Genomic DNA, 57,671 nt, shown 5'->3' with positions numbered 1-57,671 from the left:
AGCAACACGCCGTAATTTCGGCCCAGAATTTCCAGCTCCGGAATGCGCAGCAGGCAGAGCGCCGACCACGGGTTTTTCGCCAGATCGCGCGACAGCGCCCGCAGATTAGGCATATGGACGACCGGGTCGAGCAGCGCCAGCCTGCGGGAGCGTTTGTTCGCTGCGCGCTGCCGGGTCGCCAGCATCGACATATAAATCACCACGAACGAGAAGACCAGGTAACTGGAAGAGGTGATCGCCAGCTGAATGTCATACCCCGGGTTCACCGGGATATAGCGGTAAAAATAGTGAATAGACACCAGCAGTATCGGCGTCCAGATAAGCGAAATCAGCTTATAGCCAAAACGCATCGCGCCCCAGAGCATCACCGGCATCAGCAGGGAAAGAGTATAGTTGGTGGTGAAAATGGAGCTGTTCTCATTCATCGGAAGCAGCAGCAGCGAAAGCAGCCCGCCAAGCGCGATAGCCCACACCAACAACTCAACGACCGTCACCTTTTTGTCTATCTCGGAACGGATCTGCGAGAGAAGGCTTTTGATATAGCGCGGATGACGAAGCAGGCGGATCAGCAGATAGCTCAGCGGCACGCCCGTCAGGCCGCTGACCAGCAGCGTCTGATAGTTGATGAGCGTGCGAATATTGAGGGGATTTAATCCCGCAAGGCTCTGACGGCTCTCATACACGCCTAAATACACCGCAAACTGAAACAGCACCAGAAACAGCGTCGCGGGGCAGAACGCCTGCCAGAAGATGCGCTGCGCCATCAGCCGCACGTCGCCGTACGCGGTCATATTCCGTCTGGGCGCAAACACCCGGTAGCCACCCCAGCTGAGCACTAAAGGGACGACAAAATGGAGGATCCCCGCGACGGTTTCAAACATCCCGACCGACGGGTAATAGCGGATAAACAGCGACAATACGATCCCGGGCAGCGCTTCCAGGCCAAAGAACATCATCAGCGAAAGCAAAAATGAGAGGGGTAAATAATAGAGTGCCGCAATGCCGTCGCCCAGCTGCGTGAACGTATTCGCAATGCTCAGCACGGGAAGTAAAACCACAGGCAAAATAAGCGGCAATGCCCACCAGCGGTTTTCATTTTTTTTCAGGAAAGCCAGAATGTTCATAGATGCCCGGTTAAACCCCTTTCGCTCCAGAGGGAAAATAAAGACAGGCATCCAACCTGACGTACGCGCCGCCCGGCAAGGTGAGGGGCGAACTGTATGGAGGAAGGATTTTAAATATCAGGGCCGGGAAGCCGTTGACTTAAATCAAACTACTTTACGCAAATAACTTTTTGCGGCGTTTTTTTTGAAATTATTTTCTTCATATTATCAATATGGTAAATGCATTAATTAATTTCAATAACATTAATCAATGTAAACATTGACGGTTATTTACACACAGCAGAATTGACCCCGCCTTCCCGCTGTGCCTTAATATCCTCGTCGCCCAAAAGGGCTTATCCAGGAAAAACAGAGTGAGTCAGGTCACGCGTATGCGCAAACGACATCAATTTAATACCCGAATGACCCGCATCATACTGCTCATCAGCTTCCTGTTTTTCTTTGGCCGCTTCGTTTACTCTTCAATTGGCGCCTGGTACCACCATCAGGACAAAACCCAGTCGCAGCAATCCAGCCTGACCGTCGACACCGCTGACCGCTAAACAGCCGAAGGATCTTGCACGAGCCGAATAATGGCCGCGATCCCTTTGCTGAGGATTTTATCCTGCCGCATTACCACCGCCAGCTGCCGCTGCAGCATAGGCGTAAGCGACATCACGCATAGCCCTTCGCGATCGGCATCCTGTTCGACCGCCATTCTCGGCACAATACTGTAGCCCAGCCCCGCGCGAACCATGCGTTTGATCGCCTCGATGCTGCCAAGCTGCATCACCGGTGCGATCGCTAATCCATTAGCCGCAAACCAGCCATCGATCAGCGCCCGGGTACCGCTGCCTGATTCAAAGGCAATCAGCGGCTGAGCGTGCAGCGCCTCCGGGGTAAAACCCCTGAAAGCATCCTGCTGCTCCCGCGACGCGATAAAAACAAACTCTTCGTCCATTACCGGCATGACGTCCAGCGCTCTGCCGCTCACCGGCAGCGTCACCAGCCCCATATCGAGCCGGTTCTCTTCGATGGCCCTGACGATGTCGAGGGTGTTGCCCGTCGTCACCCCCACGCTCAGAAGCGGATAGTCCTTGCGCAGCTTCTCCAGCAGCGGCGGCAGAAGATGGATGCAGGCCGTTGCCCCCGTGCCAAGCGTAATGGTGCCGCTCACATCGTGGCTGAATGCGCTCACGGACCGGATAGCGTCATCCACCGCCTGCTGAATACGCTCCCCGTGCGCCAGCAACGCCTGCCCGGCAGCCGTAGCCTTAATCCCTCGTCCGGTACGCTCCACCAGCCGCGTTTGCAGAAACTGCTCCAGCTGACGTATTTGCAGGCTGACGGCAGGCTGGGAAATACCCAGCGCATCCGCTGCCGCTGAAAAGCTGCCGCGCTGTATCACCAGACGGAAGGTGGCGAGATAGCCCAGATTAAGCGTTGTCATTCAAAGTTTCTCTTATACCGCGCATAAGGTTGCTGCCCTGCCAGCACAATAGCGCGCGAGTTATGCTCAGGACAACTGCATAACGGAATGAAAAACAATGGAAACACCCGCCCTGCCTCGCCGCCTCGCCCTCATGGCGGGATGTAATCAGCTCATCAACTGGGGGATCTCGTTTTATATGCCCGGCACCTTTGCGCTAGCGATTTCAGCCGACCGGGGATGGTCATCACCGCAGATTTACCTCGGCCTGACGCTGGCGATGCTGGTCATGGCGGCGGTTTCTCCGTTTGTCGCCCGCCTGCTAGCACGCTTTGGCGGTCAGAAAGTGGTGATGAGCGGCACGTTGCTGATCGCCGCAAGCTGCGCAGGGATGGCCTATACCCAGACGCTTTTTGGCTGGTACTGCGCCTGGCTGATCGGCGGCGTAGGGATGCGCCTGTCGCTGTACGACGCGCTGTTCGCCGCGCTGGTAAACCTCTACGGGCAGCAGGCGCGAAGAACAATCTCACGCGTCACGCTGGCGGGCGGGCTGGCCTCCGCCGTTTTCTGGCCGCTGGGCGATGCTCTGCTTCAGGTCATGAGCTGGCAGGAAGCGCTGCGCGTCTACGCGCTCTTCGGCCTGCTGAGCGCGATGCTGATTCGAACGCTTCCCCGGCAGCGGCTGACGGTGACGACAAAGGTCACCGCGCCGCCGCTGAACAACGAGCGGCGTAACGCCTGGCTTTATGCTGCCTTCATTGCCCTCATCACCTTTGTCTCTAACGGCACGTCCACCCATCTGCCGGAGTTTATTGCCCACTTCGGCCTGCCGGTCGCCATCGGCATGCTGTGGGGAGTCGGCCAGACGGGCGCCCGCTCGCTGGAAGTGCTGGCGGGTGCCCGCTTAACCCCCTTCAAACTGACGCTTTTTACCGCGCTCGCCATGCCGCTCTGCTTTCTTCTGGGGATGAGCAGCGCCCTGTTTGCGTGGTGTGCGGCCGGGTTCGTGCTGGGCTACGGCGCCATCAACGGGCTGGTCACCATTGTGAAAGCCACCCTGCCGCTGGAGCTGTTTAGCGCCGAAAGCTATGCCCGCCGCACGGGCATGCTGCTTATCCCCGGCCAGCTGATGGCGGCAGCCTCACCGTTTGCCTATGCGTGGCTGAATAAAACGCTGGGGATCGCGGGTGCAATGTGGGTATCAACGGGCCTGACGCTGGTGATTGCCGGGCTGGCGATAGCGATTGTGCGTCGTCCAGGCAGGCAAACTGTATCGCACTGTATCCAGAGCGCCACGCTAACAAACGGGTACAAAACGCCGCCTCCGGCAAATATCTCCGATACATAAAAATGGTTTTCTTTCCCTGTCGTCATTCACAACCGATAAGGAGAGAACCCATGATTCGTCGCTATGCACTTTTCCCCCTGCTATTCCTGGCCTCTGTAGCCCATGCCCGGACCACGCCGCTGGATAACCTGAGCGCCGCGGACGTTAACGGCCCCGCCGCCGTTGCGCCGCTGGCGCAGCCGCAGCCGCCCGCAAAGCTGATAGTCGATCCGCCGCTTGCCGGGCCGCTGAGCAAAGGCGCGGTGTTTATCCAGTATCGGGCCGAAAACCTGCGCATCGAGCCGGTATTCGGCCCGGTGGCGCTCAAGGTCACCCCGCGCATCGGTCACATTCACGTGGTGGTGGATGACGCGCCGTGGCACTGGGCTGACGCCAGCGGAGAGCCGGTGATCCTCGTGGGGCTACCCGCCGGTAAACACAAGGTGACGATTATTCTGGCCGACCCGACGCACAAGCCGCTCGACCACAAAACCGTTGAATTCACCGTCCCGCCCCACGCGACGGTCCACCACTTTTAAGGAGTCTGAAGATGAAAGCACTGTCTGTAGTGACGGCAAGCCTGCTGGCGGTTTCCGCCAGCGCCTTTGCGCAGAGTAAAACCAGCGTCGTGCTGGTGCACGGCGCGTTTGCCGACGGCAGCAGCTGGAATAAGGTGATTACCCTGTTGCAGAAGCAGCACGCCGAGGTCATTGCCGTCCAGCTCCCGCTCACGTCGCTTAAGGATGACGTTGCGGCCACGCGGCGGGCCATCGCCCGCGCCGAGGGTGAGGTGGTGCTGGTGGGCCACTCCTGGGGCGGCACCGTGATTAGCGAGGCGGGCAACGATGCGCGGGTAAAATCGCTGGTGTACGTGGCGGCGTTCGCGCCGGATTCCGGCCAGTCGACTGCGGATCTGGCAGGAAGCTATCCTGCCCCGCCGGGCAGCGCGGGCATTGCTAAAACGGCGGACGGCTATTTATACCTGCCGACAGGAGCTGTCAGAAAGGACTTCGCGCCTGACGTGAAGCCAGACACTCAAAACACGACTGCAGCCACGCAGGGGCCAATTAAGGCCGAGGCGTTTGGTGAAAAGGTCACCCACGCGGCGTGGCATGATAAACCGAGCTGGTATGTGGTCAGCAAGAATGACCGAATGATCAACCCCGATCTTGAACGGGCGATGGCGAAGACGATCCATGCGAAAACCGCCGAGGTGGCGGCAAGCCACGTGTCGATGGTGAGCCAGCCGCAGATCGTCGCCCGGACGATTGAGCAGGCGATAAGCAGTAATTAACCGGAGTGACTCATTCGATCTTCTGCACTTCCGTATCCACCGGCAGCAGCGCAGTGCCGTCATGCGCTGCTGGCGCCATAAAGGGAACCGGCCTGCCCGTCCGCCTGTCGACCAGCAGCGAGTGACGCTCGCCCTGCGCAAACAGATTTTGCTCTCCCCACTGACGCAGCGCCACGATCACGGGGAAAAGACGTTCGCCTTTGTCGGTCAGAACATATTCCTGATAAGCCGTGCCGTCCGATGCTCCCTGTAACGTCAGGATTTCTGCCTCAACCAGCTTGCGAAGCCGGTCAGAAAGGATGTTGCGCGCCACCCCAAGGCTGCGCTGAAAATCCCCGAAGCGCGTCATGCCGTCAAACGCATTACGCACAATAAGAAGCGACCAGCGATCCCCGAGCAGGTCAACGCTGCGGGCAACGGGACAATATTCCTCTTTTACCGTATTTCGGGACATCACCTGTTTTCCTCGCAAAGGCCACCCTATAACTAGTTGCATTTTAAAACCACCTAGCCTAGCATTCAACCAGTTTCATTTTAAAACCAGATTATCACAAGCGAGGATTTTGAACATGTCACTGACGTCAGCCCTTCCTTCAGCCGACATGCCGCGCAGCATGGTCTGGCTGTTCGCCACCGCCAGCGGCCTAAGCGTGGCAAACGTCTATTACGCCCAGCCTTTGCTTGACGCGCTGGCGAACGATTTCGGCATCAGCCATGCGGCCGTGGGGGGCGTGGTGACCGCGACACAAATTGGCTGCGCGCTGGCTCTTTTGCTCCTCGTTCCTCTGGGTGACAAAGTGGATCGTCGACGACTCATGGCAGTACAGCTGATTGCTCTGGTGGTGGCGCTGGTTTCCGTCAGCATGGCACAGTCCTCTTCAGCGCTGCTTATCGGTATGCTTGCGACAGGTATGTTGGGCACGGCCATGACGCAGGGGCTGATCGCCTACGCCGCCAGCGCCGCGTCGCCCCATGAACAGGGACGCGTTGTCGGCGCGGCACAGGGCGGCGTGTTCACAGGTTTGCTGCTCGCTCGCGTCTTTGCCGGTGGCATCAGCGATATCGCGGGCTGGCGCGGGGTCTATCTTTGTGCTGCCGCGCTGATGCTCATGATTGCGTTACCTCTGTGGTGGCGACTCCCCGCCCTGCCAGCCGTCACTGCCACGATGAGCTATCCGCGGTTGATTGGCTCAATGCTCACGCTGCTGCGGCAGGAAAAAGTGCTGCAGATACGCGGCGTGCTGGCGCTGCTGATGTTTGCATCGTTCAACATTTTCTGGAGCGCGCTGGTGCTGCCGCTGAGCGCACCGCCGTTTAACTTTTCGCATACAGTGATTGGCGCGTTTGGACTGGCTGGCGCGGTGGGCGCGCTGGCGGCTGGCCGGGCAGGACGCTGGGCCGATCGGGGATATGCCCAACGCACCAGCGCGGCGGCGCTGAGTATCTTACTGTTAGCCTGGTGGCCCTTGTCGCTGATGGACCGTTCACTCGGAATCTTGCTTATCGGCATCATACTGCTCGACTTGGGGGGTCAGGCGCTGCACGTCACTAATCAGAGCATGATTTTCCGCACCCGTCCCGAGGCGCACAGCCGGCTGGTCGGGCTTTATATGCTGTTTTATGCCGTCGGCAGCGGGCTCGGCGCGCTCGGCACAACGATGACGTATGCCTGTGCCGGCTGGCCGGGCGTCTGCCTGCTTGGCGCCTCGGTCAGCCTGCTGGCGCTGGTGTTCTGGTGGCTAACCCGCGCTAGCCACCGCTGACCGCGGGATAATCCCGATTAATCCACGCGTGGTCCTCTTCCCAGGTGAACATCCATTTGCGCACCGGGCCGGCCATCACGTTGAGGTAGTAGCTGTCATACCCGGCCATCGTCGCGACCGGGTGGTAGCCCTTCGGCACCATCACCACGTCACGGTTATAGACCGCCATACACTCATCCAGCGTTCTGTCATCGGTGTAGACGCGCTGCATGCAGAACCCCTGCTCCGGGTTGAGGCGATGGTAGTAGGTCTCCTCCAGATAGGTCTCCTGCGGCGGGTTATCCGTGTCGTGCTTGTGGCTCGGGTACGAGCTGGTGCAGCCCTCACTGGTCCACACCTCCACCACCAGCAGGCTGTCGGCGGGCCTGTCTTCCGGCAAAATGTTATGCACGTAGCGCTGGTTGTGACCTTTGCCGCGCGCTTCACCGTCGATATCCTGCGGGGCAATCAGCCGCGTCGGATACGTGCCTTTGCCCGGCGCGGCGCAGACCGCCAGCTCCAGCGTCGTCAGCGCCTTCACCTGCACCGATTCCTGCGGGGCGACGTACACCGCCCACGGCTTAATGCGCTCGAAGGGGCTCATCCGCTCGCCGATATCGTTAAACTGCGCGGAAGGCGTGCTGATGGAGGCCCGCCCGGCGACCAGCACCAGGCAGCGCTCTTCGCTGACGGCGGGCAGCGTCAGCGTCTGCCCCTCCTGCAGCTCATACGCCTCAAAGCCGACGTAGCCCCACCCTGCGCCTTCCGGTGTAACACACTGGGAGCGCCCCTCCGCGTTCGGCTGTTGCCAGCGTGATAACAGACGTGACATGTTCCCTCCTCAAATCAGTCCGGCGTCGCGCGCCAGGCGGCTCAGGTTGTTATACCCCAGACGGGCGTAGGTCAGCGGATGGGCAATCGCCGGATCCTGCTCGGCCTCGACCACCAGCCAGCCGTGATAATCCTGCGCCTTCAGCAGCCGCATAATCGGCGGGTAATCGACGCAGCCGTCGCCCGGCACGGTAAACACGCCGCTCAGCACCGCATCGAGGAAGCTGGTTTTGCGGTTTTTCACGTCCGCCAGCACGTCGGCGCGCACGTCTTTGCAGTGAACGTGATTGATGCGCGACGCCCAGCGCTGCGCCACCGCCAGCGGATCGGCCCCGGCAAAGGTCAGATGGCCGGTATCCAGCAGCAGTCCGACCGCCTCCCCGGTGTGAGTCATCAGATTGTCCACGTCCTCGGCAGACTCAATCACCGTGCCCATATGGTGATGGTAGGCAATCTGCACGCCCTGCTGCTGCGTATAGCGGGCAAATTCGGTGAGCTTCTCGCCGTACTCCTTCCAGCGTTCCTGCGGGAAGCGCGGGCGCAGATGCACCGGGGTCTGCTGCTCGCCGTGAATGCAGCCGCTCACTTCCGCAAACACCAGCACCTTCGCTCCCAGCTCGCGCAGCAGCGTCAGGTGCGGCTGCACGGCGGCGATCTCCTCCTCCACGCTGCGCTCCAGCAGGCGGCCGGAGTACCAGCCTGAGACCAGCTGCAGGTCGTGACGCTGCAGGATGGGGCCAAGCAGGCGCGCTTCGCGCGGGAATTTATTGCCCAGCTCGAAGCCGGCAAAACCGGCCTCTTTACCTTCGCTCAGACAGGTTTCCAGCGAGGTTTCCGCGCCGAGAGAAGGCAGATCGTCGTTCGTCCACGTCAGCGGGTTAATGCCTAATTGCACACTCATTGTCGTCTCCATTATGCGTGTCCGCGCTCGCGCCACCAGGCGATAAGCTGCAGGTAGTTGTCCCGGATGCGCGCCACCAGCTGCGCATCGTCAATATCGTGCTTCAGCCACGCGCGGGAGGCATCGCCAAACAGCGTGCGCCCCACGGCGAAGCCTTTCACTACCGTCTGCCCCGCTGCGGCTTTGAAGTCGGCGCGCAGCTGTTCCGCCGGGGCGTCCAGGCCGAGGATCACCACCCCGCGGCAGTGCGGGTCCCGGCGTTCGATAATCTCGCTCAGTGCCGTCCAGCCGTCGGCGGAGAGCGGCGGCAGCTTCCACCAGTCCGGGTAAATGCCGAGGTTGTAGAAGCGGGAGATGGCGCGCAGGTAGAGCTCGTCGCTGCGCGGCATGGTCGCAGGCAGGATCACCTCAAGCAGCAGCTCGTGCCCGGACCGGCAGCAGGCGTGGTACACCTCGGCGATTTTCTGCTCCTGCTCCAGGCGCAGGCCGTGGGCATCTTCCGGGTGGAAGAAGACCAGGCACTTCACCACGTGCTCCTGCGGCCAGCTGATAAGCTGGGTGCCGATGTTGCCGTGCTCCATCTCCAGCGGCCTGGATCCCGGCAGCTCAATGGGGCGACCAATCCACCACCCTTCCCCGGTGATGGCGTTCAGCGCGTCCTGACCAAAGGTGCCGTCGCACAGCAGACCGGCTTTGCCCTCCAGCCCGGCGCGGCTCGCCGCCTCGCGGCTGGCCTGCAGGATCAGCTGCTTCAGCGCCGGAATGCGCTTAAGCGACGCGCCGCACTGCATCGCCATATCCTCAAGCTGGCTGCGGTGGTCGAAGGCCATCACGCACAGCTCCGGCCATTCGCGGCGGCGGGTGGTCACCCGGTGGAGATGGTTAAGACGCGGGTCGAGATCCGGGCGCGGCACATTAGCAGCGCGCGAGAGATAGTCATCCAGCTCGATTTTGCTCGGCATCGCCGGGGCGCAGCCGTGGCGCGAAACCACCAGCGCGCCGCAGGCGTTGGCGTAGCGGCACGCCTGCTCCCAGCCTTCGTCGTTCAGGTAGCCGCGCAGCAGGCCGGACATAAACGCGTCCCCCGCCCCGAGGACGTTCAGCACCTCCACGCGCACGCCGGTCACCGTCAGGCCGTCGTCCAGCCGGGACGGAATAGCGTCGGTATAGACCGAGCAGCCGAGCGCCCCGCGTTTGCAGACCAGCGCTGCGTCACTGACGGCACGCACCTGTCCTAGCGCCTGCAGGGTATCCGTGCTGCCGCCCGCAATGTGAAACTCCTCTTCGGTGCCGACAATGACGTCGAAGAGGTGCAGCACCTCCTGCAGCTCGCGGGTGACCTTCTCGGCGGCGATAAAACGCGTTTCGCCGTCGCCTAAGGAGGTTAGCCCCCACAGCACCGGACGATAGTCGATGTCCAGCACCGTGCGCACGCCGTGACGGCGGGCATAGCCCAGCGCCGTCAGCACCGCCTCGCGGGTCTGCGGATGAGAAAGGTGAGTCCCGGTGATGGCAAGACAACGTGCGGAGGCAATGTAGCTTTCGTCCACATCGCTGGCGGTAATCGCCATATCCGCGCAGTTATCGCGATAAAAAATCAGTGGAAAGGTGTCCCGGTCTTTAATGCCGAGGAGCACCAGCGCCGTAAGGCGTTGTTTATCGGTAATCAGATGGCTGGTATCGCAGCCCACCTGGTTGAGCTCTTCCCGCAGGAAGCGGCCCATATGTTCATCGCCGACGCGCGCCAGCATCGACGAACGTAAACCCTGACGCGCGGTGCCGTACGCCACGTTACCCGACGACCCGCCGAGATATTTGGCGAAGCTCGATACATCCTCCAGACGCGCACCAATCTGCTGACTGTAGAGGTCTACCGCCACGCGGCCCATGCATATCACATCAAACTGCTTTTCCACGTTGATACCTCATCAGACAATGTCGTTCACGTTCAGCCAGCGGCCTTCCCGGTGCGAGAGCGCAATCGCGTCCAGCACGCGCGACACCTTCCAGCCCTCTTCGAAGTCCGGCCACATCGGCGCGTCGGCGGCAATCCCGTCCACCAGGTCACGCACCTCCACCGTTTTTTGATCGTTAAAGCCAATCCCGTGGCCCGCGCCCATGCAGAACGCGGCGTAGTCCGGGTGCGCCGGGCCGACGAGCAGCGTGCGGAACCCCTGGCGGTTCACAGGATCGTCATGCAGATAGAGCTTCAGCTCGGCCATGCGCTCCTGGGTGAAGCTGATGGCGCCTTTCGTTCCGGTGATGACGTACGACAGCCCCATCTTGCGGCCGCAGGCAACGCGGGAGGTTTCAATCACGCCCTGCGCCCCGCCCGCAAAACGCACCATCGCGTGAGCCTGATCCTCGTTTTCAACGGCAATCATCTCAGACGATCCGGCCTTCGCCGGTCGCGCCGGGACCACGATCTTCAGGTCGCCGCAGACCTGCTCGATATCCCCCACCAGGTACTGAGCCATGTTGACGATATGCGCCGCGAGGTCGCCCAGCGCCCCCAGCCCGGCGGTCTCTTTGAAGCAGTGCCAGTGAATGGGCGAAAGCGGGTCGGCCATATAGTCTTCGTTGTGGGTGCCGTAGAAGTGGATCACCTCGCCAATCTCGCCTCGCGCGATAATCTCCTTCGCCAGCTGCGCCGTCGGGTTTTTCATGTAGTTGAACCCCACCAGCGTTTTCACCCCGGCCCGCTTCGCGGCGTCGACCATTTCACGCGCGTCGTGGGCGTTAAGCGCCAGCGGCTTCTCCGAGTAGACGTGCTTGCCGTGGCGGATCGCCTCCAGCGCCATCTCTTTATGCAGATGGTTGGGTGAACAAATATCCACCACGTCAATGGCCGGGTCGGCCACCAGCGCCCGCCAGTCGCCGGTGGAGCGGTTGAAGCCAAACGCCTGCGCGCGCGCTGCCGCCAGCTCCGGCGTGACTTCCGCCACCATCTCGCGCACCAGCCTGCCGCGCAGGTTGAACACCGTCGGGGCCTGGGCATAGGCGATAGCGTGCGCCTTGCCGATATACCCGGTGCCAATTAATCCAATACGAACCTCTTTCATCGTGATCCTCACAGTGCGCCGCGACGGCTTTTGGCATAGGTATCGAATGCCACCGCCAGAACGATAATTAATCCGGTGATAATCTGCTGGTAGTAGGCCGAGACGTTCATCAGCACCAGGCCGTTAATCAGAATGCCCATGATGATGGAGCCGATAATGGTGCCGCCGATGCGCCCGTAGCCGCCCATCAGCGAGGTGCCGCCGATCACCACCGAGGCGATGACGCGCAGCTCAAAGGAGATCCCGGCCACCGCCTCGGCGCTCCCCAGACGCGCGCTCAGGATGAAGCCCGCCAGCCCCGCGAGACAGCCGATCAGCACGTAGACGCTGACCAGCACTCGCTTGACGTTCACCCCCGCCAGTCGCGCCGCCTCCGGGTTGCCGCCGATGGCGTAGACAAAGCGGCCCCAGCGGGTTTTATGCAGCGCCAGATAGCCGCCGACGGCGACGATGGCGAAGATCCAGATAGGAATGGAGATGCCGAGCAGCTCCCCGCGTCCCCACCAGCGGTAGCCAGGGTCGAAACCGGCAATCGGCGCACCGTCGTTAATCACCAGCGTCAGGCCGCGCCAGATGGTCATCCCGCCGAGGGTGACGATGAACGGCGGCAGGCGCAGGCGGGTGACGCCCAGGCCGTGCAGGAAGCCAATCGCCGTGCCCATCGCCAGACAAATCCCCAGCCCAATCAGCCAGCTCATGCCGCCCCAGGCGTTCGGGTCGACGGTGGTGAAGTTGTCGCCCTTAATGACGTACGCCGCGGTCATGGCGCACACCGCCAGAATGGAGCCCACGGAGAGGTCGATCCCGGCGGTCAGAATGACGAAGGTCATCCCCACGGCCATGATCCCGTAGATAGACACTTCGGTCAGGATGTTGAAAATATTGCGTTCAGAGAAAAAGTTGCTGTTCTGCGACTGGAAGAAGATCAGCAGCAGGATCATGAAAATCAGCACCCCGAAGCGCTCGAAGAAGGCGATGGGATCGATGCGTCCGGCGCGTTTGACCGGGGCCTGCGTTTTAGAAATCATCTGCGTCATGAGAAACTCCGTTATGCCGCGTTCAGGGCGTTGTGGTTGATGGCCATCATCGTCATCAGCCGTTCTTCGTTGGCATCGTCGCCGTGGATCTCGCCGGTCACCCGGCCTTCGCTGAGGGTGATGATCCGGTCGGACACCGCCATCACTTCAGGCAGATCGGAGGAGATCACGATCACCGCCACGCCCTTTTTCGCCATGTCAAACAGCACCTGGTGCACTTCCGATTTGGTCCCCACGTCGATGCCGCGCGTCGGCTCATCGACGATCAGCACCCGCGGGTTGAGCGCCATGCAGCGCGCGAGGATCACCTTTTGCTGGTTGCCGCCGGAGAGCTTGCGCACCTCCTGCGCGCTGTTGACCATTTTGATCTGCAGCGCCTTGCGGTAGGACTCAATCAGATCGTCCTCTTTGCGGGTGTTCACGAACCAGCGCCACTGCAGCAGCGAGGAGAGACAGGAGAGCGACAGGTTGTCGCGGATCGACAGCCCCAGCACCGCCCCCTCTTTTTTGCGGTCTTCCGGCACCAGCGCCACGCCCTGATCGAGGGCATACAGCGGGTCGCGCGGCTGGTACGGCACGCCGTCCAGCTCAAAGCTCCCGGAGGTAAACGCATCTGCGCCAAACAGGCAGCGGGCCACTTCGGTACGTCCCGCGCCCACCAGCCCGGCAATGCCCAGAACTTCCCCGGCGTGGACGTGGAAGCTGATGTCGTGCAGGGCGATGCCGTGCGGATCCAGCGGCGGCTTTTCGCGGCTCAGCCCCTTCACCGCCAGGCGGACGGGTTTGTCTTCATGATGCGTTTCGCTGGCCGGACGGCGGTTAAAGGCCACGTCGCGCCCGACCATCAGACGGATCAGCTGTTCGACGTTGGTCTCCGCCACCGCGCCGGTGCCGGTAAAGCGGCCGTCCTGGAAAACGGTGAAGCGATCGCAGAGCTGGAAAACTTCGTGCAGACGGTGGGTAACGTAAATAATGCTCACGCCGCGGTTTTTAAGCTCCCGCACCACGCGGTGCAGGCTTTCCACCTCGCTGTCGCTCAGCGCGGCGGAAGGTTCGTCCATAATGATTAATCGGGCGTTGAGGGTCAGCGCCCGGGCGATCTCCACCATCTGCTGCTGGGCGACGCTCAGGCGGGCGACAGGCGTGGTCGGCGCAACGTTCAGCTGGAGGTAATCGAGAATGACCTGCGCCTCCTGGTTGACCGCCCTTTCGTCGACGATCAGGTTACGCCTGCGCGGCTCGCGACCGAGAAACATGTTTTCCGCGACGGTCATGTTGGGCAGCAGGTTGAATTCCTGATAGATGGTGATAATGCCCTTGTTCTGGCGCGCCACCGGGGAGTCGTCCACCGGCAGCGTTTCGCCGTTGAACCAGATATCCCCGCGCGTTTGCGGCTGCGCGCCCGCGAGCGCCTTCAGCAGCGTGGATTTTCCCGCCCCGTTTTCCCCCAGCAGGGCGTGAATTTCGCCGCTGCCAACGGTCAGCTGAGCGCTGCTCAGCGCCCAGACGCCGGAAAAGCTTTTTGCCAGGTCGGTCACTTTCAGTAAGGGTTGCGACATCAGTCTGCTCCTCCTCATGATGAGCCGCCAGAGGCGGCTCGGGACATATTAGTTACCGGCCTCACCGATACGCTCAGCCTGCTGCAGGTTCTCTTTGGTGATCAGCGTCGGCGGGTAGTCGGCGCCGGTGATGGCTTTCTTCTCGCGCACGTTGGCCACCAGCTGGCTCATCGCCGTCTGTACCGCAAAGCCCGGGCGCTGATCCGCCGTTACCGCCAGCCAGCCGTCGCGCACGCGGGCCAGCGCTTCCGGCACCGCATCAAACCCGGTCACGAGGATTTCGCCCGGCTTCACGCCCTGGCTCTGCAGCGCTTCAATCGCGCCCAGCGCCATATCGTCGTTGGCGGAGAGGATCACCTGCGGACGTTTCGGCAGCGAAGGCAGAACGCTTTCAACGATGCGCATTCCTTCAGAACGCATCCAGTTGCCGGTCTGATCGGCGACGATCTTGTACTTATCCCCGCCCGCCTTCAGGCTGTCGCGGATCCCTTTGGTGCGTTCAATGTTGGAAGAGGAGCCCGGCTGGCCGGTGAGGAGAATGATGTCCGCGCCGTCGGGGAATTTGGTTTTAACGAAGTCGCCAACCGCCTGGCCGCCCTTGTAGTTGTTGGCGCCGAAGTGCGGCACTTTCTTCTGGCTGTCGACGGAGCGGTCAAGGGTGACGATCGGCAGCTTCGCATCCTGAATCTCATCCACCGCGCTGGAGACCGCGTTCACGTCGTTCGGGGAGACGATAAATCCCTGCGCCCCGCGGGTGATGGCGTTTTCCAGGTCAGCTACCTGCTTCGGCGAGCTGCCCTGCCCGTCCAGCACCTGAAGCTTCACGCCCATCTCTTTTGCGGCTTTCACCGCCGTGCGCTGCATGTGAACTTCAAACGGCATGGCCAGGTTTGGCGTACTGAAAACAATTTGCTCGTTTTCGGCGAGGGCGGCCCCGGACGTCATGGCGATGAGGGCGGCTACGATCAGTTTTTTCATTATTATGTCTCTCTGTGTAGGGTTGTTGTGTTTAGAGGACGATCTCGCGCTGGCTGCGCAGTGATTCCAGCGCTTTATCCGCAAGGTACAGCGCACGTTCACCATCATCGCCGCTGCAGTCAGGCACCGCTTCGCCGCGCAGGACCGCAACAAAGTGTTCCCATTCCGCGGCGTAAGCGGATTTGTAGCGCTGCAGGAAGAAGTGTTCCGGCAGCGCGCTGGTGCAGCCCTGTTTGCCGTAGTGCTGCACCTGGTTTTCCAGAATGTTGCCCGCGCACAGCAGCCCTTCGGAGCCGTGCAGCTCCAGGCGCTGGTCGTAGCCGTAAGATGAACGGCGGCTGTTGACGATGGTCGCCATCGCGCCGGAGGCATATTTCAGAACGATAAACGCGGTATCGATATCCCCCGCCTCGCCAATCGCCGGATCCACCAGGTTGCTGCCCTGGGCATACACCGACACCGGCTCTTCGCCCATGATGAAGCGCGCCATGTCAAAGTCGTGAATGGTCATATCGCGGAACATGCCGCCGGAGACGCGCACGTACTCCGCAGGCGGCGGAGACGGATCGCGGGAGATGATGAGCAGCGATTCCGGTTTGCCTATGCGCCCGGCCTGCGCGTCGGTTTTCACGCGGCGAAACTGTGGGTCAAAGCGGCGGTTAAAGCCAATGAACAGCGGCACGTCGTACTCTTTGACCACCTTCAGGCAGTCGCGCACGCGGGCGAGGTCAAGGTGTACCGGCTTTTCGCAGAAGATGGCCTTGCCGTGGCGGGCGGCCATTTCAATCAGATCCGCGTGGGTATCGGTGGCGGAGGCGATCAGCACGGCGTGAACGTTAGGGTCGGTCATCGCCTCGTTCAGGCTCTGCTGGCGGGCCTGATACTGCGCGGCGAGACGGGTGGCAAATTCCTGATTCGGGTCAACCACGGACCAGAGCGTGGTCGCGCCGTGGCTGGCGATGTTAGCTGCATGTACCTGGCCGATTCGGCCAGCGCCCAGTAAAGCAATGTTAAACATAACGGCTCCCGGTGTTGGTGAATGCTGTGAACTAACGACTCTATAAATAAAACATTTATTTCATTTTTATAAATAGTGAAAATTATGTTTTTGAGTGCGGGTTAACACTTTTGAGATGAATGAGATAAATTTTGTTATCAATCTCACAACATGAGTGAGCGTGCGGCAACTCCCCTCACCCCGGCCCTCTCCCCAATGGGGCGAGGGAGAAAAGCGCGCACCAAACTATCCCCTCTCCCCTTTGGGGAGAGGGTTAGGGTGAGGGGAAAATGAAATGAAAATTTCGTTACGGCAGGAAAACTTAATACTGACGGGCTTTTTTCACCTGCGCCTGCGTTTGCTCAGCGGCCTCACGCACGGCAGAAGATTCAGCCACCTGCGCGTCACCGGTTCGCCACCAGGAGGCGTAATCGTGGGTCATGGTCTTCGGCAGCACCTTGATGTCCAGCAGCGTCGGGCCGGGATGCGCCCGCGACGCCTCCAGCGCCGCCAGCAGGCTTTGCTCATCGTTCACCCGCCACGCGCGGCAGCCGTAGCTTTCCGCGTTTTGCGCAAAGTCGACCTTCACCAGCGGCCCGTCAAGCCGCCCGGTTTCCGGGTTGCGGTGGCGGTTTTCGGTGCCAAAGCTGCCCATGCCGTGCCCCATCTGCAGGTTATTAATGCAGCCGAAGCTGGCGTTATCAAACAGCAGAACGGTGACCTTAATGCCCTCCTGAACGGCGGTTTGCAGCTCGGAGTGCAGCATCATGTAGGAGCCATCCCCCACCATGGCGTACACCGGCTGCTCGGGTCTGGCGAGCTTCGCGCCGATGGCCGCCGCAATCTCGTAGCCCATGCAGGAGTAGCCGTACTCCAGGTGATAGCTGTCCGGCGTTTTGACCTGCCAGAGGCGCTGTAAATCCCCCGGCAGCGAACCGGCCGCGCCCACCACGATGGCGTTATCTTCAACATGCTGGTTGATCAGCCCCAGCACCCGCGTCTGGGTCAGGCGGGTGTTAAGCGCCTCGCCGTATTCCGCCAGCTGCGCATCCAGGTGCCCCGCCACTTCGGGCGCGTCGTCAGGACACCACTGGCGATCCCACAGGCGGCGGCACTCGTCGCGCCAGGCGGACTTCGCCTGAGCGATCGCCTCTCCCCAGCCGCTGCGGTAATCCCCGAGCGCGTGGGTCAAGGCCTGGAGCCCGGTTTGGGCATCGGCAATCAGCGCGGTCGCGTCCAGCTTCAGGGCGTCAAACTCGGCCACGTTCAGCAGCAGAAACTCAACGTCCGGGTGGGAAAAGAGCGCCTTGGAGCCGGTGGTAAAATCGGTAAGGCGCGTGCCGACGCCAATCACTAAATCGGCCTGCGGCGCGAGCTGGTTGGCGGCCATTCCGCCCGTCACCCCTATGCCGCCCAGGTTAAGTGGGTGGTCACTTACCAGCGCTCCCTTTCCGGCCTGGGTTTCGGCAAACGGCAGCCGCAGCGTTTCGACAAATTCGCGAAACGCCTCATGCGCGCCGGAATAGCGCACGCCGCCGCCGCACACCACCAGCGGACGACGCTTGCGGGCGATCAGCGCCCGCGCCTGCGCCAGACGCTGCGGATCGGGCGGACGGCGTTCGATGTGATGCACGCGACGCGCGAAGAAGCTCAGCGGGTAGTCCCAGGCCTCTCCCTGCACGTCCTGCGGCAGGCAGATGGTCACCGCGCCGGTATTGGCGGGGTCAGTAAGCGTTCGCATCGCGCTTAGCATCGCGCTCATCAGCTGCTCGGGGCGGTTGATGCGGTCCCAGTAGCGGGAGACCGGACGGAAGCAGTCGTTGGTGCTGATGCTGAGATCGTGATACTGCTCGATCTGCTGCAGCACCGGGTCCGGCTGGCGGCTGGCATAGATATCGCCCGGCAGCAGCAGGAGCGGGATGCGGTTCGCCGTGGCGGTGGCCGCCGCCGTGACCATATTGGCGGCGCCCGGCCCGACGGAGGAGGTGACGGCAAAAATGCACTGACGGCGGTGCTGTTTGGCGAATCCCGTCGCCATATGGGCGATACCCTGCTCGTTGCAGCCCTGCATCACCTGCAGATGGCCCGGGTCCTGCTCCAGCGCCTGGCCGATACCGAGCACGTTGCCGTGACCAAATATGGTGGCGACGCCCTCCACGAAGGGCGTTTCGTCACCGTCCACGCTGACGTACTGTTGATTAAGGAACCGGACCAGCGCCTGGGCCATGGTCATACGTTCGGTTTGCATAAAACCTCCTGTCAGCCCAGCGTTGGCATAGAGAACGCAGCGCCTGTCTCCTGCTGCATTTCCGGCCAGCGCGCGGTGATGGTTTTCATTCGGGTGTAGAAGCGCACGCCGTCGCTGCCGTGAACGTTGAGCGCGCCAAAGATGGAACGCTTCCAGCCGCCGAAGCTGTGGAATGCCATCGGCACCGGGATCTGCACGTTGACGCCCACCATGCCCGCCTGCACCTCTTCGCAGAAGCGGCGCGCGCAGCCGCCGTCGCGGGTGAAGATCGCTGAACCATTACCATATTCATGGCGGTTAATCAGATCCACCGCGCTGGCGTAATCTGCTACGCGCACCACAGAAAGCACCGGGCCAAAAATCTCTTCTTTATAGATGGTCATCTCCGGGGTGACGTTATCGAACAGCGTCGGCCCGACGAAGTAGCCCTGCTCGTGCCCCTTCACGCTGAAGCCGCGACCGTCCACGCGAAGTTTCGCTCCCTGCGACTCGCCGCTGTCGATGTAGCCCAGCACCTTGCTGCGGTGTACGGAGGAGATGAGCGGCCCCATTTCGTTTTCCGGCGACTGGTCCAGGCCCGGCCCGACGCGCAGCGCGGCAATCTGTTTCTCCAGCCGGGCGCAGAGGTCATCGGCGGTTTTATCCCCCACCGCCAGCACCACCGAGAGCGCCATGCAGCGTTCGCCCGCCGCGCCGTAGGCCGCGCCCATGATGGCGTTAGTCGCCATCTCCATGTCGGCATCCGGCATGAGAATGCAGTGGTTTTTCGCGCCGCCCAGCGCCTGGCAGCGCTTTCCGTGGGCGGACGCGGTCTGGTAAATGTATTCCGCAATTGGCGTGGAGCCGACAAAGCTCACCGCCTGCACGCGTGGGTCGGTCAGGAGCACGTCAACGGACTCCTTATCGCCCTGCACCACGTTGAACACGCCCTCCGGCAGGCCGGCCTCTTTCAGCAGCTGCGCCAGCGCGAGCGCCAGAGAAGGATCTTTTTCCGACGGCTTCAGCACGAAGGTGTTGCCAGTCGCCAGCGCAATCGGGAACATCCACATCGGCACCATCGCCGGGAAGTTAAACGGGGTGATCCCGGCGCAGACGCCGAGCGGCTGCATCAGCGAGTGGCTGTCGACGCCGGTACCGACGTTCGCAGAGTGTTCACCCTTTTGCAGATGTGGGATGCCGCAGGCAAATTCTACTACTTCCAGGCCGCGGGTCAGTTCGCCCACCGCGTCGGAGAAGACCTTGCCGTGCTCTTCGCTGATGATGCGGGCCAGTCGCTCCATATTCTCTTCCAGCAGCGCCTTGAAGCGGAACATCACGCGCGCGCGCTTAAGCGGAGCATGGCGCGCCCACGCCGGAAACGCCTGCTGCGCGGCGGCAATCGCCTGCTCCGTTTCCTGCGCCGTACTCATCACCACCTGGCGGATCTGCTCGCCGGTGGCCGGGTTGAAGATCGCCTGAACGCGCTGGCCTGAACCGGTGACACATTCGCCGTGAATAAAATTCGCTACCGTCTCCATCCTTAACCTCTCGCTGTTGATACGTGACTGTTACCTGAACACTGTGTACTGAACACTATATATGAAACAAATATTCCATTTTAAGTTGAAATAAAATAAATGATGATTATTGTGATCAAGGATGGATTTTTATGTTAACAGCTAACAACACTGACGCAGCGTGCGCTATTAAGGGATTTCGGGCGAGGAAATGACTGAAGTTTCTGTTTCATTTTTGCTGCCAGATGGATGGCCGACATTTAAAAGACGCGGTTTTGCGTTTAGAATCATAAGACTGTATTTGGGGGATAAGATGACGACAGCAACCAGCCTGAACGAACTGCAGCAGCAAATCCGCGATCGCTACGATAGCCTGAGCAAGAGGCTGCAGCAGGTCTCCCGCTACGTGCTGGATAACACCAACAGCGTGGCCTTTGATACGGTTGCCGTCATTGCCGAGCGCGCCGACGTGCCGCCCTCGACGCTGATCCGCTTTGCCAACGCCTTTGACTTCACCGGCTTCAACGAAATGAAACAACTGTTTCGCATGAACCTGGTGGAGGAGACCGCCAGCTACAGCGACCGCGCCCGGCTGTTTCGCGAAATGGAGAGCGAGGCCGTGCCGGAAACGCCGCTCGATATCCTGCAGGAGTTTGCCCGCTCGAACGCGCAGGCGCTCCAGCAGCTGGCCGCCCGCGCCGAGCCGGAAATGCTGGAGCGCGCGGTACAGCTGCTGGCCGACGCCGACACCATCTACATCGCCGGACTGCGCCGCTCCTTTAGCGTCGCGGCCTACCTCACCTACGCCCTGAGCCATCTGGAGTGCCGCCCTATCCTGCTCGACGGCATGGGCGGCATGCTGCGCGAGCAGATCAGCCGCATTAAGGCGCGCGACATCGTGGTGTCGATCAGCTTCTCGCCGTACGCGGAAGAGACGGTGATGGTCAGCGAAACCGCCGCCAGCGTCGGCGCGCGGCAGATCGTGATTACGGACAGCCAGATCAGCCCGCTGGCGACGTTCAGCGATCTCTGCTTTGTGGTGAAAGAGGCGCAGGTTGATGCGTTCCGGTCTCAGTCGGCAACGCTGTGCCTGGTGCAGTCGCTGGTGGTGGCGCTGGCGTATAGGTTGGGAGAGGGGAAGTAAGGCAATAAAAAAACCCCCTGCACAGGCAGAGGGTTTGGTTGTTAATTCAGCGGGAAATTATTCCCACTCAATCGTAGCCGGTGGCTTACCGCTGATGTCATACACCACGCGGGAAATACCGTTCACTTCGTTGATGATGCGGTTAGACACGCGCCCTAAGAAGTCATACGGCAGGTGCGCCCAGTGCGCGGTCATGAAGTCGATGGTTTCCACCGCACGCAGGGAAACAACCCAGTCGTACTTACGGCCATCGCCCATCACACCGACGGAGCGAACCGGCAGGAACACGGTGAACGCCTGGCTTACCTTGTTGTACAGGTCAGCTTTGTGCAGCTCTTCGATGAAGATCGCGTCCGCGCGACGCAGCAGGTCGCAGTACTCTTTCTTCACTTCGCCCAGCACGCGCACGCCCAGACCCGGACCCGGGAACGGGTGACGGTAGAGCATGTCGTACGGCAGACCCAGTTCCAGACCAATCTTACGCACTTCGTCTTTGAACAGCTCGCGCAGCGGTTCAACCAGGCCCATCTTCATCTCTTTCGGCAGGCCGCCCACGTTGTGGTGAGATTTGATGACGTGTGCTTTACCGGTTGCGGAGGCCGCAGACTCGATCACGTCAGGGTAGATAGTGCCCTGCGCCAGCCACTTCACGTCTTCCAGCTTCAGCGCTTCTTCGTCGAACACTTCCACGAACACGCGGCCGATGATTTTACGTTTCGCTTCCGGATCGTTCTCGCCTTTCAGCGCGTCCAGGAAGCGCTGCTCGCCTTCCACGTGAATGATGTTCAGACCGAAGTGGTCGCCGAACATGTCCATAACCTGCTGGGCTTCGTTCAGACGCAGCAGACCGTTGTCCACGAAGACGCAGGTCAGGTTTTTGCCGATGGCGCGGTGCAGCAGCATCGCGGTCACGGAGGAGTCCACGCCGCCGGAGAGGCCGAGGATCACTTTGTCATCGCCAACCTGCTGGCGGATACGCTCAACGGCGTCGTCGATGATTTTAGCTGGGGTCCACAGGGCTTCGCACTGGCAGATGTCACGCACGAAGCGCTCCAGCATGCGCATACCCTGACGGGTGTGGGTCACTTCCGGGTGGAACTGCACGCCGTAGAAGCGTTTTTCTTCGTTCGCCATGATGGCAAACGGGCAGCTTTCGGTGCTGGCAACGGTCACGAAGTCAGACGGGATGGCGGTGACTTTGTCGCCGTGGCTCATCCACACGTCCAGCAGCGGTTTGCCGTCTGCGGTCAGGGAGTCTTCGATACCGCGCACCAGCGCGCTGTCGGTGACGACTTCTACCTGTGCGTAGCCAAACTCGCGCTCGTTAGAGCCTTCTACGTGGCCGCCCAGCTGCATTGCCATGGTCTGCATGCCGTAGCAAACGCCGAATACCGGCACGCCAGCTTCGAACACGTACTGCGGCGCGCGCGGGCTGTTCTCTTCGGTGGTACTTTCCGGGCCGCCGGACAGGATGATGCCGCTTGGATTGAATTCGCGAATCTGTGCTTCCGTGACATCCCACGCCCACAGCTCACAGTAAACGCCCAGTTCACGTACGCGACGCGCCACCAGCTGAGTGTACTGAGAACCGAAGTCCAGGATGAGAATGCGATGTTTATGAATGTTTTCCGTCATTGACGCTAATTCCGAGGCAAGTGAAACAAAAACAGAGCGCCCGGCAGAAGCCGGGCGCGGAAACTTATCAGGAGCCCAGACGGTAGTTCGGGGACTCTTTGGTGATCGTCACGTCGTGAACGTGGCTCTCCTGGATACCCGCACCGCTGATGCGTACGAATTCCGCTTTAGTACGCAGCAGGTCAATGGTACCACAGCCGGTCAGACCCATACAGGAGCGCAGGCCGCCCATCTGCTGGTGAATGATCTCTTTCAGACGGCCTTTATAGGCAACGCGACCTTCGATACCTTCCGGTACCAGTTTGTCAGCGGCGTTATCGGTCTGGAAGTAACGGTCAGAGGAGCCTTTGGACATCGCGCCCAGGGAGCCCATACCGCGGTAAGATTTGTAAGAACGGCCCTGGTAGAGTTCGATTTCGCCCGGGGATTCTTCGGTACCGGCCAGCATGGAGCCTACCATTACGGCAGCTGCGCCCGCGGCGATCGCTTTGGCGATGTCGCCTGAGAAGCGGATACCGCCGTCAGCGATAACCGGAATACCTGTGCCTTCCAGCGCTTCAACCGCGTCAGACACGGCGGTGATCTGCGGAACGCCCACGCCGGTCACGATACGTGTGGTACAGATAGAGCCAGGGCCGATACCCACTTTCACCGCGCTGCAGCCAGCGTCAGCCAGCGCGCGAGCGCCTGCGCCAGTGGCCACGTTACCGCCGATGATCTGCAGATCAGGGTATTTGGCACGGGTGTCGCGAATACGTTGCAGAACGCCTTCGGAGTGGCCGTGAGAGGAGTCAATCAGCAGGACGTCAACGCCCGCAGCAACCAGCGCGTCAACGCGCTCTTCGTTACCGGCACCTGCGCCAACCGCAGCGCCAACGCGCAGACGGCCATGCTCGTCTTTACAGGCGTTAGGCTTACGTTCTGCTTTCTGGAAATCTTTAACGGTGATCATGCCGCGCAGGTGGAAGCTGCTGTCAACAACCAGCGCTTTTTCAACGCGTTTTTCGTGCATTTTTGCCAGCACCACGTCGCGGGTTTCACCTTCGCGAACGGTGACCAGACGCTCTTTTGGCGTCATGTACACGCTGACAGGCTGGTTCAGGTCAGTCACGAAACGCACGTCACGACCGGTGATAATGCCAACCAGTTCGTTCTCTTCGGTCACAACCGGGTAACCGGCGAAGCCGTTACGTTCGGTCAGGGCTTTCACTTCGTGCAGCGTGGTGGTTGGCAGAACGGTCTGTGGGTCAGACACGATGCCGGATTCATGTTTCTTCACGCGGCGAACTTCTTCCGCCTGACGTTCGATAGACATGTTTTTGTGAATAAAGCCAATGCCACCTTCCTGTGCCAGGGCGATAGCCAGGCGCGCTTCAGTCACGGTGTCCATTGCCGCAGAGAGCATAGGAATGTTCAGGCGAATGGTTTTCGTCAACTGCGTGCTGAGATCGGCAGTATTCGGCAGAACAGTGGAGTGAGCGGGAACGAGGAGGACGTCGTCAAACGTCAGTGCTTCTTTAGCGATACGTAGCATGGGCAATATCTCTGACCTGGGTGGTTAAATATTGCCGTGGCATTATACAGAGCGTAACCGATTGCATCTACACTTTTTTATAAAAAAGCTTGCGATTGCCTCTCAGCAGGTTACTATCGACTGAATAACTTGCTGATTTAGAATTTGATCCCGCTCACATGTTATCCTCTCAATCCCCCTCAATTTATACCGTCAGCCGCCTGAATCAGACGGTGCGTTTGCTGCTTGAGCAGGAAATGGGGCAGGTCTGGATCAGCGGTGAGATCTCTAACTTCACGCAGCCGTCCTCCGGTCACTGGTACTTTACCTTAAAAGACGACACCGCCCAGGTGCGCTGCGCGATGTTCCGCAACAGCAACCGTCGCGTGACGTTTCGTCCTCAGCACGGCCAGCAGGTTCTGGTTCGCGCCAATATCACCCTGTATGAGCCGCGCGGCGATTATCAAATCATCGTCGAGAGCATGCAGCCTGCAGGTGAAGGCCTGCTGCAGCAGAAGTATGAACAGCTAAAAGCCCGGCTCTCTGCCGAGGGGCTGTTCGACCAGCAGTACAAAAAACCGCTGCCCTCCCCCGCCCACTGCGTTGGGGTCATCACCTCGAAAACCGGTGCGGCACTGCACGATATTTTGCACGTGCTGAAGCGTCGCGATCCTTCCCTGCCCGTCATCATCTACCCGACCGCCGTTCAGGGTGACGATGCTCCGGGCCAGATAGTTCGCGCCATTGAGCTGGCGAACGCCCGTCAGGAGTGCGACGTATTAATCGTCGGGCGCGGCGGCGGCTCGCTGGAAGACTTGTGGAGCTTTAACGACGAGCGCGTGGCGCGGGCAATCTTTGCAAGCCTTATCCCCGTGGTGAGCGCCGTCGGCCACGAAACTGACGTAACGATAGCCGATTTTGTCGCGGACCTGCGCGCGCCTACGCCGTCCGCGGCGGCGGAAGTGGTCAGCCGGAACCAGCTGGAGCTGCTGCGTCAGATTCAGAACGGCCAGCAGCGTCTTGAGATGGCGATGGACTACTTCCTTGCCAACCGTACCCGCCGCTTTACCCAGCTTCATCATCGTCTTCAGCAGCAGCACCCGCAGCTGCGTCTGGCGCGTCAGCAGGCCGTGCTGGAGCGCCTGCGTCAGCGCATGAGCTTTGCGGTGGACGCGCAGCTCAAGCGCGCGGTATCGCGCCAGCAGCGCGTAACCCAGCGCCTGAATCAGCAGAACCAGCAGCCGAAAATTTATCGCGCGCAAACGCGGATCCAGCAGCTGGAGTATCGTCTGGCGGAAACTGTCCGGGCGCGCCTGAGCACCACCCGCGAACGTTTTGGCAATGCGGTGACCCATCTTGAAGCGGTCAGCCCCCTCTCCACGCTGGCGCGCGGCTATAGCGTGACAACGGCGACGGACGGCAAAGTGCTGAAGCAGACCAAACAGGTGAATACCGGCGATGTGCTGACGACGCGTCTTTCAGACGGCTGGGTAGAAAGCGAAGTGAAATCAATTAAACCGGTGAAAAAGACGCGTCAGCGTAAAACCGGATAATTCCTCGCCGGTTACTTACTATACTGCTGCTATTCCCTTTTTTAATAAGGAGAGCAGCATGCCCCATCTTCATAGCGTTATTCCCCCTTATATTCTTCGTCGTATTATCGAAAGCGGTTCCGAGCCGCAGCAGCGCTGTGCCCGTCAGACCTTAACCCACGTCCAGACGCTGATGGCCCACATGCCCGGCAAACCCGCCGCGCCACACGTGAATAAAGCCGGGCAGCTGGAACGCGATATTTACGACGCGAAGCAAACCCAGGAGCTGCCGGGTACCCAGGTGCGTTACGAAGGCCAGCCATCGAACGGCGATGTGGCGGTGGATGAAGCCTACGATTATTTAGGTATTACCCATGATTTCTTCTGGAAAGAATATCAGCGCGATTCGCTCGATAATAAAGGGCTTATTTTGACCGGCACCGTTCACTATGGCCGGGAATATCAGAACGCCTTCTGGAACGGTCAGCAGATGGTATTTGGCGACGGCGACGGGGAAATATTTAACCGCTTTACCATCGCCATCGACGTGGTAGCGCACGAGTTGAGCCACGGCGTGACCGAGACCGAAGCCGGGCTTATCTATTTTGAACAGTCGGGCGCGCTGAACGAGTCTCTGTCGGACGTGTTTGGCTCGCTGGTCAAACAGTACCATCTGAAGCAAACCGCCGATAAAGCAGACTGGCTCATTGGTGAAGGGTTGCTGGCGAAAGGGATCAACGGCAAAGGGCTGCGCTCAATGTCTGAACCCGGCACCGCCTATGACGATCCCCTGCTCGGCAAAGACCCGCAGCCTGCGCACATGAAAGATTTCATTAAAACGCGCGAGGATAACGGCGGCGTGCACCTGAACTCCGGCATCCCCAACCGGGCATTTTATCTGGCCGCGACGGCGATCGGCGGCTACGCCTGGGAAAAAGCGGGTTATGCCTGGTACGACACGGTTTGCGATCGCAAACTGGCGCAGGATGCGGATTTTGAGGCCTTCGCAAAGCTGACGATCGCGCACGGAGAGAAACGCTCCGGCGCCGACTCTGGTGCGGCCATTAAACAAGCCTGGGAACAGGTGGGAGTGTTGTAAATGCAGGTTCCGGAACTGACGGATGACGCCGTGGTTGAGCTGGCCCGGGAAGGCGGCGTCGCTTTTATTCCCAAGCTGAGCGGACAGCGCACCATCGCGCTCTCCTCGCTCAATGAGGCCCAGCGCCAGCGTCTGGTGAGCATCCTGGAGCAGGCTTTTCCACGCGGTCAGCCGCCGGGGCAAGCCTCTTCACCCGGCAGCGGCGACCAGCGATATTTCCGCATCCAGATTATCTGGACCGGACAAAATCAGGCGCACTATGCCGATATCATCGTGCTGGTGCCCGAGCAGGAAGCGCCCGAGTCGCTGGTCGAGCTGTGGCAGAAAGGCGAAGGCTGCGTCTGCGATTAACCTTCGGCCCGAACAAACTCCACGCGTTTTTTAGAGATAAGACCGTGGCCGTTCTGGCAGAAATAGTCCACCGCACCGCAGGCTTTTAATACCTGGAGTGGCTGATGGCACTCCGGGCAGCGGGCTACAAGCGCAATATCTTTATTACAGCTGTCGCAGTGCGCTACGCCGTTCTGGGGCTCCAGCGGTGCCTGGCATTCCGGGCAGGTAATCGACATATTCTCTCCTGTTGGGTTTTACCGGGGCATAACGCCGCCCCGGCAAGACCGAGCTTTATGAGGCGTTAGCAGCCGGTTTAGTCTGCGCATTTTCCAGCATGCGGCGCACCGGAACAATAAGGACGATCAGTACCGCGGCACAAATCAGCAGCGCGATGGAGCAGCGAGCAAAGAGATCCGGCAGCATATCCAGCTGATCGGCCTTCACGTGACCGCCAATCAGGCCCGCCGCCAGGTTACCCAGCGCGCTGGCGCAGAACCACAGCCCCATCATCTGGCCGCGCATTCTTTCCGGCGCAAGCAGCGTCATGGTCGCCAGGCCAATCGGACTCAGGCACAGTTCGCCGAGCGTCAGCATCAGGATGCTGCCCACCAGCCAGAACGGCGACACGCCCGCTCCACCGCTGCTCAGCACGTTCTGTGCCGCCAGCATCATCAGGCCAAAGCCTGCCGCCGCGCACAGAATACCAATAACAAACTTGGTGATGCTGCTCGGGCGAATGTTTTTGCTCGCGAGCTTCGGCCATGCCCAGCTAAACACCGGTGCCAGCAGGATGATGAACAGGGCGTTGATTGACTGGAACCACACCGCAGGGATTTCAAAATCGCCAATCATGCGGTTAGTGTAGTCGTTGGCAAACAGGTTGAATGAGGTTGGCTTCTGCTCAAACGCGGACCAGAAGAACGCCGCGGAAATCAGCAGAATAAAGCAGACCAACAGCCTGGCGCGCTCTTTACGGTTCAGCCCCGCAAAGACAAACAGATAAATAAAGTAGAGGGCTACGGACGCCGCAATCACGTAGACCAGCACGCTGGCTACCGCGACCGGGTTAATCACAATCACGCCCTGCGCAATCAGCGTCACGATCGTTGCCACGCCTGCCGCCAGTGCCAGCAGCCAAACGCCCACGCCGTTACGCTTCACCACCGGGCTGTTCCAGGTAGAGTCGAGGCCGACTTCGCCGTCATAGCGTTTCATCGCCGGAACGGCAAACACGCGGAAGATAATCAGCGCCACCAGCATCCCGATGCCGCCTATACCAAAGCCCCAGTGCCAGCCGTGGGTTTTGATCAGCCAGCCGGAAATCAGCGGCGCGATGAACGAGCCCATGTTGATGCCCATATAAAACAGCGAGAAACCGCCGTCACGACGCGCGTCGCCTTTTTTATACAGGGTGCCGACCATCACCGAGATACAGGTTTTGAACAGCCCTGAGCCAAGCACGATGAACATCAGGCCGATAAAGAACAGGTTGTTCCCCATCACCGCAGAGAGCGCGATCGACAGGTGGCCGAGCGCAATCAGGATCGAACCGTACCAGACGGCTCTCTGCTGACCGAGCCAGTTATCGGCCAGCCACCCACCCGGCAGCGCGGCCAGGTACATGGTACCGGCAAAGATGCCGACAATCGCCGAGGCGTTTTCACGCGCCAGGCCCATCCCGCCGTCATAGACGGTGGCGGCCATAAACAGGATCAGTAACGGACGAATGCCGTAAAACGAGAAGCGCTCCCACATCTCGGTGAAGAACAGGGAACCGAGCGGATACGGATGGCCGAAGAACGTTCGGCTCTCTTTTTGATTAACAGTGGATTGCATAATTCTCCCGAAAGGTATGTCGTCGTGCTTGTAAACACCAGCAGGTACGCCGGCCAGTTACGTATCTGGCCGATTTTTTACATGCGGCGAAAAGTTAGTTAACCATTTGATAACCAGGCGCTAGTTTTGTCTAGTACCAGACCCTGGACTTTAAGATGAAAATTCGACGATTGTCTACTTTCTTAGATTTAAACTTGGTTAAAAGTGAATAGTGATTGACTTCACACAGAGAAAACCGGCGGGTATGATTGGACAAAAAAAAGCCCGCGATAAACGCGGGCTTTCGTGAAGCAGGTAAAGCTTATTTGCTTTTCTTAATGTGCTTAATCAAGCGCTTACGCTTACGCATCTGGTTTGGCGTCAGGGTGTTGCGCTTGTTGGCAAACGGGTTTTCCCCTTCCTTGAACTGGATACGGATAGGCGTGCCCATTACGTCCAGCGATTTACGGAAGTAGTTCATCAGATAGCGCTTGTAGGAATCCGGCAGGTCTTTCACCTGGTTGCCGTGAATTACTACGATTGGCGGGTTGTAACCACCGGCGTGGGCATATTTCAGCTTCACGCGACGGCCGCGCACCAGCGGCGGCTGATGGTCTTCAGCAGCCATATTCATGATGCGGGTCAGCATCGCGGTGCTTTGACGACGGGTGGAGCTGTCGTACGCTTCACGCACGGATTCGAACAGGTTACCCACCCCGCTGCCGTGCAGCGCAGAGATAAAGTGCACGCGGGCGAAGTCGATAAAGCCCAGACGGAAGTCGAGAGTCTCTTTCACCTGCTCGCGCACTTCATTGCTCAGGCCATCCCACTTGTTGACCACGATAACCAGTGAGCGCCCACTATTGAGGATAAAGCCGAGCAGAGAGAGGTCCTGATCGGAGATACCTTCGCGTGCGTCGATGACCAGCAGCACAACGTTGGCATCTTCGATCGCCTGCAGGGTTTTGATAACGGAGAATTTTTCCACCACATCGGTGATTTTCCCGCGCTTACGCACCCCGGCGGTGTCGATGAGGACATACTCACGCTCGTCGCGCTGCATAGGAATGTAGATACTGTCACGGGTGGTGCCCGGCATGTCGTAAACGACCACGCGCTCTTCACCCAGAATACGGTTAGTAAGCGTAGACTTACCTACGTTTGGACGACCCACGATGGCCAGCTTGATCGGCAGATCCTGCGGGTTGAAGTCGTCTTCAGGCTCTTCTTCGCCCTCTTCTCCGTCTTCAAACTGCGCCCAGTATTCAGCGTCTTCGTCTACTTCTTCCGGCGGGTTTACTTCGTCAACCCACGGCAGCAGAACGGTTTCCAGCAGGCTGGTGACGCCACGGCCATGCGATGCCGCAATCGGGTAGATTTCACCCAGACCCAGAGACCAGAAATCCGCGACGGCCTGATCGGCATCGATGCCGTCAGTTTTGTTCGCCACCAGGAAGGTCGGCTTTTCGCGTGAACGCAGGTGTTTGGCAATAGCGGAGTCCGCCGGCATCAGGCCAGCGCGCGCATCCACCATAAACAGCACCACATCCGCCTCTTCAATCGCCAGCAGCGACTGTTCCGCCATGCGGGTTTCAACGCCGTCTTCTGTGCCGTCAATACCACCGGTATCAATACAGATGAACTCGCGTCCTTCCACCTCTGCACGACCGTACTTACGGTCACGCGTCAGCCCCGGGAAATCCGCAACCAGCGCATCACGGGTGCGTGTTAAACGGTTAAAAAGAGTGGATTTTCCAACGTTAGGGCGCCCGACAAGCGCGACCACAGGTACCATGTTTGAAGCCTCATAAAATTCAAAATAACGTCGCTTTCGCGGCGTTTTTAAAAATGTCAAAACGGCTCCTGAGTGAACAGGAGCCGTTTAGTATACTACAACCGCCGGGTAATTAACGCGTGATCGCGTACAGCGTGCCGTCTTTTGCCTGAATCAGCAGTTTGCCGTCGGCCACAACCGGATCGGTCAGGAAGCCAGAGCTGTCGACTTTTTGCTGTGCAACAAAGCGGCCGTTATCCGGATCGATCCAGTGCATATACCCTTCGCTGTCGCCAACCACCAGGCTACCGTTGTACAGTGCAGGCGAGGTCAGCAGGCGGTGCAGCAGATCGCTTTGCGTCCACAGCGTCACGCCGCCTTCGGTGCTCAGCGCCAGCAGACGGTCGTTCTGATCGACCATATAGATGCGGTTGCCCTCAACGATGAAATCGTTCACAGAGCCCAGCTCACGTTTCCACATGATCTGGCCGCTGCGCAGATCCAGCGCGGTCAGGTTGCCGTTATAGGCCAGCGCGTAAACCACACCGTTAACGATGACCGGCGTTGTGTCTACGTCGCTCAGACGGTCAATTTCCGTTGAGCCAGTGGCTTGAGAGATACGCTGCTGCCAGATCATCTGGCCCTGCTGCATCAGCACGGCGCTCACGCGACCGTTGTCACCGCCCACAATGGCAGCACCAAATGCGGTAGCCGGTGCGGATTCGCCGCGCAGAGAGAGCGCAGGCATATCCAGGTTAACGGTCCATTTCACCAGACCGTCCGCTTCGTTCAGCGCCTGCAGCTGGCCGTTGCTGGTATGAATCAGCACCAGGCCGTCGCTCACCACCGGGCGAGACAGGGATTCACCCGCTACGGTTGTTTGCCAGGCAATAGAACCGTCGCTGCTATTCAGCGCATAAACCTGCGCTTTTTCGCTGCCCACGTAGACATGGCCACCGGCAACAGTCAGACCGCCAGAGAGCAGTGCAGGTTTACGGGAGAACCAGCCGTCTTTTTCCGCCAGGTTAACGGACCATACTTCCTTCCCGTCATCGGCGTTCACCGCTTTCACGGTACCTTTGCGGTCAGCGGCATAGACAACGCTGTCTGCATACGCAGGATGAAGGTTGGAATAGAAATCACCAATCCCATTGCCCACGGAGACATCCCACGCGGTGGATGGGGTAAACTGGTTTTCAACCGTCGGCAGTGGGGACATTTTCACAACGTCTTCTTCGCCACTGAACAGTGAACAACCACTCAATAACGTAACAGAAAGCAGTCCTGGCAGAAGTAATTTACGCAATTGCATCGGGTCCCTCTCAGACGGACAAATTATTTATTTTCATCTGCATCATTTCGCTCAGCGCAGGTGAAGCATTGCTCTCTACGCCAGCTTGCCACGCTTTACGCGCGCCCGCTTTGTCACCTTTGCTCAGCAGTGCTTCACCGCGCAGATCGGCAACGATGGCAGCAAAACCTTCGCCTTTGATGGTATCGAGCGTTTTCAGCGCATCGTCAGCTTTTTTCTGCTGAACCTGAATACGTGCCAGGCGCAGATTGATCACCGCTTTCAGGTTCTCATCGCTGGCCGCAGCAAGGCTCTGCGAGAGCTGAGCAGCGGCTTTATCCAGTTCGTTCTTATCAACGTACTGCTGAGCCACTTCCAGCGCAGCCAGTGCACCGTAGGTGTTTCTGTTGTCAGCCGCAAATTTTTCTGCCGCAGTAAGCGTTTGCGGCTGATCGGCACGAATGGCGCTCACGGTATTTTCATAGGACAGAGACGCGCCGCGCGCGGAATCCGCCTGATGATTGTTCCAGTAACGCCAGCCCACCAGCGCACCGATACCTAAAACAACCCCAACAACCAGCGCTTTGCCGTTTTCAACAAAGAAGCGCTTAATCGCGTCGACCTGATCGTGTTCGTTCTCGTAAATTTCCACGCAGTCCTTCTCCTTAGCCCAATAGAGTGCGCAAGTGCGCCGCAACGCCGTCCTGCGTTACCGTTGTCTGCTCACCAGAGCGCAGGTCCTTCACCACCACTTCGCCGTTAGCCACTTCGGACTCGCCCAGCACCAGTGCAATACTTGCGCCCCACTTATCGGCACGAGCAAACTGTTTTTTAAAGTTGCCGCCGCCATGGTTGGTCATCAGCTTAACGCCCGGCAGCGCATCGCGCACGCGTTCGGCAAGCTGCATCGCCGCAGACTGCGTTTCCGCGCCTGAAGCCACCAGGTATATATCGACAACGGAATCTGCTTTAAATTCCGGATTAACTGCCTGAACCAGCAAAACAAGTCGCTCAAGGCCCATCGCGAAGCCAACAGCAGGGGCTGCGCGACCGCCAAGTTGCTCAACCAGACCGTCATAACGGCCGCCCGCACATACGGTGCCCTGAGAACCGAGGCTGGTGGTCACCCACTCAAACACGGTGCGGTTGTAGTAGTCCAGACCGCGCACCAGGCGCTGATTCACGGTATAGGCGATGCCTGCCGCTTCAAGCAGCTTGCACAGGCCCGCGAAGTGTTCGCGAGATTCTTCATCCAGGTAGTCACCCAGCGCAGGCGCATCGTTCAGCAGTGCCTGAACATCCGCGTTTTTGGAATCCAGAACGCGCAGCGGGTTACTGTACATGCGACGTTTGCAGTCTTCGTCCAGCTTCTCTTTATGCTGTTCCAGGAACGCCACCAGCGCATCGCGGTAGTTAGCGCGTGCTTCCAGAGAACCGATAGAGTTCAGCTCAAGAGAAACGTGATCGGCGATACCGAGGGCGCGCCACCAGCGGGCGGTCAGCATAATCAGTTCAGCGTCAATGTCCGGGCCCTGCAGGCCAAAGACTTCCACGCCCAGCTGATTGAACTGGCGATAACGACCTTTCTGAGGACGTTCGTGGCGGAACATCGGGCCGATATACCACAGGCGCTGCTCCTGATTGTACAGAAGACCATGTTCGATGCCGGCGCGTACGCAGCCCGCCGTACCTTCCGGACGCAGGGTCAGGCTGTCGCCGTTGCGGTCCTCAAAGGTGTACATCTCTTTTTCAACCACGTCGGTGACTTCACCGATCGCGCGTTTGAATAACGGGGTCTGCTCTACAATCGGCAAACGGATTTCGCTGTAACCGTAGCTGCCGAGCACCTGCTTCAGTGTGCCTTCAATGCGCTGCCAGATGGCGGTTTCGCCAGGCAGATAATCGTTCATGCCGCGGATGGCTTGAATGTTTTTTGCCACGTTTATTCTCTTTCTATATACAAAAAAAACCCAAAGAATGGGTTCAATCATACATGGGAAGCGGCACGCTTCCCATCACGTTATTTTTCAACCTGCTGAACGCTGATACGCTGTGTTTCGTCCATCATGGCGGCTTTGGCGCGGATGCGGGCTTCAAGCTGGTCGATCATGTCGCTATTATCCAGACGATCTTTACGAACGCCATCTTCATAGAGACCACTTTTCTTGTTACCGCCGGTTACGCCCAGGGTTGACACCAGTGCTTCACCCGGACCGTTTACCACGCAGCCGATGATGGAGACGTCCATCGGGGTGATAATGTCTTCCAGACGCTGCTCCAGGGCATTCACCGTGCCGATCACATCAAACTCCTGACGCGAGCAGGTTGGGCAGGCAATGAAGTTGATCCCACGTGCGCGAATGCGCAGCGACTTCAGGATATCGAAACCGACTTTGATCTCTTCGACCGGATCGGCCGCCAGCGAGACGCGCAGGGTGTCACCGATCCCTTCAGAGAGCAGCAGCCCCAGACCGATCGCAGATTTTACAGAGCCGCTGCGCAGGCCGCCCGCTTCGGTGATCCCGAGGTGCAGAGGCTGGTCGATCTGCTTTGCCAGTAGACGATAAGACTCTACCGCCAGGAACACGTCGGACGCTTTTACGCTGACTTTGAACTGATCGAAGTTAAGACGATCGAGATGATCGACATGACGCATCGCGGATTCGAGCAGCGCCTGTGGCGTAGGCTCGCCGTATTTTTCCTGCAGGTCTTTTTCCAGGGAACCGGCGTTAACGCCGATACGGATAGGAATATTTTTATCGCGGGCGCAGTCCACGACCATGCGGATACGCTCTTCGTTACCGATGTTGCCCGGGTTAATACGCAGGCAATCGACGCCGTATTCGGCCACTTTCAGTGCGATGCGGTAGTCGAAGTGGATATCAGCCACCAGCGGAACGCTGACCTGCTGTTTGATCAGTTTGAACGCCTCAGCGGCATCCATGGTTGGGACGGAAACGCGAACAATGTCCGCGCCTACACGTTCTAATGCTTTGATTTGATTGACCGTCGCTTCCACATCAGTGGTGCGCGTATTGGTCATCGACTGAACGGCGATAGGTGCCCCATCGCCGATTGGCACATTCCCAACGTAAATCCGTTTCGATTTTCTACGTTGAATCGGAGCCTGGTTATGCATGAAAAATCTCCCGCGTTGCCCGTCTGTTACTGTGCTGCTGATTGTTCGGCATTAACGGTAAGACGTGCAACCTGGTTAGTTCTGATAAAGCGGCTCAGGTCGACAGGTTTTCCTTGATACTGGATCTGTACCGCTGCCGGAGCGCCGATTTTAAGTTTATAGGGAGCCTGGCCGGTTAGGTTTAACGTGCCATCTTTACGCTGCAGGCCGCTGAACAGTTTTTTACCTGTCGCGTCAGTCACTTCCAGCCAGCAGTCGGCGCTGAAGTTCATCACCAGCGCGTTGGGATCGGCTGCTGTTGCCGTACCCGCCGGGCTGGTTGGCAGAGACGCTGCGCTATTGTCTGCAGGCTGAGTAGCCGCAGGCGCGTTCGCCGCAGTATCAACATTCGCCTGAGAAGGGGCGACAACCGCGTTTTGATCCTGAGCCTGCGGCGCAGCGGTGTTAGCCGTTGCTGCCGGAGCCTGTGCTGCATCGGTCGCCGACGCGTCTGGCGCTGCGGTCTGTGGCTCGCTTGAGGACGCTGCACCGTCGGTATTCAGCGGCACGTTCTGGGCATTCTCACTTCCGGCCTGGTTGAGTTCAGCAGAGGATTGATCGGCCATGGTGGTGATCTCTTCCTGCTGGGCTTTGTGGTTTTGCCACCACCATGCGCCCGTCAGGCCAATCACCACAAACAGCACCAGCCAGGTAAAGCTCATCAGCCAGCCATCGCGTTTTTTACGACGTTTCCCCAGGGAGAAGGTCTGCATCGGCGCAACTTTTGCTGCACGGACCGGTGCCTGCTTCTCCATCATTGGCAGTAATTCGTTTTCGGGGATATGGACCAGTTTTGCGTAAGAGCGGATATAACCGCGCAAGAACGTTGAAGCCAGATCGGCAGGTGCCTTATCTTCTTCAATATCGCGAACCGTGGAAACCTTCAGGCACAAGCGTTCCGCAACGGCTTGCTGGCTGAGTCCGAGTTGTTCACGGGCGTTGCGAAGACGAACGCCAGTGGAGAGTGCTTCATGTTGGTCGTGAGTGGCTTCAGTATTCATTCGCTACAACTACTGGTACGTGAAAAATAAGGGTTCAGGTGCCGGTGAGTCACAATGCCACCCGCACCGCGAAACTTCTGGTCAGTTAACCTTGAACAGAGAGTATAAGACTGTCAGCCCGGAGATGACAGTACAGCCCTGCCCGTACGGCTAAACTGTTGTTACGTCGTTACATACTGCCCGAAAGTCGGATGAAACGCACCGTAATTATTGTTCAGTCATCACGAATCTGACTGATTATTCAGTAAGACCAGGCTTCACGGCGCAGATAATGCGCCGTGAGTGCATAATAATCAAACAGCTTTAACCGCGATCGTCTCGCCCTGCATGCGTTTACGCAGGGTACGTTTGGTACGGTCAATAACATCACCAGCCAGCTGTCCGCATGCTGCATCAATGTCATCACCACGGGTTTTACGCACGATAGTGGTGAAACCATACTCCATCAGCACCTTGGAGAAACGGTCGATACGGCTGTTCGAGCTACGGCCATACGGCGCGCCCGGGAACGGGTTCCATGGGATCAGGTTGATTTTGCATGGCGTATCTTTCAGCAGTTCAGCCAGCTGATGCGCATGTTCGGTACCGTCGTTGACGTGGTCAAGCATCACGTACTCGATGGTGACGCGGCCCTGGTTGGCGTTGGATTTCTCCAGATAGCGACGCACCGCAGCGAGGAAGGTTTCGATATTGTACTTTTTGTTGATCGGCACAATTTCGTCACGAATTTCGTCGTTTGGTGCGTGCAGGGAGATCGCCAGCGCAACGTCAATCATGTCGCCCAGCTTGTCCAGCGCAGGCACAACGCCAGAGGTAGACAGCGTGACGCGACGCTTGGACAGACCAAAACCGAAGTCATCAAGCATGATTTCCATCGCCGGAACGACGTTGGTCAGGTTCAGCAGCGGCTCACCCATCCCCATCATCACCACGTTGGTGATAGGACGCGTACCGGTTACTTTTGCCGCACCGACGATTTTCGCGGCACGCCAGACCTGGCCGATAATTTCTGACACCCGCAGGTTACGGTTAAAGCCTTGCTGCGCGGTTGAGCAGAATTTGCACTCCAGCGCACAACCTACCTGAGAGGAAACACACAGCGTGGCGCGGTCTTCTTCCGGGATGTAGACGGTCTCAACGCGCTGATCGCCTACCGCAATCGCCCATTTGATGGTGCCATCCGCTGAGCGCTGCTCTTCCACCACTTCCGGTGCGCGGATTTCAGCCACTTCCTTGAGCTTGTTGCGCAGGACCTTGTTGATGTCAGTCATGTCATCAAAATTGTCGCTGCAGTAATGGTACATCCACTTCATGACCTGATCGGCACGAAACGGCTTTTCGCCCATCTCTTTAAAGAACTCGCGCATCTGCTGACGGTTCAGATCCAGCAGGTTGATTTTTCCATTTTTATTGGGAACCGCAGGAATGGCGACTTCGGAGGTATTCACTAATTCAGACATAATATTTTCCGGCCTCGTTGTTACACGTTATGGCCCATGGAGGGTTGAATAGAAACGCCCCGGAAAGCAGTCTGCTCGTCCGGGGCGTTGCATTGTACAAAGTCTGGCGCAGGGATGCCACGTCTGGACGCGGCATTTACGAAAATAATGTGTAAACGAAACCGTTAAATTAACGGGTGCGTGGACACACTTCACCTTCTGCGAAGAAGAAAGCGATTTCGCGTGCAGCAGATTCAACAGAGTCAGAACCGTGGGTACCGTTCTCGGTGAAGCTGTCTGCGTAGTCAGCGCGCAGAGTACCTGCCAGCGCGTTGTCCGGGTTGGTTGCGCCCAGCAGGTCACGGTGACGCTGTACTGCGTTTTCGCCTTCCAGCACGGATACCACGATTGGACCGGAGGTCATGAACTCAACCAGGCCGTCAAAGAATGGGCGACCTTCGTGCTCAGCGTAGAAACCGCGAGCCTGCTCAACGGTCAGGTGCAGCATTTTGGTGCCAACAATTTTGAACCCTGCAGATTCAAAGCGAGCGAAGATGCTGCCAATAACGTTTTTTGCCACCGCGTTTGGTTTGATGATGGAAAAAGTACGTTCAATAGCCATGATAACCTCTGTCAATGTTCTGTTGTTTTGCATACCTGAGTATGGTGTGGCGCGGATTATAATGAGCAATAGCGCCATTGCCTATGGATTCAGGTAACATTTTTTTAAAATAAGACGAGTTTTAGCAACAGCTCACATCAGAAAGCTATTTTCAGGTCACTGCAGCGTAAAATTCACCGTCGCGACCTGACCGGCCTCATCCATAACGAGTAACTGATAATCGCCCGATTTATCAAGCTGTAAAGTGTAAACTCTTCCCTTCACATTCAGCGGTTCACCGTTCAAAAACCACCAGCGCTCACCGCTATTGCCGGTCGCCTGAAGCGGCAGCGAAACGCGGGATTCCCCCGGCAGACGTTTGATGACGGCCCCTTCACGCACGCCTGTCAGGATGAGTGGCGCAGGTGCGTCCTGCGATAGCGGAGGACAGGTGGTTGAGGAAGGAGGGACCCGTACCGCGCGACGCTCGGTTGCCGGCAGCCACGGCTCCAGCGGCAGCGGCCAGACATCCAGGACTTTTTCAGTTGCATCAGGGCAATCTGCCGCCACGCGTTTACCCGTTTTATCCAGCCAGACCGGGAAACGAATACCGCGTATCCCTTCCTGTTCGGGCAATAGCAGCGTGGGCGGTTCACTCCCTTCCAGCAGCCAGGTCGACAGGCGACGCCGACAGTTTTCACTTCCTTCCGGCAGCGACTGGCCGCCCGGCCAGCAGATCACGCCCCGCCCGACGCTCTCCGGACGCGGGTCGCGCGGCAGGCGGGCTTCGTCTACCGTTGAGCGTGACTGAAGCAGGTTATTAACCTGATTTAAGAGTGGAACTGCGCTGGCGAAACCAAACTGCCCCGCTACGGGCGTGCCGTCCGGTCGTCCTGTCCAGATGCCTATTACGTAGCGGGCATTAAGACCAATCGCCCAGGCATCACGGTAACCGTAGCTGGTGCCGGTTTTCCACGCCAGCGGTGCGATCTGCGGTAACGCATTATCCGGCAGCGGCTGCGCCTCGTTCGCCAGAATACGGCGAATAATCCACGCCGAGCCTTGCGACAGCAGCGGACGTTCAATGAGCGGATCGCCCGGCTGTAACCGCAACCTCCCCGCCTTACCGTGTCGGGCAAACGCGCTGTAGGCCGCTGTGATATCCGCCAGCCGGGCGCCTGCCCCTCCGAGGATCAGGGACAGATTTGGCTGCGCCCCCGCAGGCAGGATCAGCGGCAAGCCTGAGTTGCTCAACATCCCGGCAAAACGTTTTGGCCCGTAGGCTTCCAGTACCTGTACCGCGGGCAGGTTGAGGGAGCGCACCAGCGCTTCACTCATGCTGACCGGTCCGTGGAACCCACTGTCAAAATTCCCGGGGCGATAATCACCGGTTTTTCTGGGAACGTCCTGGAGCAGCGAGGCGGGATGGATCAGGCCATCGTCCAGTGCCATACCGTAAATAAAGGGCTTTAACACCGATCCCGGGGATCGGATCGCATTGACCATATCCACGTGGCTAAAACGCGTGTCATCGTTAATATCCACCGAGCCGACCCAGCCGCGCACTTTCATATCGGTGTGATCCACGACGATCATCGCCAGCGAGCTGCGTGCCGGCAGGCGAGATTTCCAGTTCATCGCCAGCTCTTCCAGCTGCCGCTGCAGTCCGGCATCCAGCGTGGTGATAATTTTTGCGTCGCGACTTTTGCCGAGCATCATGCGCGCAAAGAGCGGCGCCAGCTGCGGCATCTGTCGGGGCGCCAGCCATACCGATTCTTCCCGTGATTCTTTAACCTGCTTCGCGGACCAGACGCCCTGCGTTACCATGCGATCTAGCACTTTGTTGCGCGCCGCCTCGGCCCGGTCAGGCCAGCGGTCCGGACGTAAGCGGCTGGGTGCCTGCGGCAGTACCGCCAGCAGCGCCGCTTCGGAATAGCTTAGCTGCGACGGCGGTTTGCCAAGATAGGTCCAGCTTGCCGCCCCGACGCCCTGCAGCGTTCCGCCAAACGGAGCGCGGTTGAGGTAAAGGGTGAGAATGTCGCGTTTGGAAAGATGCCACTCCAGCTGCATCGCCCGCCAGAGCTGACGAACTTTGCCGCCAAAGGTGCGCGGATGCGGGTCCAGCAGGCGCGCCACCTGCATGGTGAGCGTGCTTCCACCAGAGACGACTTTGCCAGAACTGAGATCCTGCCAGGCAGCGCGCAGGACAGAGAGCGGGTTTACGCCTGGGTGATCCCAGAACCAGCGATCTTCATACTGGATCAGCGCCTCAAGGTAGCGGGGAGAGACCTCTTCAATGGTAACCGGGTAGCGCCAGATCCCGTCGCTATCGGCAAAACGCCAGAGCGGCGTGCCCTTCTCATCTACCACCACCCGGGCGGGATTAACCTCTTTCAGAGGCAACGGCCACAGGCGGTCGGCGGCGACAATCAGCCCCCATAAAACGAGAAGCGCTCCCGCCAGCCATAGCCAGCGGGAGCGTGTCAGACGTGCCATTTGCATATTACGGAACAACAATCAGCGGGCCGCTGGCCGCCCCCGTTGCCCGCCACTGCGGAACGTACATAGACTCCACCATCGGGACCGGCACCTGATAGGTTCCCGGCGTCACGGCACGGGCCAGATAGACCAGCGTGACCGGCTGACCTTCGTTTACCGGCACGGCAGCCACAAAGCGGTCGTCGCGGAACTCCATATGCTGAATATCCGCCTGCTGCATCTGGCTGAGCAGGTTCTGTACCTCACTGCCGCTGTCCTGCAGGCTGGCGCTGCTGCTCGCCAGGTTCTGGTTTTCGAGCTCCAGACCCGCAGGGAGCAGATCCACCACCAGCGCATCCGGCACGTTCTGGCTGGCTTTAACGTCCAGCCACACCAGCACCAGCTCACCGCTCTTCAGCGATGAGAGCGATTTACTGCTGCCGTCGGTTGCCAGGATATGACGTTCAACCTGCAGCACGTTCGAGCTCGGCTGAGGGGCATATTCCGGATAACCGGTGCTGTCCAGGCGTACCCACAGCGGTGTTGTCCCGGTATTGGTCACCTGCAGCGCGCCAAGCTGGTCGCCGCTCACGTTTTGCACCAGTGACTTATCGCCGCCTGATGCGGTCTCAGACAGCGAAGTTTTCGCCTGCCACGCACCAGACAGGGTTTGCAGCGAGCGTCCAGCCAGGAACAGCGCATTGCTCTCCTGCGTTGACAGCCAGCGCTGGCTGAAGGCCTGTTCAGACAGGGCATTCAGCAGCGTATTTTGCGCATCAGGCAGCAGCTTGTACTCCTCCAGAAGAGAGAGCATCAGCGCGTTATCGCGAAGCTGGCTGCCGTAATCGGCCATCCAGTTTTTGCTGTCGTTGCGCGGGGTTTTGAGCGCCAGATCCAGCGCCTGCTGGCTGCGCGGCGCATCGCCCATCAGTTTGAGCGCCATGCCCAGCTGCATCAGCGGCAGCCCGGAAGCCGCCTGCCCGTGGCGATCCCAGATTTCACGCAGCGCGCCCAGCGGCGCTTTTTGCTGACGTGCCAGCACCAGCGCGGCATAGGCCTGCACGGCAAACTTGCTGGCCTGAGTATCGTCGCTGTAGCGAATGGACATCATTCCCGGATCCTGCAGGTAGCGCAGCAGGCGGTTATTGGCGTTATTCACTGCATCGGCAGGTACGCTGTAACCCTGCTCGCCCGCGCGCACCAGGAAGTCGGTCACGTAGGCCGTCAGCCAGTACTCTTCCGGACCGTTTTTATCCCACAGCGCAAAACCACCGTCCTCACGCTGCATCTGCAACAGGCGAGAGATGCCAATATCAATCGCTGCACGGCGCTTGTCATCGGTGTCGCCCTTGATGCCAAGTGCAGTCAGCTGCGCCGCGTTGGTGTAGAGCGACGGGAACAGGCCACTGGTGGTCTGTTCCAGGCAGCCATACGGGTACGCCTGCAGCTCGCGAATATAGCGCGCCAGGTTAAGCGGTGGTTTGCCGCTCAGCAGCAGTTGCCCCTGCAGGGTAGCAGGAGAGAAACCGTTACTATGTTGCGCCGGTGCGGTCCAGGACTCGCCGGGGTTCAGCATGGTACCGGTATTCACCGTCTGCGCCGGGAATGCCGGACGCACGCCGATTTTCCAGCTCTTTTGCTGCGGTGCGAAAGTCTCGCCCGGAAGCTTTAGGCCCATAACCTGTGCTGTCACCTCACCGTCACCATAACCCTCCAACGCACGCACCGGAATAAACAGGGTACTGCGCGCGCCAGGAGACAACTGAACCGGCTGCGGCTGCGAGCCTTCCAGCGACAGTTTTCCTGTCGCGGTCAGGGCGACATTCAGCGTTTGCGGCTTGTCCGTCAGGTTGGTGAGGTCCAGCGTCAGCCTTGAGGTGTCCCCGCTTGCCAGGAAGCGCGGCGTGTTAAGCTCGGTAATGACCGGCGCAGCCACCACGACCTTGCTTTCGCTGCTGCCGAAATCGTCTTCCGTCCAGGCCTGCGCCATCAGACGCAGCTCGCCGTTGAAATCACCAATCGGCAGCGTAATCGTGCCTTCTCCGTTGGCATCCAGCGTAACCGGCTGTGCCTGCTGGGCAATAATGGTGACGTGGTTCACCGGCGGCTTACCGCCGCGCTTCAGCTCATCACCGTCACCACCAAAGCGCAGCGCGGCCAGGCGGCCCTGCCCTTCGATGACCTGGCCGTAGATATCGTAGATATCCGCGCCGTAGCGTTTCTGACCGAAGAAAGCCTGCCACGGATCGGGCGTAACGTAATCGGTGATGTTCAGCACGCCGCTGTCAACCGCCGAGACCAGTACGTTCACTTTCTGCGGAACCGCACCCTCTTTCACGCTGGCTTTCACCTTCACAGAGAGCGTCTGGTTTGGACGCATTTTCTGCGGGTTATCGAGCGCAATGTTCAGACGACGATTTTCATCGCCCATCGGCAGATGTAGCAGGCCGACCGCGCGTTTCGGCGTGGCGGATTTCGATTTATCCCCAGGACGAACCACCAGCGTACTCAGGTAGAGATCGTGACGTTTCCAGGCTTTGTCGACCGGGATAGCGAGATCAAGCCCGTTTGCCGGTACGTCGATCTCTTTCCACCACAGCGGCCCTTCGCTGGACTCGATCATCGCATAGCCCTTACCTGCTGCCGGCGCTGCAATGTGCAGGTTAATGGTATCGCCTGGCTGATAGGCTGGCTTATCCAGTTTTAGCGTCACGCGGTCAGGACGTGCAGCCCCGTTGCCGTCGCTGTTATCCTGCCAGCTGTAGCCTGCCCAGAAGCGCACGCTGCTGACCATCTCATCAGGCGCTTTAACCTCCAGACGGTATGAGCCCCACTCCACCGGGAAGGTGACTTTACCCGTCTCGTCGGCCTTGAGAGTCAGCTCCTGCTCGCCTTCAACCAGATCTTTCTGATCGAACTGAGACTGCCAGCCTTCGCTCTCAGACCAGTTCCAGAAGTAGTCGCGGCGCTCACGGATCAGGCGTACCTGTAAACCGGAAACCGCTTTTTTCGCTCCGCTGGCATCGGCATAAACGATGTCGAAGCTGGCGTTGCCGTTCTCGTCAACAATCGGTTGGTTGACGGTGGTATCGGTGCGGTAGTCGTAAACGGCTTTACTGGCGAACTGAGGGCGGATACCCGGCAGCTCAGCCGCTGGCCAGATGGCCTGCTCAGCGCGACGCGTCACCGGACGGCCGCCGGACTCCAGCAGGCTGGCCTGCAGAATCAGCTGCAGAGGAGAGTGGACCTCTTTCCACTGGCTTTCGGTGGTCACCTGCCCACGCCCCTGCTCATCCAGCGTAAGCTGAACTTCATCCAGACTGCGGCTCAGGTTCTCCTCCGCGATATCGCCAAACTGGAAGCCCGGCAGCGCAGCCACCGCGTCACGCAGCGGACGCAGGAAAAGCTGGCCCTGCAGAGAATTACCGTTGGCCGGTGCGCCATACAGGTAATAGCCCACCACGTTAAAGTCCACGTTATCCTGCGGTGAAACCGGCGTTTTTTGTCCGCTCAGGTTGAGCGCCATACGCTCGGGCATGAAGTCTTCGACGTGGAAGTCCCACAGGCGCTGCAGGTTATCGCCCGTGTTGGCACGGATATGCCACATACCGGTCTGCGCTCCGCTGTCCAGCGGATAGTTAAAGCGATAGAGCCCATTCTCTGGCTTGACGACAATCGTACGCGCGACCTGTCCATCCGGGCGCAGCACGTCAAGCTTCACGGGCTGATCGGGAAGCGGCTTACCGTCACTGTCGCGCAGTAAGCCGTTGAGGATCACCGTTTCACCCGGACGATAGAGATCGCGCGGGCCAAACATGAAGAATTGCTTGCTGTAGCCGGGGCTACCGGCAATATCGAACTCCGCCAGATCCAGCGCCGGAAGCTTGAGGTCAAGCAGCGTGGTCTGGCCGTCTTTGCTCGCCAGAATCAGCGCGGCTTCTTTGTCCGTTTCAAGCTTCGCATGACCGTCGGCATCGCTCTTCGCCTCGGCGACAGTCTGGCCTTTATCGTTTAGCAGCGTGACGGCCACGCCGGACTGCGCCGCACCGTTTTCCAGACTCTGAGTGAAGATATCCAGGCGGTTATGGTAACGGTGAGCGGACAGGCCAATATCGCTTAGGGTAAAGAGCGTTGCGGCGTTGCTGTAGTTGTAGTGTCCAGCCTGGTTCATGACCGCGATATAAACGCCAGACTGCTGGAGCGGTTTAATATCCTTCAGGGGCAACAGCAATTTTTCGCGCGTGTTGCGCGCCGGATTAAGATCGAATCGACCGGTGTAAACCAGCTCCGCCATCTTCAGCAGGTTATCGGACTCCCAGTTGGTCAGCGAGTTACGGTACTCCCACTGACTGACAAGGGAGGCCAGCGATTCCGGCTTCACGCGGTAAAAGTTGACATCAACATTGTTGACGTTGAGCGCCATCACCGGCAGACCTTCCACCACCTTGCCCGGCAGGAGCGAGCCGCGGCTGGCAAAACCAACGGTGGGTTCAATGTCCCGGGTAGTCAGGGCTTTTTCATAATCAATGCCGAACGTCGCCTTGTTCAGCGCCTGCAGGTCACGTTCAACGGTGACGACCAGGTTGCGGTTAGGCTCCAGATGGCGCAGGCGAAGCTCTTTCAGGTTAGGCGCAAGTTCCCACGCCCCGTCAACCTTGCCGCTTTTCTTGTCCACGACATGCACCGTTTTGGCGAAATCCTGATCGGGATTCAGCGGAACAGAAAAGGTCAGCACCAGCGTGGCGGCACCGTCGAGCTGAACTTCTGAGGTATCCAGCAACGTCAGCGCTTTTCCCTGAGTCTGGGCAGCCAGTTTAGCCAGCGTTTCAGCATTGGGCTTTTCTGCAGCTTTCGGTGTGGATGCGGTGGATGCCGCGGGAGCCGCAGCCTGAGTTTTATCGTCGCTGTTATCACAGCCGACAAGCGTAAACGTGGTGAGCAGCGCAAGAGAGAGCGCGGCTAAGCGAAACGGTTTCATCCTTTGTCCCTGGCCCAAGGAGCCTGTTGGTCGTCGTCCGGATAAGTATTATCCGCAAGTTTCATTAATTCAAAAAGGCCAATTTTAAAATCTGGAAAGCGCCTCGCAGAACGGCATCACGCCGCTACGCCGTGATGGAACCGCGATCACAGCACATAACGTCACATGTTACCTTTCAAGTCATTTGTTTTTAAAACAAGAAGATAGCTGGCTAAGCTCGCCCGAAGGCTGCTAGTTTTATGACCATGACGCACCCCGAGTGCGCGGTTCAAAAAGAGAGAAAGCCATGAAACGAGCCGTGAACGCCCTACAAAATTTCGGAAAATCATTGTACGGACCGGTACTTATCTTACCGATCGTCGGTCTGTTTATCGCCTTTGGTAACGTGCTGGGTAACGGTAATCTCGCTGAATACCTGCCGTTTCTGGGCCATCCGCTGATTCAGCACCTTGGTCAGCTTATCGCGAAATCTGCCGTGTCGGTGCTGGTCAACCTGGCGCTGGTGTTTGCCGTCGGGATCCCGATTGGTCTGGCGACGCGGGATAAAGGCTATGCCGCGCTGATTGGTCTGGTTACCTTTGTCGTGTTCATCAACGCCATGAACGTCACGCTACAGCTGCAGGGCGCGCTGGCGCCAGCGGCCCAGATGAAAGCGGCCGGGCAGACCATGGTGCTGGGCGTGCAGGTGCTGGAGATGGGCGTTTTTGCCGGGATCCTGACCGGGGCGCTCTCCGGATATCTGTACAACAAATACTCCGGCGTACAGTTTAACGGCGCGATGGCGATTTACTCCGGCCACTGTTTTGTCGCCATCGTCATGCTCCCCGTCTCCATGCTGCTCGGCGTGGTGATGAGTGAACTGTGGCCGTATGCCCAGCACGGCATTAGCGCCCTGGCGCTGGCCATCAAAGGCTCCGGGCCGTTGGGCGTGGCAATCTACGGTTTCCTGGAACGTATTCTGGTCCCCACCGGCCTGCACCATCTGGTTTATACCCCGTTCCTCTATACCGAGCTGGGCGGCACGCAGGAGGTGTGCGGCGCAACCTATCAGGGCGCACGCAATATCTATTTCGCCGAGATGGCCTGCCCGGACGTGAAGCAGCTCAGCAGCACCGTGGTGTGGGACGCACGCGGCATCAGCAAGATGTTCGGCCTGCCTGCCGCAGCCCTGGCGATGTATATGACCGCAAAGCCGGAGCGTAAAGCCATTGCGAAAGCCATTCTGATCCCGGCGGCGCTGACCTCGCTGCTGGTCGGCGTGACCGAGCCGATTGAGTTCTCCTTCCTGTTCGTCGCTCCGCTGCTCTTCGTGGTGCACGCGGTGCTGACCGGCATCGGCATGATGCTGTTCTCGCTGCTGGGCGTTCACGCCATCGGCGCCAACGGGATTATCGACTTCATCCTCTACAACCTGCCGCTCGGCACGGAGAAGTCCAACTGGCCGATGTACATCGTGGTCGGGCTGATCATGTTCGCCCTCTACTTCGTGGTGTTCCGCTTCCTGATCCTGCGCTTCAACATGAAAACGCCGGGCCGTGAGGATGACGATCGGGAGACGCGCCTCTACAGCAAGCAGGAGTACCAGGCGAAGGGCAATAACGACGGGCTGGGCGAATCCATCGTGACGGGTCTGGGCGGCCGGGAAAACATTGAGGTTGTGGACAACTGCTACACCCGCTTACGCGTCACGGTGAAGGACGTCGCCATTATCGACGAGCCGCGGCTCAAGGCGACCGGCGCGAAAGGGATTATCAAACAAGGTAACAACGTTCAGGTGGTCTACGGGCTGCACGTCAAAAAAATGCGAGAAGCCGTTGAGACGTTTCTCTGAAAGGAGCTAAAGATGTTTACACCCCCATTTATTCTGTCGATTGCCGGCGGCGGTAGCACCTACACGCCGGGCATTGTGAAAAGCCTGATGGTGCGCCTGCAGGATTTCCCGCTGGCCGAAATTCGCCTTTATGACATCGACGAGGCGCGTCAGAACACCATTGCGCCCGTCGTCGAGAAGGTCATTCGCGACCACAGCCAGAGCATCAAATTTACCGTCACCAGTGACCCGGAAGTGGCCTTCAGCGGCGCGCATTTCGTCTTCGCCCAGATGCGCGTCGGCCAGTACAAGATGCGCGAGCAGGATGAGAAGATCCCGCTGCGTCACGGCGTGGTCGGCCAGGAAACGTGCGGACCCGGCGGGCTGGCCTACGGGCTGCGCACGATCCTGCCGATGGTGGAACTTATCGATCTGGTGGATCGCTACGCGCACGAGAAGGCCTGGATCGTGAACTACTCCAACCCGGCGGCGATCGTCGCGGAGGGCGTGCGGCGGCTGCGGCCAAATGCGCGGGTGCTGAACATCTGCGATATGCCTGTCGCCGCGATGCGCAATATGGGGGCGATTCTGGGTGTCGATCGCCGCAGGCTGGAGGTGGACTACTTCGGCCTGAACCACTTCGGCTGGTTTACCCGCGTGCTGGTGGACGGCGAAGACAAGCTTCCCGAGCTGCGTAAACATATCGCGAAGTTTGGCCTGCTGACGGAAGATGCGGCTAAAACCGACCCGCAGCATTCCGATCCATCATGGGTCAAAACCTGGCGCAACATTAAGCCGATCATGGACAACTTCCCGGAGTATCTGCCGAACCCGTATCTGCAGTACTACCTGATGCCGAACCAGATCGTCGAGCATCAGAACCCGGACTATACCCGCGCCAATGAAGTGATGGACGGGCGCGAGAAAAAGCTGTTCGCCGCTGCCGAAGAATACAAGCGCACCGGGATCCTGCCGGACGCCTTCCACGTAGGCGTCCACGGCGAGTTTATCGTCGATGTCGCCTGCTCGCTGGCCTTTAACCTGCGGAGCCGCCATCTGGTGATGGTGGAAAACCGCGGGGCGATTACCAACCTGCCTTACGATGCCGTGGTGGAGGTGCCCGCTTATATCACCTCCGAAGGCCCGGAACCGATTCGCGTCGGTCAGGTGCCGCTGTTCCATCAGACCCTTTTGCAACAGCAGCTCGCCTCTGAACAACTGCTGGTAGAGGCCACCATCGAGGGCAGCTATGAGAAAGCCCTGCAGGCGTTCACCCTCAACCGCACCGTGCCAACCATGGAGCATGCAAAAGCGATTCTGGATGAGATGATCGAGGCCAACCGCGACTACTGGCCTGCGCTGCAAAAGCCTGGCAGGACGGCGAAACGGTGAAAAAATAGGGGCTTGCTCGCGAGTTGAACGTGGTTTGCTTGTCGGTGTCAGAAAAAACACCGACAATCCTTTTTTACGGAAAAGAATGGAGGCAACCCATGTCCACCTCATATTTTGTCGCCGCCGACTGGCTGATTGAGCACGGTGACGATCCGGAAGTTCAGATTATTGACGCGCGTATGGCCCCGGCCGGGCAGGAACACCTTCGCGATATGGTCGCGGAATACCGTGCCGGACATCTGCCTGGCGCGGTATTTTTTGATATCGAAGCCCTCTCCGATCGCAACTCTCCCCTGCCGCACATGCTGCCGCGCCCGGAAGCGTTTTCCGTGGCGATGCGCGAGCTGGGCGTCAGCAAAGACAAACACCTCGTTGTTTATGATGAAGGTAACCTCTTCTCCGCCCCGCGCGCGTGGTGGATGCTGAAAAACTTCGGCGTGGAAAAAGTGTCGATTCTGGCGGGCGGGCTGGCGGGCTGGAAGCGCGACGAGCTGCCGCTCCAGCAGGGTGACGTGACGCTTCCGGAAGGCGAATTCGACGCCACGTTCGACGCGCACGTGGTGAAACGCCTGACCGACGTGCTGGTCGTGAGTCATGAAAAAACGGCGCAAATCGTCGATGCCCGTCCTGCTCCGCGATTCAATGCCGAAGCGGATGAACCGCGTCCGGGGCTGAAGCGCGGACATATTCCGGGGGCGCTGAACGTACCGTGGGGCGAGCTGGTGTTTGAGGGCGAGCTGAAAACCACCGACGAGCTGCGGGCCATTTTTGACCGTGCTGGCGTGGATTTACATCGTCCGATTATTGCCAGCTGCGGCTCCGGCGTAACGGCCTGCGTGGTGATCCTGGCGCTCGCCACGCTCGGCGCGAACGACGTCACGCTCTACGACGGCGCCTGGAGCGAATGGGGTGCGCGAGACGATCTGCCGGTTGAACCCGCGAAATAATGGATAACCGCCTGGCCACGCTGTTAACGCGCGGGGCGTCGCTGACCCGCGCGGAGTATCGCGTCCTCGCCCACCTCACGGAGCACCCGCTGCTGGTGGGCAACATCACGGTACGCGAGCTGGCGCAGGCGACATTTGTTTCCACCGCCACCATCATGCGGCTGTGTCAGAAGCTGGGGTTCAGCGGCTTTAGCGAGTTTATCTGGCACTGCAAGCAGCTGCTCTCCGACACACCGCATATTGCCGCCCAGGGGCAGTCGCTTCCTGAACTCCCGGCGCTGTTTAATCAGTTTATCGCCAACTATCAGCACACCTTCCAGTGGGTCACGCAGGAAAAGCGCCAGCAGTTTGCCGACCTGCTGCGCCAGAAAGAGAGCTTCTTTCTCTACGGGGCCGGGTTTTCCTATCTGTTTGCGGAGTACCTGACCAAGAAGCTGCAGGTGCTGGGCAAAACGGCGTTTATCTCCGGGCCGGGGGACAGCCGGAATATTTTCCTCAGCAACGCCGCCCGCTATCAGGTGTTTATTGCCGTCTCGCGCAGCGGTGAAACGGAGCAGGTGCTGGATAAAGCGCGGATTGCCAAAAACGTCGGTATGACGATCGTCGCGTTTACCCGCGCCTCGGCCAATACGCTGGCGGGGATGGCGGACGTGCATTTTGCCCTCTATGACGAAGCGGTGCACTTCGCCGCCGAAGCCGCAGGGGTGACGTCGTTTGAGTCGAATCTGGTGCTGCTGATGGATTTACTGCTGCTGGAAGCAACGGGGTGATATTCACCCCGCCGTAATCAGATGATGCGGTTGGTTTTGAGATCGCGCAGGAAGCCGCCCCAGCGACGCTCGTAGAACGGGGTGATGTGCTCGGTAATAAAGTGGCTGATGCCCTTCTCGCCGTTCTTCACCTGGCAGATATCAATCGGCTCATCGCCCGGCAGCGTGTCGGTCGCCACGCTTCCCGCCGCCTGAATGATGTCGTCGATATCGCCGTCCGCCTCAATACCAATCAGCAGAACCGGATGCTCGTCCGCACGCTCTTTAATGGAGCAGAGAAACGCGCGTCTAACCGGTTTCAGGGTTTTGAACAGCGTCGTGAGGGAATCAATCATCTGCGCGGGCGGCTCGGCCACTTCAGAAAGCAGCAGCGTTTCGCCCCCTTCCAGCACTTCCTGGGTGCTGAGCGGGTTGCCCTCTTCACCTATCAGATGGCTGATTTCACGCGGGGTAAACTCTTTCCCGGTCGGCAGCTTCGCGTTAAGGAACAGCGTCTGGCCCAGCGTCATTTCAAACAGGGTACGCACCGGCATCACCACGAACGCCTGTTCGTCTTCTACCGCTTCCTGCAGGGCTTCCAACGAGGTGAAGAACGGGATCACCGACGTGCCGTCGTCTTTCTCCCAGTGCAGCAGATCCAGCGCGCTGTCTTCTACAACCTGCTCACCTTCCGCCGCGGTGCCCGGCACCCAGACGGTGGATTCCAGCAGCGTGCGGAAAAATGCCGGACGGTGGGCGGGCTCGGTCGCCGCCTGCTCCAGCAGGGTTTCTAATTCGTTTTTGGTTTCGGACATAACAATTCCAGATGATGCATTTCCCCTCACCCCAGCCCTCTCCCTCAAGGGAGAGGGAGCAAACCATCCCCTCTCCCCTTGGGAGAGGGTTAGGGTGAGGGCAATAAAGATTACTCAGCCGTCAGCAGGTTCGCCACGGTACGCACGCCCAGACCGGTCGCGCCAGCGGACCACTGCTCAACCGCCGCTTTACGGTACGTTGCGGAACAGTCGATGTGCAGCCAGCCTTCGTGGTAGTTCTCAACGAAGTGGGACAGGAAGCCTGCCGCCGTGCTTGCACCCGCCGGGTACGCCGCGCTCGCGGTGTTGTTCAGCTCGGCAAAGTTGGACGGCAGCTGGCTGCGGTGGAACTCAGCCAGCGGCAGACGCCAGAACGGCTCGTTTTCCGCAGCGGCGCTTGCCAGCAGGCGAGCAGCCAGCTTGTCGTCAAAGCTGAACAGCGCGTGGTAGTCGTTGCCCAGGGCGGTTTTTGCCGCGCCGGTCAGGGTCGCCATGTCGATAATCAGCTCTGGCTTCTGGGCAGACGCGTCGATCAGACCATCGGCCAGCACCAGACGGCCTTCGGCGTCGGTGTTCATCACTTCGACGTTTTTGCCGTTGCGGTAGCGAATGATGTCGCCCAGCTTGAAGGCGTTACCGCTCACCATGTTATCCGCGCAGCACAGATACAGCTTCACGCGCTTGTTCAGACCGCGGGTGATGGCGAACGCCAGCGCGCCGGTGATAGTTGCCGCGCCGCCCATGTCGGACTTCATGGAGTCCATGAACGCGCTCTGCTTCAGGCTGTAGCCGCCGGTATCAAAGGTGATGCCTTTCCCCACCAGGCAGGCAAAGACCGGTGCCGCTTTATCGCCGGTTGGGTTGTAATCCAGCGCCAGCAGGACCGGAGGACGCTCAGAACCACGGCCCACGGTGTGGATGCCCATGTAATTCTGCTCGCGCAGGTCTTCACCTTTGGTGATGCGGTAGGACATTTTCTCGCCCGCCACGCCGCACAGCAGGTCAACCGCGCGCTGCGCCAGCTGCTCCGGACCAAGCTCTTCCGCCGGGGCGTTGATGGTGTCGCGCACCCAGTCGATGATTTGCAGGCGGCGTTCCAGCTCTTTCTGACCGGCTTCGTCGAGGTTCGCCCACTCGATTTTGCGGGTGCCTTTCGGCCCTTTGTAGCCTGCCCAGAATGCCCAACTGCGGTCGGTGTCCCAGCCTTCGCCTTCCAGGGAGACATGCTTAATGCCCAGGCCGTCAATTTTACGCGCAGCGCGCTGGATCAGGCCCAAATCATCGTTGCCCGTCAGGTGCAGGGTAATGCCGTCGTTATTAATGCTGTAGGTGGCTTTCTCGCCCCAGCGCGCGTCAGCAGGCTGATTCGAGAGCGTAATCTTCATCGCTTCGGTCATTTTATTTATCCTTATTAGCAACTAGCAAACGGGCCGCCTGAAGGCAGCCCGTTATGTTATTTATTCTGCTTCATCTAACCAGACTAACAGAATCGCCTCCAGAATTTTTTCATTGGATGCGTTTGGATCGTCGTCGAAATCCTCTAAATCGCAGATCCACTGATGCATGTCGGTGAATCGTACGGTCTTCGGATCGAGATCCGGGTTCGCGTCGTAGAGCGCTTCGCCGATTTCACGGCTGTCTGTCCACTTAAGTCCCATATCAATGCTCGCGTGCGTGGTTGATGGTGTAGCGTGGGAATTCCACGACCAGATCTTCATCGGTCACTGCGGCCTGGCAGCTCAGGCGGCTGTCAGGCTCCAGACCCCATGCTTTATCCAGCATGTCGTCTTCGTCTTCGGTGCTCTCGGCGAGAGAGTCAAAACCTTCACGCACGATGCAGTGGCAGGTGGTGCAGGCACAGGATTTTTCACAGGCGTGTTCCACTTCGATACCTGCACGCAGGGCAACATCGAGAATGGTTTCACCGGTCTTCGCTTCCAGAACAGCGCCATCCGGACAGAGGTCCGCATGAGGCAAAATAACAATCTTTGGCATATTAAACCTCGTCCACGGACTGGCCTTTCAGCGCGACGCGGACAGATTTGTCCATGCGGCGAGCAGCAAAGTCCTGGGTTTGTTTATCAACGTTTTTAATGGCTTCTTCTATTGCGTCAGCGTCATTGCCTTCTGCTACTGCGCTTAAATGCGCGGCAGCGTCGTCAATCACCTGACGCTCAGCGGCGCTTAACAGCGCGGCATCGGCAGCGAGCGCGCCGTTCAGGCTCTCCAGCACGCGGGCGGCTTCAACTTTTTGTTCAGCCAGCATACGCGCCTTCACATCCTGCTCGGCGTAGCTCATTGAGTCCTGAATCATGGAGGCGATTTCGCCATCGGTCAGGCCGTAGGACGGCTTCACCTGAATGGACGATTCCACGCCGGTGGATTTTTCCATCGCCGTGACGCTCAGCAGACCGTCCGCATCCACCTGGAAGGTAACGCGAATATGCGCCCCGCCCGCAGGCAGCGCCGGGATACCGCGCAGCGCAAAGCGCGCCAGAGAGCGGCAGTCCTGCACCAGCTCGCGCTCGCCCTGCATCACGTGGATGGACATCGCGGTCTGGCCGTCTTTGAAGGTGGTGAACTCCTGCGCGCGCGCCACCGGAATAGTGGTGTTACGCGGGATCACTTTCTCCACCAGGCCGCCCATGGTTTCTAACCCGAGCGACAGCGGGATGACGTCCAGCAGCAGCATTTCGCTGTCCGGCTTGTTGCCGACCAGGATATCGGCCTGGATTGCGGCGCCCACGGCAACCACTTTGTCCGGGTCGATGGAGGTCAGCGGCGTGCGGCCAAAGAATTCACCCACGCGCTCGCGCACCAGCGGCACGCGAGTCGAACCGCCCACCATGACCACTTCCAGCACCTCGTTCGCCTCAACGCCCGCATCTTTCAATGCGCGACGGCAGGCCAGCAGGGTGCGTTTCACCAGCGGGGCAATCAGATCGCTGAACTGGTCGCGGGCGATCTCACCCTGCCAGCCCGCAACGTTTACGGTAACCGTCTGCGCATCGCTCAGGGCGATTTTGGCGTCGATGGCCGCATCCAGTAGTTCACGCTGCACGCGCGCATCGCTGCGATCGCTGATGCCCGCCTGCTCGCGAATATAATCCGCCAGCAGATGGTCGAAGTCATCGCCGCCCAGCGCGGAATCCCCGCCGGTCGCCAGCACTTCAAATACCCCGCGGCTTAAGCGCAGGATCGAGATATCAAAGGTACCGCCGCCGAGATCGTAAACCGCGATCACCCCTTCCTGACCGGAGTCGAGGCCGTAGGCAATCGCCGCCGCCGTCGGTTCGTTCAGCAGGCGCAGCACGTGCAGGCCTGCCAGACGCGCGGCGTCTTTGGTGCCCTGACGCTGTGCATCGTCAAAATAGGCCGGAACGGTGATGACTACACCGTCCAGATCGCCGCCAAGCGTTGCCGTCGCGCGCGCCGCCAGCGCTTTGAGGATGTCGGAGGAAACGCGAATCGGGTTCAGCAGACCGGCCGCGGTCGCAATCATCGGCAGGCCGTTTTCACTGGCCTGCAGCTGATACGGCAGATGCGGATAGCGGGTCTGAATATCGGCCAGCGAGCGGCCCATCATGCGCTTTACGGAGCTGATGGTGTTGGCCGGATCGCGCGCGGCGTTGGCGCGGGCGTCATAGCCGACCGCGTGACCCTGCTGCTGGTAGTGGACCACGGAAGGCAGCAGATGGCGGCCCTGCTCGTCAGCCAGCGTTTCCGCCTGGCCGCTGCGCACGGTCGCCACGAGGGAATTGGTGGTGCCCAGATCGATACCCACCGCCAGACGACGCTGGTGCGGTGCGGCACTTAAGCCAGGCTCACTAATTTGTAATAAGGCCATAATTGCTTCCGAAATTAAAAATCGAGCAGCTTTTCTTCGAGTTGTTCAGCACTGCTTCGCAGTTTATCGAGAAAACGGAGTTTGCGCACAGTGTCTGCCGCCACGTCCCAGGTCTCGTTGTTCAGTTGCTCCACCATCTGCTGATGGCGGGTATCGAACATGCCCTTCACGCGCGTGATGAAGCTTTCCAGACGCGCTTCGTCTTTGGCCTGTTCAATCTCATCCAGCTCTTCGCGAAGCTCCAGCTGTTCCATCAGAAACGCGGTGTCGCGCACGGTATGCTGTTCGCTCGCCAGATCGAAACCGTGGAGCGAGAGCAGATATTCTGCACGCGCCAGCGGATGGCGCAGCGTCTGCCAGGCCTGGTTGATGGTCGCAGATTGGGAAACCGCAGCCAATTGCTCAGACTGAGTACCACTGGCGAATTTATCCGGGTGATACTGACGCTGAAGATCCTGAAAACGGATCGTCAGCGCCTGGAGATCAATCGGGTATTGAGCGGGTAGTCCGAAGAGAGTGAAGTAATCCATAACATTCTCAGGGGTAGCCTGTTAGAACAAACCCCACGCGCAGCGGGTAAGCCACGGTGGGGTTTCGGATGACGCGCGGTTAAACGTGGAAGCTTTCGCCGCAACCACACTCGTCTTTGACGTTCGGGTTCGTGAATTTGAACCCTTCGTTCAGGCCTTCTTTAACGAAGTCCAGCTGAGTGCCATTGAGGAATTGCAGGCTTTTGCCATCGACCACCACCTTCACGCCCTTGTCTTCAAACACGGTGTCGTCAGACGCCGGCTCGTCAACAAACTCCAGTACGTAAGCCATACCAGAACAGCCGGAGGTACGTACGCCCAGTCGCAGGCCAAAGCCTTTACCACGGTTCGCCAGAAAAGAGCTTACTCGCGCGGCAGCGCTGTCGCTAAGGGTAATCGACATACTCAAACCTCAATTATTTTGCTTCACGTTTGCTTTTGTAATCCGCAATGGCGGCTTTGATCGCGTCTTCTGCCAGAATTGAACAGTGAATTTTCACCGGTGGCAGTTCGAGTTCTTCAGCAATATCCGTGTTCTTGATTGCCTGTGCTTCGTCCAGAGACTTGCCCTTCACCCATTCGGTAACCAGGGAGCTGGACGCGATAGCAGAACCGCAGCCGTAGGTCTTGAAGCGCGCGTCTTCAATGATACCTTCATTGTTGACTTTAATCTGCAACTTCATCACGTCGCCACACGCCGGTGCGCCAACCATGCCGCTACCGACAGATTCGTCGCTGTTGTCAAAAGAGCCAACGTTGCGCGGGTTCTCGTAATGATCGATGACTTTTTCGCTGTATGCCATGATTGAATTCTCCTTATGTACCGATTAGTGATGTGACCATTCAATGCTGTTCAGATCCACGCCCTGCTTGAACATTTCCCACAGTGGAGAAAGGTCGCGCAGACGGCCGATGGAGTTGCGAACCAGCTTGATGGTGTAGTCAATCTCTTCTTCGGTAGTGAAACGACCTAAAGAGAAACGGATAGAGCTGTGCGCCAGCTCGTCGGTCATGCCCAGCGCGCGCAGCACGTAGGATGGCTCCAGGCTTGCAGACGTACAGGCAGAACCGGAAGAAACGGCCAGGTCTTTCAGCGCCATGATCAGCGATTCGCCTTCAACATAGTTGAAGCTGACGTTGAGGATGTTCGGAGCGCCCTGCTCGAGATCGCCGTTCAGATACACTTCTTCCATATCTTTCACGCCGTCCCACAGACGATTACGCAGCGTGCGCAGGCGCGCCATCTCGGTTTCCATCTCTTCTTTCGCAATGCGGTACGCTTCGCCCATGCCCACGATCTGGTGAACAGGCAGCGTGCCGGAACGCATGCCGCGCTCGTGACCGCCGCCGTGCATCTGTGCTTCGATGCGGATACGCGGTTTACGACGAACGTACAGCGCGCCGATCCCTTTCGGGCCATAGATTTTGTGGCCGGAGAAGGACATCAGGTCCACTTTCAGCTGGCTCAGATCGATAGGCAGTTTGCCCACGCTCTGGGTCGCGTCAACGTGATAGATGATACCGCGCGCGCGGCACATTTCGCCGATGGTAGCGATGTCCTGAACGACGCCGATTTCGTTGTTAACGTGCATGATGGAAACCAGAATGGTGTCATCACGCATGGCCGCTTCGAGCTCTTTCAGGTCGATGATCCCGTTGCTCTGTGGCGCCAGGTAAGTCACTTCGTACCCTTCACGCTCCAGCTGGCGGCAGGTATCCAGCACGGCTTTGTGTTCGGTTTTGCTGGTGATGATGTGCTTGCCTTT

General features: G+C 59.1%; 48 protein-coding genes and 1 pseudogene (2 of these 49 running past the window's edge). 13 read left to right on the top strand and 36 right to left on the bottom strand.

Annotated elements, in window-relative coordinates; translation table 11 throughout:
* Positions 1-1,124 carry the 5' portion of an EAL domain-containing protein gene (locus tag FOY96_RS05445; RefSeq protein WP_143346617.1) on the bottom strand. The gene continues 1,117 nt to the left of window position 1, outside the view, so only the first 1,124 of its 2,241 coding nucleotides appear in the window; it begins with the start codon at positions 1,122-1,124; its stop codon lies beyond the left edge, outside the window.
* A 353-nt stretch (positions 1,125-1,477) separates the two neighbouring features.
* Between FOY96_RS05445 and FOY96_RS05440 the strand changes: the two genes are divergently transcribed.
* Entirely contained in the window at positions 1,478-1,666 is a 189-nt protein-coding gene (locus FOY96_RS05440; protein WP_029739958.1) for a YfgG family protein, read from the top strand.
* On the opposite strand, the gene FOY96_RS05435 is transcribed toward FOY96_RS05440, so the two are convergent.
* A complete protein-coding gene (locus FOY96_RS05435; RefSeq protein WP_143346616.1) occupies positions 1,663-2,553 on the bottom strand; it encodes a LysR family transcriptional regulator in 891 nt (296 codons plus the stop codon). The two genes, FOY96_RS05440 and FOY96_RS05435, sit on opposite strands and share 4 nt — an antisense overlap.
* Before the next feature lie 97 nt (positions 2,554-2,650).
* Here FOY96_RS05435 and FOY96_RS05430 point away from each other — a divergent pair, with 97 nt between their 5' ends.
* From FOY96_RS05430 to FOY96_RS05420, 3 genes are read left to right on the top strand one after another with little or no spacing between them, the layout of a single operon-like run.
* The gene (locus FOY96_RS05430; protein ID WP_143346615.1) at positions 2,651-3,880 is read left to right on the top strand and encodes an MFS transporter; all 1,230 of its coding nucleotides are present in this window, start codon (positions 2,651-2,653) and stop codon (positions 3,878-3,880) included.
* 50 nt (positions 3,881-3,930) lie between these two features.
* A complete protein-coding gene (locus FOY96_RS05425; protein WP_143346614.1) occupies positions 3,931-4,398 on the top strand; it encodes a DUF6130 family protein in 468 nt (155 codons plus the stop codon).
* 11 nt (positions 4,399-4,409) lie between these two features.
* Complete coding sequence (locus FOY96_RS05420) at positions 4,410-5,153, top strand: alpha/beta fold hydrolase (RefSeq protein ID WP_143346613.1); 744 nt, start codon at positions 4,410-4,412, stop codon at positions 5,151-5,153.
* A 10-nt stretch (positions 5,154-5,163) separates the two neighbouring features.
* Here FOY96_RS05420 and FOY96_RS05415 read toward each other — a convergent pair whose 3' ends face one another.
* Positions 5,164-5,607 carry a winged helix-turn-helix transcriptional regulator gene (locus FOY96_RS05415; protein WP_023308780.1) on the bottom strand — a complete coding sequence of 148 codons (444 nt, stop codon included), beginning with the start codon at positions 5,605-5,607 and terminating at the stop codon, positions 5,164-5,166.
* Positions 5,608-5,722: 115 nt separating this feature from the next.
* Here FOY96_RS05415 and FOY96_RS05410 point away from each other — a divergent pair, with 115 nt between their 5' ends.
* Entirely contained in the window at positions 5,723-6,916 is a 1,194-nt protein-coding gene (locus FOY96_RS05410; RefSeq protein ID WP_143346612.1) for an MFS transporter, read from the top strand.
* Here the strand turns inward: FOY96_RS05410 and iolB are convergent.
* From iolB to FOY96_RS05360, 10 genes are all read right to left on the bottom strand, one after another.
* A complete protein-coding gene (gene iolB, locus FOY96_RS05405) occupies positions 6,903-7,727 on the bottom strand; it encodes a 5-deoxy-glucuronate isomerase (protein ID WP_143346611.1) in 825 nt (274 codons plus the stop codon). The two genes, FOY96_RS05410 and iolB, sit on opposite strands and share 14 nt — an antisense overlap.
* 9 nt (positions 7,728-7,736) lie before the next feature.
* On the bottom strand, positions 7,737-8,627 hold the full coding sequence (gene iolE, locus FOY96_RS05400) for a myo-inosose-2 dehydratase (RefSeq protein ID WP_087823096.1): 891 nt from the start codon (positions 8,625-8,627) through the stop codon (positions 7,737-7,739).
* 11 nt (positions 8,628-8,638) lie between these two features.
* Complete coding sequence (locus FOY96_RS05395; RefSeq protein ID WP_058841776.1) at positions 8,639-10,543, bottom strand: bifunctional 5-dehydro-2-deoxygluconokinase/5-dehydro-2-deoxyphosphogluconate aldolase; 1,905 nt, start codon at positions 10,541-10,543, stop codon at positions 8,639-8,641.
* Positions 10,544-10,555: 12 nt separating this feature from the next.
* Positions 10,556-11,689: a Gfo/Idh/MocA family protein gene (locus FOY96_RS05390; protein WP_010433892.1), complete on the bottom strand. Its 1,134-nt coding sequence runs from the start codon at positions 11,687-11,689 to the stop codon at positions 10,556-10,558.
* An 8-nt stretch (positions 11,690-11,697) separates the two neighbouring features.
* Entirely contained in the window at positions 11,698-12,726 is a 1,029-nt protein-coding gene (locus FOY96_RS05385; RefSeq protein WP_028014045.1) for an ABC transporter permease, read from the bottom strand.
* A gap of 11 nt (positions 12,727-12,737) precedes the next feature.
* Entirely contained in the window at positions 12,738-14,285 is a 1,548-nt protein-coding gene (locus FOY96_RS05380) for a sugar ABC transporter ATP-binding protein (protein ID WP_047060733.1), read from the bottom strand.
* A 48-nt stretch (positions 14,286-14,333) separates the two neighbouring features.
* Positions 14,334-15,263, bottom strand: coding sequence for a substrate-binding domain-containing protein (locus tag FOY96_RS05375; RefSeq protein ID WP_033146190.1), 930 nt, complete (start codon positions 15,261-15,263; stop codon positions 14,334-14,336).
* A gap of 31 nt (positions 15,264-15,294) precedes the next feature.
* The gene (iolG, locus tag FOY96_RS05370) at positions 15,295-16,281 is read right to left on the bottom strand and encodes an inositol 2-dehydrogenase (RefSeq protein ID WP_038417345.1); all 987 of its coding nucleotides are present in this window, start codon (positions 16,279-16,281) and stop codon (positions 15,295-15,297) included.
* A gap of 301 nt (positions 16,282-16,582) precedes the next feature.
* Positions 16,583-18,508, bottom strand: a complete 1,926-nt coding sequence (gene iolD, locus FOY96_RS05365; RefSeq protein ID WP_143346610.1) for a 3D-(3,5/4)-trihydroxycyclohexane-1,2-dione acylhydrolase (decyclizing) — start codon at positions 18,506-18,508, stop codon at positions 16,583-16,585.
* 11 nt (positions 18,509-18,519) lie between these two features.
* Positions 18,520-20,025 carry a CoA-acylating methylmalonate-semialdehyde dehydrogenase gene (locus FOY96_RS05360; protein WP_143346609.1) on the bottom strand — a complete coding sequence of 502 codons (1,506 nt, stop codon included), beginning with the start codon at positions 20,023-20,025 and terminating at the stop codon, positions 18,520-18,522.
* Positions 20,026-20,317: 292 nt separating this feature from the next.
* On the opposite strand from FOY96_RS05360, the gene FOY96_RS05355 reads away from it, so the two are divergent.
* Positions 20,318-21,148, top strand: coding sequence for a MurR/RpiR family transcriptional regulator (locus tag FOY96_RS05355; protein WP_008502123.1), 831 nt, complete (start codon positions 20,318-20,320; stop codon positions 21,146-21,148).
* A 57-nt stretch (positions 21,149-21,205) separates the two neighbouring features.
* Here the strand turns inward: FOY96_RS05355 and guaA are convergent, their stop codons facing one another.
* Both guaA and guaB read right to left on the bottom strand, forming a co-directional pair.
* Entirely contained in the window at positions 21,206-22,783 is a 1,578-nt protein-coding gene (gene guaA, locus FOY96_RS05350; protein ID WP_033146195.1) for a glutamine-hydrolyzing GMP synthase, read from the bottom strand.
* A 67-nt stretch (positions 22,784-22,850) separates the two neighbouring features.
* Positions 22,851-24,317 (bottom strand): IMP dehydrogenase, encoded by a 1,467-nt coding sequence (guaB, locus tag FOY96_RS05345; RefSeq protein ID WP_023333022.1) that lies wholly within the window; start codon positions 24,315-24,317, stop codon positions 22,851-22,853.
* 158 nt (positions 24,318-24,475) lie between these two features.
* On the opposite strand from guaB, the gene xseA reads away from it, so the two are divergent.
* The 3 genes from xseA to FOY96_RS05330 are packed head-to-tail and all read left to right on the top strand — an operon-like array spanning position 24,476 to position 27,278.
* Entirely contained in the window at positions 24,476-25,849 is a 1,374-nt protein-coding gene (gene xseA / locus FOY96_RS05340) for an exodeoxyribonuclease VII large subunit (RefSeq protein ID WP_143346608.1), read from the top strand.
* Between the two features lie 58 nt (positions 25,850-25,907).
* On the top strand, positions 25,908-26,927 hold the full coding sequence (locus FOY96_RS05335) for a M4 family metallopeptidase (protein ID WP_143346607.1): 1,020 nt from the start codon (positions 25,908-25,910) through the stop codon (positions 26,925-26,927).
* Positions 26,928-27,278 (top strand): protealysin inhibitor emfourin, encoded by a 351-nt coding sequence (locus tag FOY96_RS05330; protein WP_006811517.1) that lies wholly within the window; start codon positions 26,928-26,930, stop codon positions 27,276-27,278.
* On the opposite strand, the gene FOY96_RS05325 is transcribed toward FOY96_RS05330, so the two are convergent.
* The 12 genes from FOY96_RS05325 to FOY96_RS05270 form a co-directional block, all read right to left on the bottom strand.
* Complete coding sequence (locus tag FOY96_RS05325; RefSeq protein WP_033146199.1) at positions 27,275-27,496, bottom strand: zinc ribbon domain-containing protein; 222 nt, start codon at positions 27,494-27,496, stop codon at positions 27,275-27,277. The genes FOY96_RS05330 and FOY96_RS05325 overlap by 4 nt on opposite strands.
* 55 nt (positions 27,497-27,551) lie before the next feature.
* Complete coding sequence (locus FOY96_RS05320) at positions 27,552-29,096, bottom strand: peptide MFS transporter (RefSeq protein ID WP_029741661.1); 1,545 nt, start codon at positions 29,094-29,096, stop codon at positions 27,552-27,554.
* A gap of 301 nt (positions 29,097-29,397) precedes the next feature.
* Positions 29,398-30,870, bottom strand: a complete 1,473-nt coding sequence (gene der, locus FOY96_RS05315) for a ribosome biogenesis GTPase Der (protein WP_023308811.1) — start codon at positions 30,868-30,870, stop codon at positions 29,398-29,400.
* 112 nt (positions 30,871-30,982) lie between these two features.
* On the bottom strand, positions 30,983-32,161 hold the full coding sequence (gene bamB, locus FOY96_RS05310; protein WP_039263735.1) for an outer membrane protein assembly factor BamB: 1,179 nt from the start codon (positions 32,159-32,161) through the stop codon (positions 30,983-30,985).
* A 10-nt stretch (positions 32,162-32,171) separates the two neighbouring features.
* Positions 32,172-32,792 carry a YfgM family protein gene (locus FOY96_RS05305; protein WP_143346606.1) on the bottom strand — a complete coding sequence of 207 codons (621 nt, stop codon included), beginning with the start codon at positions 32,790-32,792 and terminating at the stop codon, positions 32,172-32,174.
* A 13-nt stretch (positions 32,793-32,805) separates the two neighbouring features.
* Positions 32,806-34,080, bottom strand: coding sequence for a histidine--tRNA ligase (gene hisS / locus FOY96_RS05300; protein WP_032622984.1), 1,275 nt, complete (start codon positions 34,078-34,080; stop codon positions 32,806-32,808).
* A gap of 80 nt (positions 34,081-34,160) precedes the next feature.
* Positions 34,161-35,279, bottom strand: a complete 1,119-nt coding sequence (gene ispG, locus FOY96_RS05295) for a flavodoxin-dependent (E)-4-hydroxy-3-methylbut-2-enyl-diphosphate synthase (RefSeq protein ID WP_023308814.1) — start codon at positions 35,277-35,279, stop codon at positions 34,161-34,163.
* Between the two features lie 26 nt (positions 35,280-35,305).
* Positions 35,306-36,319: a cytoskeleton protein RodZ gene (rodZ, locus tag FOY96_RS05290; protein ID WP_096150439.1), complete on the bottom strand. Its 1,014-nt coding sequence runs from the start codon at positions 36,317-36,319 to the stop codon at positions 35,306-35,308.
* 293 nt (positions 36,320-36,612) lie between these two features.
* Complete coding sequence (rlmN, locus tag FOY96_RS05285; protein WP_014171168.1) at positions 36,613-37,779, bottom strand: dual-specificity RNA methyltransferase RlmN; 1,167 nt, start codon at positions 37,777-37,779, stop codon at positions 36,613-36,615.
* A gap of 169 nt (positions 37,780-37,948) precedes the next feature.
* On the bottom strand, positions 37,949-38,380 hold the full coding sequence (ndk, locus tag FOY96_RS05280) for a nucleoside-diphosphate kinase (protein ID WP_003860625.1): 432 nt from the start codon (positions 38,378-38,380) through the stop codon (positions 37,949-37,951).
* A 156-nt stretch (positions 38,381-38,536) separates the two neighbouring features.
* The gene (gene pbpC / locus FOY96_RS05275; RefSeq protein WP_143346605.1) at positions 38,537-40,861 is read right to left on the bottom strand and encodes a peptidoglycan glycosyltransferase PbpC; all 2,325 of its coding nucleotides are present in this window, start codon (positions 40,859-40,861) and stop codon (positions 38,537-38,539) included.
* Position 40,862: 1 nt separating this feature from the next.
* The gene (locus FOY96_RS05270; RefSeq protein WP_143346604.1) at positions 40,863-45,815 is read right to left on the bottom strand and encodes an alpha-2-macroglobulin family protein; all 4,953 of its coding nucleotides are present in this window, start codon (positions 45,813-45,815) and stop codon (positions 40,863-40,865) included.
* Positions 45,816-46,101: 286 nt separating this feature from the next.
* Here FOY96_RS05270 and FOY96_RS05265 point away from each other — a divergent pair, with 286 nt between their 5' ends.
* The 4 genes and pseudogenes from FOY96_RS05265 to FOY96_RS05250 all read left to right on the top strand — a co-directional run bounded on the left by FOY96_RS05265 (position 46,102) and on the right by FOY96_RS05250 (position 50,734).
* Positions 46,102-47,646: a PTS transporter subunit EIIC gene (locus FOY96_RS05265; protein WP_064673763.1), complete on the top strand. Its 1,545-nt coding sequence runs from the start codon at positions 46,102-46,104 to the stop codon at positions 47,644-47,646.
* Positions 47,647-47,658: 12 nt separating this feature from the next.
* Positions 47,659-49,025 (top strand): annotated as a pseudogene (locus FOY96_RS05260) (6-phospho-alpha-glucosidase).
* A gap of 90 nt (positions 49,026-49,115) precedes the next feature.
* Positions 49,116-49,964: a 3-mercaptopyruvate sulfurtransferase gene (sseA, locus tag FOY96_RS05255; RefSeq protein WP_143346602.1), complete on the top strand. Its 849-nt coding sequence runs from the start codon at positions 49,116-49,118 to the stop codon at positions 49,962-49,964.
* Positions 49,964-50,734: a MurR/RpiR family transcriptional regulator gene (locus tag FOY96_RS05250; RefSeq protein ID WP_047652683.1), complete on the top strand. Its 771-nt coding sequence runs from the start codon at positions 49,964-49,966 to the stop codon at positions 50,732-50,734. The genes sseA and FOY96_RS05250 overlap by 1 nt, the downstream gene beginning before the upstream one ends.
* Positions 50,735-50,751: 17 nt before the next feature.
* Here FOY96_RS05250 and sseB read toward each other — a convergent pair whose 3' ends face one another.
* The 9 genes from sseB to iscS form a co-directional block, all read right to left on the bottom strand.
* A complete protein-coding gene (gene sseB, locus FOY96_RS05245; protein WP_023333036.1) occupies positions 50,752-51,528 on the bottom strand; it encodes an enhanced serine sensitivity protein SseB in 777 nt (258 codons plus the stop codon).
* A 110-nt stretch (positions 51,529-51,638) separates the two neighbouring features.
* Entirely contained in the window at positions 51,639-52,925 is a 1,287-nt protein-coding gene (pepB, locus tag FOY96_RS05240; protein WP_143346601.1) for an aminopeptidase PepB, read from the bottom strand.
* A 60-nt stretch (positions 52,926-52,985) separates the two neighbouring features.
* Positions 52,986-53,186, bottom strand: coding sequence for a Fe-S cluster assembly protein IscX (gene iscX, locus FOY96_RS05235; RefSeq protein ID WP_003860650.1), 201 nt, complete (start codon positions 53,184-53,186; stop codon positions 52,986-52,988).
* 1 nt (position 53,187) lies between these two features.
* Positions 53,188-53,523, bottom strand: coding sequence for an ISC system 2Fe-2S type ferredoxin (gene fdx / locus FOY96_RS05230; RefSeq protein ID WP_003860652.1), 336 nt, complete (start codon positions 53,521-53,523; stop codon positions 53,188-53,190).
* A 1-nt stretch (position 53,524) separates the two neighbouring features.
* Positions 53,525-55,375: a Fe-S protein assembly chaperone HscA gene (gene hscA / locus FOY96_RS05225; protein WP_033146222.1), complete on the bottom strand. Its 1,851-nt coding sequence runs from the start codon at positions 55,373-55,375 to the stop codon at positions 53,525-53,527.
* 14 nt (positions 55,376-55,389) lie between these two features.
* Positions 55,390-55,905 carry a co-chaperone HscB gene (gene hscB, locus FOY96_RS05220; RefSeq protein WP_039263745.1) on the bottom strand — a complete coding sequence of 172 codons (516 nt, stop codon included), beginning with the start codon at positions 55,903-55,905 and terminating at the stop codon, positions 55,390-55,392.
* Positions 55,906-55,984: 79 nt separating this feature from the next.
* Entirely contained in the window at positions 55,985-56,308 is a 324-nt protein-coding gene (gene iscA, locus FOY96_RS05215) for an iron-sulfur cluster assembly protein IscA (protein ID WP_003860659.1), read from the bottom strand.
* Positions 56,309-56,321: 13 nt separating this feature from the next.
* Entirely contained in the window at positions 56,322-56,708 is a 387-nt protein-coding gene (iscU, locus tag FOY96_RS05210; RefSeq protein WP_003860661.1) for a Fe-S cluster assembly scaffold IscU, read from the bottom strand.
* 24 nt (positions 56,709-56,732) lie between these two features.
* Positions 56,733-57,671, bottom strand: partial view of a cysteine desulfurase gene (gene iscS, locus FOY96_RS05205; RefSeq protein WP_008502157.1) — the 3' portion only. Its footprint extends 276 nt past the window's final position; 939 of the gene's 1,215 nt are visible here — the last part of the coding sequence; the start codon falls outside the window, past its right edge; its stop codon occupies positions 56,733-56,735.

The sequence above is a fragment of the Enterobacter asburiae genome, from assembly GCF_007035645.1.
GTDB classification, from domain to species: Bacteria; Pseudomonadota; Gammaproteobacteria; order Enterobacterales; family Enterobacteriaceae; genus Enterobacter; species Enterobacter asburiae_B.
The sequence above is the reverse complement of the archived record's forward strand: the minus strand, read 5'-3'. Positions and strand labels throughout refer to the sequence as shown.

Bases quoted from the DNA above. Each gene is read 5' to 3' on its own strand.
- FOY96_RS05435 (WP_143346616.1), bottom strand. From the start codon at position 2,553: ATGACAACGCTTAATCTGGGCTATCTCGCCACCTTCCGTCTGGTGATA.
- FOY96_RS05430 (WP_143346615.1), top strand. From the start codon at position 2,651: ATGGAAACACCCGCCCTGCCTCGCCGCCTCGCCCTCATGGCGGGATGT.
- FOY96_RS05425 (WP_143346614.1), top strand. From the start codon at position 3,931: ATGATTCGTCGCTATGCACTTTTCCCCCTGCTATTCCTGGCCTCTGTA.
- FOY96_RS05420 (WP_143346613.1), top strand. From the start codon at position 4,410: ATGAAAGCACTGTCTGTAGTGACGGCAAGCCTGCTGGCGGTTTCCGCC.
- FOY96_RS05415 (WP_023308780.1), bottom strand. From the start codon at position 5,607: ATGTCCCGAAATACGGTAAAAGAGGAATATTGTCCCGTTGCCCGCAGC.
- FOY96_RS05410 (WP_143346612.1), top strand. From the start codon at position 5,723: ATGTCACTGACGTCAGCCCTTCCTTCAGCCGACATGCCGCGCAGCATG.
- iolB (WP_143346611.1), bottom strand. From the start codon at position 7,727: ATGTCACGTCTGTTATCACGCTGGCAACAGCCGAACGCGGAGGGGCGC.
- iolE (WP_087823096.1), bottom strand. From the start codon at position 8,627: ATGAGTGTGCAATTAGGCATTAACCCGCTGACGTGGACGAACGACGAT.
- FOY96_RS05390 (WP_010433892.1), bottom strand. From the start codon at position 11,689: ATGAAAGAGGTTCGTATTGGATTAATTGGCACCGGGTATATCGGCAAG.
- FOY96_RS05385 (WP_028014045.1), bottom strand. From the start codon at position 12,726: ATGACGCAGATGATTTCTAAAACGCAGGCCCCGGTCAAACGCGCCGGA.
- FOY96_RS05380 (WP_047060733.1), bottom strand. From the start codon at position 14,285: ATGTCGCAACCCTTACTGAAAGTGACCGACCTGGCAAAAAGCTTTTCC.
- FOY96_RS05375 (WP_033146190.1), bottom strand. From the start codon at position 15,263: ATGAAAAAACTGATCGTAGCCGCCCTCATCGCCATGACGTCCGGGGCC.
- iolG (WP_038417345.1), bottom strand. From the start codon at position 16,281: ATGTTTAACATTGCTTTACTGGGCGCTGGCCGAATCGGCCAGGTACAT.
- iolD (WP_143346610.1), bottom strand. From the start codon at position 18,508: ATGCAAACCGAACGTATGACCATGGCCCAGGCGCTGGTCCGGTTCCTT.
- FOY96_RS05360 (WP_143346609.1), bottom strand. From the start codon at position 20,025: ATGGAGACGGTAGCGAATTTTATTCACGGCGAATGTGTCACCGGTTCA.
- FOY96_RS05355 (WP_008502123.1), top strand. From the start codon at position 20,318: ATGACGACAGCAACCAGCCTGAACGAACTGCAGCAGCAAATCCGCGAT.
- guaA (WP_033146195.1), bottom strand. From the start codon at position 22,783: ATGACGGAAAACATTCATAAACATCGCATTCTCATCCTGGACTTCGGT.
- guaB (WP_023333022.1), bottom strand. From the start codon at position 24,317: ATGCTACGTATCGCTAAAGAAGCACTGACGTTTGACGACGTCCTCCTC.
- xseA (WP_143346608.1), top strand. From the start codon at position 24,476: ATGTTATCCTCTCAATCCCCCTCAATTTATACCGTCAGCCGCCTGAAT.
- FOY96_RS05335 (WP_143346607.1), top strand. From the start codon at position 25,908: ATGCCCCATCTTCATAGCGTTATTCCCCCTTATATTCTTCGTCGTATT.
- FOY96_RS05330 (WP_006811517.1), top strand. From the start codon at position 26,928: ATGCAGGTTCCGGAACTGACGGATGACGCCGTGGTTGAGCTGGCCCGG.
- FOY96_RS05325 (WP_033146199.1), bottom strand. From the start codon at position 27,496: ATGTCGATTACCTGCCCGGAATGCCAGGCACCGCTGGAGCCCCAGAAC.
- FOY96_RS05320 (WP_029741661.1), bottom strand. From the start codon at position 29,096: ATGCAATCCACTGTTAATCAAAAAGAGAGCCGAACGTTCTTCGGCCAT.
- der (WP_023308811.1), bottom strand. From the start codon at position 30,870: ATGGTACCTGTGGTCGCGCTTGTCGGGCGCCCTAACGTTGGAAAATCC.
- bamB (WP_039263735.1), bottom strand. From the start codon at position 32,161: ATGCAATTGCGTAAATTACTTCTGCCAGGACTGCTTTCTGTTACGTTA.
- ispG (WP_023308814.1), bottom strand. From the start codon at position 35,279: ATGCATAACCAGGCTCCGATTCAACGTAGAAAATCGAAACGGATTTAC.
- rodZ (WP_096150439.1), bottom strand. From the start codon at position 36,319: ATGAATACTGAAGCCACTCACGACCAACATGAAGCACTCTCCACTGGC.
- rlmN (WP_014171168.1), bottom strand. From the start codon at position 37,779: ATGTCTGAATTAGTGAATACCTCCGAAGTCGCCATTCCTGCGGTTCCC.
- ndk (WP_003860625.1), bottom strand. From the start codon at position 38,380: ATGGCTATTGAACGTACTTTTTCCATCATCAAACCAAACGCGGTGGCA.
- pbpC (WP_143346605.1), bottom strand. From the start codon at position 40,861: ATGCAAATGGCACGTCTGACACGCTCCCGCTGGCTATGGCTGGCGGGA.
- FOY96_RS05270 (WP_143346604.1), bottom strand. From the start codon at position 45,815: ATGAAACCGTTTCGCTTAGCCGCGCTCTCTCTTGCGCTGCTCACCACG.
- FOY96_RS05265 (WP_064673763.1), top strand. From the start codon at position 46,102: ATGAAACGAGCCGTGAACGCCCTACAAAATTTCGGAAAATCATTGTAC.
- sseA (WP_143346602.1), top strand. From the start codon at position 49,116: ATGTCCACCTCATATTTTGTCGCCGCCGACTGGCTGATTGAGCACGGT.
- FOY96_RS05250 (WP_047652683.1), top strand. From the start codon at position 49,964: ATGGATAACCGCCTGGCCACGCTGTTAACGCGCGGGGCGTCGCTGACC.
- sseB (WP_023333036.1), bottom strand. From the start codon at position 51,528: ATGTCCGAAACCAAAAACGAATTAGAAACCCTGCTGGAGCAGGCGGCG.
- pepB (WP_143346601.1), bottom strand. From the start codon at position 52,925: ATGACCGAAGCGATGAAGATTACGCTCTCGAATCAGCCTGCTGACGCG.
- iscX (WP_003860650.1), bottom strand. From the start codon at position 53,186: ATGGGACTTAAGTGGACAGACAGCCGTGAAATCGGCGAAGCGCTCTAC.
- fdx (WP_003860652.1), bottom strand. From the start codon at position 53,523: ATGCCAAAGATTGTTATTTTGCCTCATGCGGACCTCTGTCCGGATGGC.
- hscA (WP_033146222.1), bottom strand. From the start codon at position 55,375: ATGGCCTTATTACAAATTAGTGAGCCTGGCTTAAGTGCCGCACCGCAC.
- hscB (WP_039263745.1), bottom strand. From the start codon at position 55,905: ATGGATTACTTCACTCTCTTCGGACTACCCGCTCAATACCCGATTGAT.
- iscA (WP_003860659.1), bottom strand. From the start codon at position 56,308: ATGTCGATTACCCTTAGCGACAGCGCTGCCGCGCGAGTAAGCTCTTTT.
- iscU (WP_003860661.1), bottom strand. From the start codon at position 56,708: ATGGCATACAGCGAAAAAGTCATCGATCATTACGAGAACCCGCGCAAC.